Source organism: Xenococcus sp. PCC 7305, assembly GCF_000332055.1.
Classification (GTDB): Bacteria; Cyanobacteriota; Cyanobacteriia; order Cyanobacteriales; family Xenococcaceae; genus Xenococcus.
Genome location: NZ_ALVZ01000193.1, coordinates 1 through 48,164, shown reverse-complemented (window position 1 = coordinate 48,164; position 48,164 = coordinate 1). Strand labels below are relative to the sequence as shown.

Annotated in this window: 40 protein-coding genes and 2 pseudogenes; 23 read left to right on the top strand and 19 right to left on the bottom strand. The window is 39.2% G+C overall.

The annotated features are described in order from the left end of the window. The 3 genes and pseudogenes from XEN7305_RS15700 to XEN7305_RS29785 form a co-directional block, all read right to left on the bottom strand. Positions 1-353 (bottom strand): hypothetical protein (locus XEN7305_RS15700; RefSeq protein WP_006510444.1); only part of this gene is annotated, 353 nt, incomplete at its 3' end. Positions 354-502: 149 nt separating this feature from the next. Further along, a pseudogene (locus XEN7305_RS29790) lies at positions 503-865 on the bottom strand (iron uptake porin); the annotation flags it as partial. Between the two features lie 15 nt (positions 866-880). Continuing rightward, positions 881-1,180, bottom strand: a complete 300-nt coding sequence (locus XEN7305_RS29785; protein ID WP_006510442.1) for a hypothetical protein — start codon at positions 1,178-1,180, stop codon at positions 881-883. Positions 1,181-1,328: 148 nt separating this feature from the next. On the opposite strand from XEN7305_RS29785, the gene XEN7305_RS15685 reads away from it, so the two are divergent. The 3 genes from XEN7305_RS15685 (at position 1,329) to ribD (ending at position 4,020) form a co-directional block, all read left to right on the top strand. After that, positions 1,329-2,399 (top strand): o-succinylbenzoate synthase, encoded by a 1,071-nt coding sequence (locus XEN7305_RS15685; protein ID WP_006510441.1) that lies wholly within the window; start codon positions 1,329-1,331, stop codon positions 2,397-2,399. A 65-nt stretch (positions 2,400-2,464) separates the two neighbouring features. Then, positions 2,465-2,923: a thiol-disulfide oxidoreductase DCC family protein gene (locus tag XEN7305_RS15680; protein WP_006510440.1), complete on the top strand. Its 459-nt coding sequence runs from the start codon at positions 2,465-2,467 to the stop codon at positions 2,921-2,923. Next, on the top strand, positions 2,908-4,020 hold the full coding sequence (gene ribD, locus XEN7305_RS15675; RefSeq protein ID WP_040898157.1) for a bifunctional diaminohydroxyphosphoribosylaminopyrimidine deaminase/5-amino-6-(5-phosphoribosylamino)uracil reductase RibD: 1,113 nt from the start codon (positions 2,908-2,910) through the stop codon (positions 4,018-4,020). The genes XEN7305_RS15680 and ribD overlap by 16 nt, the downstream gene beginning before the upstream one ends. A 51-nt stretch (positions 4,021-4,071) precedes the next feature. On the opposite strand, the gene XEN7305_RS15670 is transcribed toward ribD, so the two are convergent. Then, on the bottom strand, positions 4,072-4,263 hold the full coding sequence (locus tag XEN7305_RS15670) for a DUF2949 domain-containing protein (protein WP_006510438.1): 192 nt from the start codon (positions 4,261-4,263) through the stop codon (positions 4,072-4,074). Positions 4,264-4,352: 89 nt separating this feature from the next. Beyond that, the gene (locus XEN7305_RS15665; RefSeq protein ID WP_006510437.1) at positions 4,353-4,550 is read right to left on the bottom strand and encodes a hypothetical protein; all 198 of its coding nucleotides are present in this window, start codon (positions 4,548-4,550) and stop codon (positions 4,353-4,355) included. Positions 4,551-4,853: 303 nt separating this feature from the next. Here XEN7305_RS15665 and XEN7305_RS15660 point away from each other — a divergent pair, with 303 nt between their 5' ends. The 3 genes from XEN7305_RS15660 to XEN7305_RS15650 all read left to right on the top strand — a co-directional run bounded on the left by XEN7305_RS15660 (position 4,854) and on the right by XEN7305_RS15650 (position 10,279). Then, the gene (locus tag XEN7305_RS15660; RefSeq protein ID WP_006510436.1) at positions 4,854-6,584 is read left to right on the top strand and encodes an ATP-binding protein; all 1,731 of its coding nucleotides are present in this window, start codon (positions 4,854-4,856) and stop codon (positions 6,582-6,584) included. A gap of 251 nt (positions 6,585-6,835) precedes the next feature. Next, entirely contained in the window at positions 6,836-9,139 is a 2,304-nt protein-coding gene (locus XEN7305_RS26800; protein WP_006510435.1) for an EAL domain-containing protein, read from the top strand. Between the two features lie 96 nt (positions 9,140-9,235). Next, positions 9,236-10,279, top strand: coding sequence for a permease (locus XEN7305_RS15650; RefSeq protein ID WP_006510434.1), 1,044 nt, complete (start codon positions 9,236-9,238; stop codon positions 10,277-10,279). A 20-nt stretch (positions 10,280-10,299) separates the two neighbouring features. Here XEN7305_RS15650 and XEN7305_RS15645 read toward each other — a convergent pair whose 3' ends face one another. Next, positions 10,300-10,872, bottom strand: a complete 573-nt coding sequence (locus tag XEN7305_RS15645; RefSeq protein ID WP_006510433.1) for an OsmC family protein — start codon at positions 10,870-10,872, stop codon at positions 10,300-10,302. A gap of 224 nt (positions 10,873-11,096) precedes the next feature. Here XEN7305_RS15645 and XEN7305_RS15640 point away from each other — a divergent pair, with 224 nt between their 5' ends. Next, positions 11,097-11,711, top strand: a complete 615-nt coding sequence (locus tag XEN7305_RS15640) for a TetR/AcrR family transcriptional regulator (protein WP_006510432.1) — start codon at positions 11,097-11,099, stop codon at positions 11,709-11,711. Positions 11,712-11,725: 14 nt separating this feature from the next. Here the strand turns inward: XEN7305_RS15640 and XEN7305_RS15635 are convergent, their stop codons facing one another. Next, positions 11,726-11,998: a helix-turn-helix domain-containing protein gene (locus XEN7305_RS15635; RefSeq protein WP_369792512.1), complete on the bottom strand. Its 273-nt coding sequence runs from the start codon at positions 11,996-11,998 to the stop codon at positions 11,726-11,728. 177 nt (positions 11,999-12,175) lie between these two features. Between XEN7305_RS15635 and rppA the strand changes: the two genes are divergently transcribed. Beyond that, positions 12,176-12,862, top strand: coding sequence for a two-component system response regulator RppA (gene rppA / locus XEN7305_RS15630; protein WP_006510430.1), 687 nt, complete (start codon positions 12,176-12,178; stop codon positions 12,860-12,862). Positions 12,863-12,879: 17 nt separating this feature from the next. On the opposite strand, the gene XEN7305_RS26795 is transcribed toward rppA, so the two are convergent. Continuing rightward, on the bottom strand, positions 12,880-13,677 hold the full coding sequence (locus XEN7305_RS26795; RefSeq protein WP_006510429.1) for a hypothetical protein: 798 nt from the start codon (positions 13,675-13,677) through the stop codon (positions 12,880-12,882). Positions 13,678-13,891: 214 nt separating this feature from the next. Between XEN7305_RS26795 and XEN7305_RS15620 the strand changes: the two genes are divergently transcribed. From XEN7305_RS15620 to XEN7305_RS15605, 4 genes are all read left to right on the top strand, one after another. Beyond that, positions 13,892-14,953: a hypothetical protein gene (locus XEN7305_RS15620; RefSeq protein ID WP_006510428.1), complete on the top strand. Its 1,062-nt coding sequence runs from the start codon at positions 13,892-13,894 to the stop codon at positions 14,951-14,953. Between the two features lie 3 nt (positions 14,954-14,956). Further along, positions 14,957-16,612, top strand: coding sequence for an ABC transporter ATP-binding protein (locus XEN7305_RS15615; RefSeq protein WP_006510427.1), 1,656 nt, complete (start codon positions 14,957-14,959; stop codon positions 16,610-16,612). Continuing rightward, on the top strand, positions 16,612-18,024 hold the full coding sequence (locus XEN7305_RS26790) for an ATP-binding protein (protein ID WP_006510426.1): 1,413 nt from the start codon (positions 16,612-16,614) through the stop codon (positions 18,022-18,024). The genes XEN7305_RS15615 and XEN7305_RS26790 overlap by 1 nt, the downstream gene beginning before the upstream one ends. Positions 18,025-18,415: 391 nt before the next feature. Further along, on the top strand, positions 18,416-19,591 hold the full coding sequence (locus tag XEN7305_RS15605; RefSeq protein WP_006510425.1) for a helix-turn-helix domain-containing protein: 1,176 nt from the start codon (positions 18,416-18,418) through the stop codon (positions 19,589-19,591). A gap of 238 nt (positions 19,592-19,829) precedes the next feature. Here the strand turns inward: XEN7305_RS15605 and groL are convergent, their stop codons facing one another. Beyond that, on the bottom strand, positions 19,830-21,515 hold the full coding sequence (groL, locus tag XEN7305_RS15600; protein ID WP_006510424.1) for a chaperonin GroEL: 1,686 nt from the start codon (positions 21,513-21,515) through the stop codon (positions 19,830-19,832). A gap of 154 nt (positions 21,516-21,669) precedes the next feature. Beyond that, a complete protein-coding gene (locus XEN7305_RS15595; RefSeq protein ID WP_202951289.1) occupies positions 21,670-22,251 on the bottom strand; it encodes a hypothetical protein in 582 nt (193 codons plus the stop codon). 375 nt (positions 22,252-22,626) lie between these two features. Between XEN7305_RS15595 and XEN7305_RS15590 the strand changes: the two genes are divergently transcribed. Further along, on the top strand, positions 22,627-22,872 hold the full coding sequence (locus XEN7305_RS15590) for a hypothetical protein (protein WP_006510422.1): 246 nt from the start codon (positions 22,627-22,629) through the stop codon (positions 22,870-22,872). Between the two features lie 70 nt (positions 22,873-22,942). After that, a complete protein-coding gene (gene nagA, locus XEN7305_RS15585; protein ID WP_006510421.1) occupies positions 22,943-24,106 on the top strand; it encodes an N-acetylglucosamine-6-phosphate deacetylase in 1,164 nt (387 codons plus the stop codon). Between the two features lie 25 nt (positions 24,107-24,131). Here nagA and XEN7305_RS15580 read toward each other — a convergent pair whose 3' ends face one another. Both XEN7305_RS15580 and XEN7305_RS15575 read right to left on the bottom strand, forming a co-directional pair. After that, the gene (locus XEN7305_RS15580; protein ID WP_006510420.1) at positions 24,132-24,737 is read right to left on the bottom strand and encodes a TerD family protein; all 606 of its coding nucleotides are present in this window, start codon (positions 24,735-24,737) and stop codon (positions 24,132-24,134) included. Positions 24,738-24,746: 9 nt separating this feature from the next. Next, the gene (locus XEN7305_RS15575; protein WP_006510419.1) at positions 24,747-25,325 is read right to left on the bottom strand and encodes a TerD family protein; all 579 of its coding nucleotides are present in this window, start codon (positions 25,323-25,325) and stop codon (positions 24,747-24,749) included. A 246-nt stretch (positions 25,326-25,571) separates the two neighbouring features. Between XEN7305_RS15575 and bcp the strand changes: the two genes are divergently transcribed. After that, positions 25,572-26,048 carry a thioredoxin-dependent thiol peroxidase gene (bcp, locus tag XEN7305_RS15570; protein WP_006510418.1) on the top strand — a complete coding sequence of 159 codons (477 nt, stop codon included), beginning with the start codon at positions 25,572-25,574 and terminating at the stop codon, positions 26,046-26,048. 114 nt (positions 26,049-26,162) lie between these two features. Further along, positions 26,163-27,797, top strand: a complete 1,635-nt coding sequence (gene glpD, locus XEN7305_RS15565) for a glycerol-3-phosphate dehydrogenase (RefSeq protein WP_006510417.1) — start codon at positions 26,163-26,165, stop codon at positions 27,795-27,797. A 59-nt stretch (positions 27,798-27,856) separates the two neighbouring features. Here the strand turns inward: glpD and XEN7305_RS15560 are convergent, their stop codons facing one another. Further along, positions 27,857-28,420 carry a pentapeptide repeat-containing protein gene (locus XEN7305_RS15560; protein ID WP_006510416.1) on the bottom strand — a complete coding sequence of 188 codons (564 nt, stop codon included), beginning with the start codon at positions 28,418-28,420 and terminating at the stop codon, positions 27,857-27,859. Between the two features lie 223 nt (positions 28,421-28,643). Here XEN7305_RS15560 and XEN7305_RS15555 point away from each other — a divergent pair, with 223 nt between their 5' ends. Then, on the top strand, positions 28,644-30,470 hold the full coding sequence (locus XEN7305_RS15555) for a GAF domain-containing protein (protein ID WP_006510415.1): 1,827 nt from the start codon (positions 28,644-28,646) through the stop codon (positions 30,468-30,470). Between the two features lie 858 nt (positions 30,471-31,328). Here the strand turns inward: XEN7305_RS15555 and XEN7305_RS15550 are convergent. Further along, complete coding sequence (locus XEN7305_RS15550) at positions 31,329-32,984, bottom strand: acetolactate synthase large subunit (protein ID WP_040898167.1); 1,656 nt, start codon at positions 32,982-32,984, stop codon at positions 31,329-31,331. Positions 32,985-33,308: 324 nt separating this feature from the next. On the opposite strand from XEN7305_RS15550, the gene fabG reads away from it, so the two are divergent. Next, entirely contained in the window at positions 33,309-34,073 is a 765-nt protein-coding gene (gene fabG, locus XEN7305_RS15545; RefSeq protein ID WP_006510413.1) for a 3-oxoacyl-[acyl-carrier-protein] reductase, read from the top strand. Between the two features lie 21 nt (positions 34,074-34,094). Here fabG and dusA read toward each other — a convergent pair whose 3' ends face one another. After that, a complete protein-coding gene (dusA, locus tag XEN7305_RS15540) occupies positions 34,095-35,090 on the bottom strand; it encodes a tRNA dihydrouridine(20/20a) synthase DusA (protein WP_040898148.1) in 996 nt (331 codons plus the stop codon). Between the two features lie 49 nt (positions 35,091-35,139). Further along, a complete protein-coding gene (locus tag XEN7305_RS28690) occupies positions 35,140-35,349 on the bottom strand; it encodes a hypothetical protein (protein ID WP_144053286.1) in 210 nt (69 codons plus the stop codon). Positions 35,350-35,380: 31 nt separating this feature from the next. Between XEN7305_RS28690 and XEN7305_RS15535 the strand changes: the two genes are divergently transcribed. Together XEN7305_RS15535 and XEN7305_RS15530 are read left to right on the top strand one after the other, a co-directional pair. Beyond that, positions 35,381-35,950, top strand: a complete 570-nt coding sequence (locus XEN7305_RS15535) for a DUF411 domain-containing protein (protein ID WP_006510411.1) — start codon at positions 35,381-35,383, stop codon at positions 35,948-35,950. Positions 35,951-35,973: 23 nt separating this feature from the next. After that, positions 35,974-36,651 (top strand): bifunctional 2-polyprenyl-6-hydroxyphenol methylase/3-demethylubiquinol 3-O-methyltransferase UbiG, encoded by a 678-nt coding sequence (locus XEN7305_RS15530; RefSeq protein WP_006510410.1) that lies wholly within the window; start codon positions 35,974-35,976, stop codon positions 36,649-36,651. A 162-nt stretch (positions 36,652-36,813) separates the two neighbouring features. Here the strand turns inward: XEN7305_RS15530 and pdhA are convergent, their stop codons facing one another. Together pdhA and XEN7305_RS15520 are read right to left on the bottom strand one after the other, a co-directional pair. Next, positions 36,814-37,845, bottom strand: coding sequence for a pyruvate dehydrogenase (acetyl-transferring) E1 component subunit alpha (gene pdhA, locus XEN7305_RS15525; RefSeq protein WP_040898162.1), 1,032 nt, complete (start codon positions 37,843-37,845; stop codon positions 36,814-36,816). Positions 37,846-37,956: 111 nt separating this feature from the next. Then, complete coding sequence (locus XEN7305_RS15520; RefSeq protein ID WP_006510408.1) at positions 37,957-38,646, bottom strand: alpha/beta hydrolase; 690 nt, start codon at positions 38,644-38,646, stop codon at positions 37,957-37,959. Positions 38,647-38,822: 176 nt separating this feature from the next. Here XEN7305_RS15520 and XEN7305_RS15515 point away from each other — a divergent pair, with 176 nt between their 5' ends. Next, complete coding sequence (locus tag XEN7305_RS15515) at positions 38,823-41,888, top strand: efflux RND transporter permease subunit (protein ID WP_006510407.1); 3,066 nt, start codon at positions 38,823-38,825, stop codon at positions 41,886-41,888. Positions 41,889-41,935: 47 nt separating this feature from the next. Here the strand turns inward: XEN7305_RS15515 and XEN7305_RS26785 are convergent, their stop codons facing one another. Next, the gene (locus XEN7305_RS26785; protein ID WP_006510406.1) at positions 41,936-46,381 is read right to left on the bottom strand and encodes an NACHT domain-containing NTPase; all 4,446 of its coding nucleotides are present in this window, start codon (positions 46,379-46,381) and stop codon (positions 41,936-41,938) included. Positions 46,382-46,521: 140 nt separating this feature from the next. Here XEN7305_RS26785 and XEN7305_RS30360 point away from each other — a divergent pair. Both XEN7305_RS30360 and XEN7305_RS15505 read left to right on the top strand, forming a co-directional pair. After that, positions 46,522-46,707, top strand: a pseudogene (locus tag XEN7305_RS30360) (hypothetical protein); the annotation flags it as partial. 39 nt (positions 46,708-46,746) lie between these two features. After that, complete coding sequence (locus tag XEN7305_RS15505; RefSeq protein WP_006507541.1) at positions 46,747-48,075, top strand: IS4 family transposase; 1,329 nt, start codon at positions 46,747-46,749, stop codon at positions 48,073-48,075. The last annotated feature ends 89 nt before the right edge of the window (positions 48,076-48,164 follow it).

Sequence of the window (48,164 nt, the reverse complement as noted above, 5' to 3'; positions counted from 1 at the left end):
ATGTCTATCGTGTAGTCCAAACTACCGGAGCTTCCAGGAGCATAACGCTCAACTTGTGCAAAATAGTTTCCCGAACCTAAGAACTCACTAATTGAGTCATTAGCATTGCCTGCAAGACGAGATGATTCTATAAAAAAGTCTTGATTCGACTCGAACAAGAAATCGCCGTCATCCTGATATAAGTAAAGATCCGCATCATCACCAAAAGTAATGTTGTAGAGATCTAACTCCACATAAGTGGGCTGACCAACGCTAAAGCTATAAACATCATCAGTGTAAAAATCATCTAGGAAGGTAGAATTGCTGTAGGGAGCAAAATCGAGAGACCCAACCTGATAGTTTGTAGTAACCATGCTTACTCTTTGTGTTTCAATAAGTGCTTTTCATATCTGATTTAATAATTGCGTATTTTCACTGAGGGGCAATAAGGTTGTTTAAATTTCTTTACATATTTTTTTGATCAAAAGAATATGCCGTTATAAACTAGTCCATAACTTAGGAATTAAAAACTAAAAGTAGTGCGAATTGCCCCAATAACTAAATCATCATTGCGACTATTATTATCTGGTGCGGTAATCCAAACTATTCCAGGAGTGACTGCAATATTGTCTGTGATCTGATATTGATAGAAAGCTTCGATATGCCAAGAAAGATCTTTATCTTCCTCTAAAGCATCAATGCTGGAGGTCGTGACCCAAGGTTCCGTTCCCAGGACAATCCCTCCGAGATTTCCTTCTTTGCCCAGATCGGGAAATACTAAAGTCACTGCCCAATTCCAAATATCTTGGGTGCCGCGATCGCTTAGTCCCTCCAGGGTCGAAAGCGTTGTGACTTTAGATAACCCAGACCAAGCACCCAACAAAAAGCGATCGCTAACCTCTCAGGCAAACTCCACACCATAGGAATCACTCACGGTGGGAACTGCTTCATCAAATTCATCTTCCGGAAAAGATTGCAGATTAGCTAGATTACTTCCTGTTTCAGTATCACTTTGATCTCGACTGTGAACATAAGTAAGAGCTACATCAAAGCGCTCACTAGGACTAAAGACAATTTGTGCGATCGCGCCGTAAGATGCATTAAAAATTCCCCCTTCATCAGCAGGATCACTACTTAGAAAATAAGCAGTAACCAAAGTAAAGCTGGCGAAACTACTGTTGCTAAAAACTTTCAGAATCATTGATTCTCTCTAGTGTTAGGGTTTTTGAAATATAATCAATTTTGGAATATATACAGAAAAGATCAAGAACTTAAAAAGATTTTGATACATTTAGTTGTTTAATGAGAACTCATTATTTATTATTGAAAATATAGTGGAATCCACTAGAATGAAAAATATTAGTGCTGATTGGATAAAACATACTTTAAAATTCTCTCGTCCTAGTGGCACCTCTAGAGGAGTTCTGCTCGAAAAACCGACTTGGTATATTTTGTTGAAAGATAGCATTACTGGTCAACTCAAAGGGATTGGTGAATGTAGCCCGATTCCAGGTCTTAGTATTGATAATCTTATAGAGATTGAAGAGAAATTAGATGAGGTTTGTGCAGAGATATCAGCAGGGACATTTTCTTTGACTGCAAACTTAAAGAATTTTCCTTGTCTTAAATTTGGTCTTGAGATGGCCTTTCAGGATCTAGAACATAATCAAGCTGGTATTTTATATCCCTCAACCTTTACTAAGGGACAACAGGGAATTTATATCAATGGTTTGATCTGGATGGGGGATCTAGATTTCATGCGATCGCAAATCAGAGAGAAATTAGCCAACAACTGCTCTTGCCTCAAAGTAAAAATAGGAGCCTTAGATTTTCAGCAAGAATGTTCCCTAATTGCTGAGCTGCGTTCACATTTTAATCGTAATGTTCTAGAAATTAGAGTAGATGCCAATGGTGCATTTGCTCCTGATGAAGCTTTAGAGAAATTAAACATCCTAGCCCAGTACGACTTACACTCCATTGAACAACCAATTAAACCCCACCAATGGCAGGTTATGGCCGAACTCTGCCGAAAAAGTCCTATCCCCATAGCCCTAGATGAGGAGCTGATTGGCATTATGGGCAAGAAGAGCAAAGAAAATTTATTATCTACAATTAATCCCCAATATATAGTCCTTAAGCCCTCTTTACTGGGTGGATTTAGCAAAACTCAAGAATGGATTGATCTAGCCGAGGAAAAATCAATCTCTTGGTGGATAACATCAGCACTAGAGTCTAATATTGGCTTAAACGCGATCGCGCAATGGACAGCAACTCTGAATACAACTATGCCTCAAGGCTTAGGAACTGGTCATATTTACTCGAACAATATTAGGTCGCCACTCAAGCTTGAAGGCAATAAACTCTATTACGACAACAACCGCGATTGGGAATATTCAAGTTTTTTTCCCCAACAGAATTGAAATATCAATAATAATAAAGAAGGAACAAAAATATTTAAAAATTAGATTTAACAATTCAAGACTATATGGCGATCGCAAATACCATCCCAACCCAATGGAAAATCAAACTACTCTACGATGGCGAATGCCCTCTCTGTGTCAGGGAAGTTAAATTTCTCAAAAAACGAGATGCCGGTAGAGGAATCGTCAATTTTGTGGATATCGCAGACCCTGATTACAACCCCCAAGACCATGGAGGAATTGATTATGAACTGGCGATGGATCGAATTCATGGCATTCTCTGTGATGGCACAATTATCAAAAACGTAGAAGTGTTTCGCCGAGTGTATGAAGAATTAGGCATGGGCTGGGTTTATGCTGTTACCAAAATACCCGCGATCGCGACAATAGCTAATTTTATTTATGGTCTTTGGGCAAAATACCGCTTACCACTCACCCGAAGACCAAGCTTAGTAGAGATTCTCGCAACGCGATCGCGCCAAGACACGGTTGAATGTTCAACAGATAAATGCCAAACCCAATAGATTTCGATCGCCAGATGATGCAGAGATGTCTGCAACTGGCCAATAAAGCAGCAGGCCGAACTTCCCCCAATCCCCTAGTCGGTTCAGTAATCGTTAAAGATGGAAAAATTATTGGCGAAGGATATCATCCCCAAGCAGGACAACCCCATGCCGAAATATTTGCCCTCAAAGATGCCGGAGAATCAGCTAGGGGAGCCACATTATATGTCAACCTCGAACCTTGTAATCACCATGGAAGAACTCCCCCCTGTAGTGAAGCTCTCATTGCTGCGGGGGTTACTAGAGTTGTCGTGGGCATGATTGATTGTGACCCGCGAGTTGCTGGTGGCGGTATCAAAAAATTACGAAATGCTGGAATTGAAGTACTTGTAGGCATCGAAGAAGCTGCTTGTCGTCAACTAAACGAAGCCTTTATTCATCGCATTACTCATAAAAAGCCCTTTGGCATCCTTAAATATGCCATGACCCTAGACGGTAAAATTGCTGCAACTACAGGTCATAGCGCTTGGGTAACAGGAAAGTCTGCCCGCCATCAAGTACATCAGTTACGCAGTACTTGTGATGCAGTGATTATTGGCGGGAACACAGTCAGAAAAGATAACCCCCAACTGACAACTCATAATTTAACAGAACATAATCCCCTGCGAGTTGTCATGAGTCGTAGTTTAGATTTGCCCACAGAATGTAATCTTTGGCAAGTCGATATCGCTCAAACTCTGATCTTCACTCAAAAAAACAGTAATCCCAGCTTACAAAAAAAACTTACCGCTCAAGGTGTAGAAATTTGTGAACTAGAAGCTGTAACACCCCAAGCTGTTATGAACAATTTCTACAACAGAGGTCTCTCAAAAATTCTCTGGGAATGTGGCGGAGTTCTCGCAGCCAATGCGATCGCCGGTGGAGCAATTCAAAAAGTAATGGCATTCATCGCTCCCAAAATCATTGGCGGCAACATTGCACCTTCTCCTGTGGGAGATTTAGGCTTTACAAAAATGACCGAGGCTCTACAACTAGAAAGAATCGAGATACAAACCATTGACCAAGACATCTTAATCAAAGGCTATTTACCCGTTGTTAATGAAAAAACACAGAGTTAAGTCTCTGGAAAAATCCAAACTTATTACTTCTTACTTATTACTCATTACTTATTAAGCGGTCTCTAACCAATCGAAAATCTTATCTAGTTGCTGAAGAGTAATTAGGCCATATTGCCAAAGAATCATCGGCAATGGATCAGAATCTTGTTGCAAGTGACGCATTGCCAGGACAATTGAGTTTGCGGGGATGGCTAGTTCCTCTTGTAAAAATTGAATTAATTTGATTTGTATAGGTTGATTCACTATTGAGATATGGTTATTTCGTTTTAATAAACTATGCTTTTTAAATCATGTGCCTCTGGGCATTAATTACAGTAGTCAAAAAGTGTAATTTATGCAAGTAGTCCTAGTTTTTTTCCATTATCACGAGCTGCACGAATCATATTTTGTCTGACAGTCCTCTCAATCCCTGTCCAATTACAAAATTTGGTGATCACCTTCCCATGAGAGGCGATCGCTTTTCCGCGAATCTTGTTGAACTTAGCTTTACCCAAGGCTTTACGAACTAAAACAACGATAGGTGCAAACATATTTAAATCCTGTTTGTTAATTTATGTAAACAATATTAACAAACAACGTAACGATTTGCTAAGCAGACTTGACACAAGCAGGAGTAATTAAGCGAGCACAAACAGATCAAAGAGGCAGGAATTAGCCATTCTCTAAGAACAAAAGCAAAGATAAAAAAAATATTAAGAAATCTGCAAGCTAAAAAAATCTTCGGAAATTAACTATGAAAAGTCGTCGTAAATCTTAAATTACATTAAAAAAATAGTGGTTCTTAAAGATAAGAAAATTAGAATGACTCGAAAATTGGCTCTAATTCCTAAACTATGTCCCACAGCATAAAAAGCAGCTCTCAAGATAATTATTCAGGTTTTTCAGAAAAATCTAATTATGAGTTAAAAACCTCTTCTAAAAACAATTATCAGACTAACTATCACAACTCGCAACAGATTTTAAAATTAGAACAAGAACTGCAGGACGCAAAAAAAAGTATTCAGCTATTAAACCAAAAATTAATTGTCTCTAATCAAAATTTAGAAAAATGCAATATTAAGTATCATAAAAAAAATCAGAAACTAACCCAGCTTAATATCGAGTTAGAAAATGCTCTCTTAGAAATGGAAAATTCTCTAAGAGCAAGCGCCCAACTAGAAGCAGCCAATCGAGCAAAGGACGTTTTTATCGCTCAGATGAACCATGAATTACGTACTCCCTTAACTAGCATCCTAGGCTTTAGTCATCTTTTACAACAAGACCATAAGCTCGACTCAAAACAACTAAGCTATGTAGACATCATCAACCATTCAGGTCAACATTTACTTAATCTAATCAATGACATCTTAGATTACTCTAAAATCACAGCCGAGAAGCTGGAATTAGAGCTCCGGGATTTTCATTTAATAGACTTTTTAAATGAAATAGTTACAGTTTTCGTGATCCGCACTCAACCAAAAGGGCTGGATTTTAAGACCATAATCTCGCCTGACCTGCCGATAATAGTTCAGGCGGATGAAACCAAACTACGACAGGTTTTAGATAATTTACTGAATAACGCCATAAAATTCACCGATACAGGAAGCATAACCCTTAAAGTTGATCATATACAAGATCATAATTCGCCAACATCTGATACTCCACACAATAGATCCTTAAAAAAAATCCGATTCCAAATCGAAGATACAGGCATCGGCATTCCCACTGAGCAAATCGCCGAAGTTTTCACTCCTTTTACACAATTGAATGATAACGCCCAAAAATATGAAGGCACAGGTTTAGGATTAACGATTAGCCAGAATATTATTCAACTTATGGGTAGTGAAATCCAACTAGAAAGCCAAGTAAATCAAGGGAGCAAATTTTGGTTTGACCTAGACATGTTGGGTCTTGATGCTTATATAAAACCCAAGCTGCATAACATATCGTCTCAAGCGACTCGTCAATTACAAAAACCCCGGAAAATTTTAGTAGTAGACAACAGTGATGATAATCGCAATTTGTTGGTCAATTGCCTACAATCCTGGGGATTTATTGTAAAAGAGACTAATGATTGCAAAGTTGGTCTGACAGTAGCGACAAGATTTCGCCCCGACGTCATTATTGTTGATGTGGCGATGTCAAAAATGGATGGTGTAGCCCTGATTACTAAACTAAAAGAACATTCTCAACTTCGAGATACAGTGATTATCATGATCTCCGCTGATAGCCAACTAATTTCCAATTCGGCGAAAATTGGCTGCCATGGCTTTTTATCTAAACCCATAGACTTAGAACAACTACAAAAGTTATTAGCTAGTTATTTGCCTTTGGCGGAGCAACTATGTGAGTCTTCTAAAAACCAGGATAATTTAGCTTCTCCTATGACTCCTTCTCAACAGGAATTAATGAACTTGTTAGAACTGGCCGATATAGGAGATATAGAAGCGATTGAAGAACAAATAAATTCCCTGGAATTTTTGGATGAGCAATTAAGTTCTTTCGGCCAAGAAGTGCGAAAGCTTGCTATGAGTTTTAAACAACATCAACTAGAAAATTTCCTCAAAAGTTTTATTTTTGATTAAAATTATCAAGAAAATTTTACAAAACTTAACAACCAAAGAAAAGCTATATAACTGAATAATTCCCATTTTCTCCATAAATTTTCTTGTTTTAGGCGAAATTCCATATTCTACTGATATAAGAAATATCATGAAAAACAAGAGAAAATTTCATGAAAGTAAATAATCATCTCTTGAACTACAAAATATAAAGATCTAGAAGAGTTATAGTTGAATAGCCGTTTTCTGCGATCGCGCTTTAAGGATCAAAATACATGCATTCTTTGGTGAATTTTCCCTTACCTAAAACAATATTGATTGTTGATGATTTTCCTAATAATTTACAGCTTGCATTTCAATACCTAAAAAGCTATGGATATAAGGTCTTAGTCGCCTATAGTGGAGAAAAAGCTATTAAAACAGCATTAGCCGCTCATCCAGATCTAATTCTTTTAGATGTTTTGATGCCAGATATTGATGGATTTGATACCTGTCGTCATCTAAAAGCCAATGCGAAGACAAAAGATATTCCCATTATTTTTATGACTGCTTTGACCAAAACCAAAAATCAATTAAAAGGGTTTAATTTGGGAGCAGTTGATTACATAACTAAACCAATAGATCGAGAAGAATTACTGGCGAGAATTACAAATCATCTTTCCCTACAAAATTTACATCAACGTATCGTCAAAGATGCCGCACAACAGAAATTATTACTCAAAATCAGTAATCAGATTCGCAAATCCCTAGACTTACAATCAATTCTGAACACGGCAACTAAAGAAATTCGCTCATTCTTCAATTGCGATCTAGTTTGGTTGGCAGTTATCAATCAGAAAAAAATTTCGATTAAAGCCTATAATTCTGCTGAAGACATTAACCTTAACGAAAAAGAAACTATTAATCACGATTGTTTCTATGCTAATCCCGAAGAAAATCAATTTTATCTGCAAGGAAATATCCGAATTATCGAAAAAAGTAGCAGAGAAACTTTTTCCCCAACAGAGATCCTGCCAAACACCCAATCACGATTAATTGCACCTATTTTAATTAACTCTCATCAAATCAAAGATTATTACCCCGAGCAATGCGATTGCGCTTCAACCCAACCAGCCATAACAAGCTCGATCACAAATAATAATAATTTATGGGGCTGGTTAATTTTCGATCAAGGTAAGTCAGCTCAAAAATGGCAAGCAGAAGATATAACCTTACTCAAAGCATTAACAAATCAGTTGGCGATTAGTGTTCAACAAGGACTGCTTTTCCAGCAATTATTTGATCTTGCTCTTCTAGATTCTTTAACTCAAGTTTATAACCGTCGTTATTTTGACCGCCAACTGGATCTAGAGTGGCGCAGACTCCAACGCATTTCTGCACCCCTATCATTGATTCTTTGTGATGTAGACTGCTTTAAAATTTACAACGACACCTACGGTCATCAACAAGGAGACACTTGCCTACAAAAGGTATCACAAGCCATCTCTAAAGTATTAAAAAGACCTGCTGACGTTTTAGCTCGTTATGGAGGAGAAGAGTTCACCATAATCTTGCCCCACACTCCCCAATCGGGGGCAATCAGAGTTGCTGAGACGATCAGAATTGCTGTCCAAGAACTAAATATTCCCCATATAAATTCTTTAGTAGACTCTATGGTCACCATTAGTTTGGGGGTTGCTAGTACTGTTCCCAATACTGAAGATGCGCCCCAGCTATTAGTAGAAGCTGCCGATCTGGCTTTATATCAGGCAAAAGAGCGAGGTCGCAATTGTCTTGCTGTTTATCCCAACTCAATCAATAAAGCTAAAGATCACCAAGAACTCAAATCCCGTTGGGCTAAACGTATTCGCCGAGCCCTTGAAAAAAATCTGTTTAGTCTCTATGCTCAACCGATTAAACTTTTGCTGGGAAAAGATCCCACAAAATATTTTGAAATCTTATTACGTCTAACAGATGAAAAGGATCAAATTATCGCCCCCGATGTCTTTTTGGAAATAGCAAATGACAATTTTCTTATGGCAGATGTTGATCTTTGGGTTATCGATAATCTGTTAAAAACTCTTGCCGAAAACAATGAGAACCATTCTTGGCAAAATTATCGTTTTTCTATTAATCTTTCAGGAGCATCTCTTAACAACGAATCTTTTTTAGATTTTTTGTCTCACAAACTAATCAATTACAATCTTCCTTCTCACTTATTATGTTTTGAAATTAGCGAAACCCTCATTGTTGATGATTTTCCTAAAGTAGCTAGATTTATTGCTAAAGTCAGAAATATTGGCTGTAGTTTTGCCTTGGATAACTTTGGTAGGGGAATGACCTCTATCGGTTACTTAAAAAAATTACCTCTGGATTATTTGAAAATCGATGGTTCTTTCATCAAGGAATTACCAGAAAATAAAACTTCAATTGTGATGATGGAGGCAATTCACTATATAGCAGATAGCATTGGAGTGAAAACAGTGGCTGAATTCGTCGAAAATCAGACTATTTTGGATATCGTAAAAGATTTGAAAATAGATTATGCCCAGGGGTTTCATCTGGGTCGCCCAGGATTGTTGATGGATGTCATTTTGTAATAAAGAATGCTTCTTAACTAAAACCTATAATGGATAAATTCCCTAGTCTCTCAAGAAGCTTTAGTCACTAAATGGCAAAATAGCGATCGCTTTTTTATGATCAAATTAAGTCAATTACACAATGCATTTACGCTGTTTGTCAGTTTATTAGTCGAAGCTATTCCTTTTTTATTGTTAGGAGTATTACTTTCTAGCTTTTTATTATTAGTAGTTGATGAACGAAATTTAATTGCCAAATTACCCCGAAACCCCATTTTAGGAGCCTTGGTCGGGAGCTGTATTGGGTTTCTATTTCCAGTTTGTGAATGTGGCAATGTTCCTGTAGCCAGAAGATTACTCTTAAAGGGAGTGTCCCCCGCAGTTTCGATCGCCTTTCTCTTGGCAGCGCCGACTATAAATCCTGTGGTAATTTGGGCGACCTGGGTAGCTTTTGGTGATCAGCCCCAGATTGTGATCTTAAGGGTGGTATTTTCCTTAATCATTGCTACTACCGTAGGCATTATATTTAGCGTCCAGAAAAATGCTCAGGGCTTACTCCATCCTGCGCTAGAAAAACGTCTTAAATTCAATTTACAATGCAATAACGCGCCGACTACTTTTTCCGAACCAGATGAGGTTCCTTTTTTGCTACAGTCAGGTACTTTTTTGCTGAACAATGCAGGAAAGACTCAAGTAATGGATCAATCTTTAACTACTAACCCTTACCGCAGAAAGAAACAGAGAAAGATATTCCATTCGAGAAAACTGCGATTATTTTTAGAGAATGTCAATCAAGAATTTCAAGAACTAGGGGGCATGCTCATCATCGGTAGCGCGATCGCAGCTATCATTCAAGTCTTTGTTCCCCGAGAAGTAGTATTTGGGTTAGGGCAAGATAGTATAACTTCGATTCTGGCTATGATGTTTCTCGCTGCGATCGTCTCTATTTGCTCTACAGTTGATTCATTTTTTGCCCTGTCTTTTGCCGGAACCTTTACCAGTAGTTCTCTGCTAGCATTTCTCGTCTTTGGCCCCACGATAGATATCAAAGCGATCGGCTTAATGCTTTCAATCTTCAGACCCAAAGTCATTATTTATCTTTTTGTAATTGTCGCTCAATTGACCTTCCTGATGACATTCACTTATGATTATTTATTCTAATTGAATTCAAGAACTAACTACTACTCAACCACCAGCTGCGAATTTAGCGAGATTGCACTGGCAATATTGTAGTAATTAGGAGAAGTTTTCTTGACAAAATTGTGAATCTGCTCGAATTGTTCAGGTGTGCCATCACCTTTAATATGCACAGTATAAGAAATTTGATCGTAGCCAGGAATCGTATGCTGATCGATAGCCAAGAAACCTCGTAGGTCGATGTCTCCTGCTGTTTCAATTGCTAGCTTTTCAAGTTTGATGCCATTAAGAGCACAAGCCGCCACATAACCGACCATCATACATGCATTCAAAGCACCCATTAGATACTCTTGAGGGTTGGGATTGGTATTGGTACCACAGAGTTCCAATGGTTCGTCAACTCGAAATTTAAACTCTCGTTTGACTTCTTCCCCTCCAATCATATAGGACTCCACTTTAGTTTCACTGACAGTTTGCCCTTGCCAGGTACTTGTAACGCGGAAATTAGTCATCGCTTTAGCTGGATCTTCTTTGATTGCGGCGATGGTTTGCCCAAGATAGTCGAGATCAATACCATTCAAAATACCTGAAGCTTTTAGGTTTGTTGCAGTAGTCATAATTTTTTCCTCAAAGAATTATTGTTCACTTTTTTATGCTATACCAACTAGTCTGTACAGCAAAAATATTTTACAATTCGCAACAAGCTCTAAAATGAGCCTTGCGCAGGAAAAGCCTTACTAGATAGAGAAAATAGAGAAGTAACAGTAAACTAAGTAGAATGAAACTAGCAATACTTTTTACAAACCAGTTGGTATAATATTTTTTGTAGAGGAGAATATTTATGCCAGCAAAAACAAAAAATAAGACCAAAGAACGCATTCTCGCCAATGCAGAAGCCCTAACTCTCAAGCAGGGCTTCGCTGGGACATCAATCGATGACATTCTAAAAGCCACAGAAATCACCAAAGGTGCCTTTTTTTATCACTTTAAAAACAAAGCCGAGTTAGCTCGCGCTTTAGTAGAAAGATATTGGGCCAAAGACTATCAATTATTTGAACAGCTTTCAAAGCGTGCTGATGAGTTGAGCGACGATCCTTTGCAGTCGATGCTGATTTTCCTGAAGCTATTTGAAGAGGTGATAGAGGAATGGTCAGAGCCCCCTGAAGGCTGTATTTTTGCCTCCTATGTCTATCAAAGTCAACAGTTTAATGAATCCATTAGCGAGTTCATTGCGGATAGCTTCATAAAATGGAAACAGCTCTACGAAGATCGGATTAAACAAATCATGAAGAAGTATCCGCCACGGATAGAAACTGATGCGGGGGAATTGGCGGAAATGATTATGTCGATTATCGAAGGGGGTTTTATCTTGTCTAAATCACTCCAAGACGCCCAACTGATGGCTAGATCTGTGAAACAGTTTCGGCGCTATCTACAGCTAATATTTGAAGCCTAATTTTAACCGACACCTTATTCTTTTGCCTCAGAACTTGAATCTTGAAACATTTGGTAATAGGGAATCTGTTTCGCGATCGCATAGTCGGTTTTCGATGAATAATAATTGCCCTCCTCATCATGAAACGCCCAATTAGTCGGAAATTTTGCGATCGCACCGAGGGTAATTGGCACATTAGAATCCTTCAAAGCCTTAATTCTGCGATGAAGAGTACTTCGAGATAGACCAGTTTCAGCCATTAGTTGACGATAGGTGTATTTTTTTCCTTCAATAAGCATCGCGATTATTTCCTTCCTGTTTCAGAAATTTAATTCTGACACATAAAAACTAAAATCTACCCAAAAAATAATTAAAATCCCAGTATTATATTGACTCAGCCCAATATTAGAAACAATCCATTATTTGTTCCATAAGTTTAATTTTGACACATAAATATTCGAAATTTATTATTTTAATTTAGTATCATGAGGATATTGTTAGTAGAAGATGATCCAGAACAATTAGAACCACTTCAGGTGGCACTAGCTCAGGTAGGGCATGTTGTTGATGGAATAGCAGATGGAGAAACAGCCCAATGGCTAATATCAGAAAAAGACTATGATCTATTAATCTTGGACTGGATGTTGCCAGGCATAAGCGGAGTGGAGATTTGTCAAAAATATCGCACCATGGGTAAAGCTTCGCCTGTATTAATGTTAACGGCAAAAGATACTACAACAGACAAGGTAACAGGGCTAGATGCTGGAGCAGATGATTATTTGGTTAAACCTGTTGATGTCATAGAATTATTGGCGAGAGTTCGAGCTTTAGGAAGACGTTCTCCTCTGTGGCAAGGTGATATTCTCAGTCTGGGAGATTTGAACTTAGATTTATCAACCATGAAGCTCGAAAGACAAGGAATTACCATCGAGCTCTCGGTAAAAGAGTTTCAGTTACTAGAATATTTTTTACGTCATCGGGGTCAAGTTTTAACCCGCGGTCAACTTGAACAATCTATTTGGGAATGGGGAACAGAACCCGAAAGCAATGCAATTAGCACTTTGGTACGTCGATTAAGAAATAGGTTGAAAAAAGTTGATGCTCAAGATTGGATTGAGACAATTTACGGTAAAGGGTATCGTTTATCAACAAAAGACAAATTAGCAACCTAACTTGATAAACGATCAAATTAGCAACCAGCATCTCCCATTACAAAAAATTCCTTTGTCTTACCTTGAGTAGTAACGGTAATTAAACCATTAGGAATACCCACCGATTCAATCTCTCCCTCAGCACCCAAATTAACTTTCACTTGAACAGTAATGGCTTGATCATCTGTAACAAAGGTTTGTTCTGTTTTTTGTCCGTAAAACTCTTGGCCCTCAGCAGTTGTTCGACTCAAAGTAGTTAGATTTTCATCAAAAACCATAAATGCCGCCCCATCTTCTATCCCATGGAAAAATAAAAATCCTGCTTGTTGAACATCAGTCTTCGATTCCCATAAAGTCATTCCACAACCTCCTCCTCCAGCATCAAACAACTCATCGCTCGTGAATGTGCCAACCTTAATTGGAAGTGAAGCTGTTTCTTGTGGAGTCACATCAGGAATTTCTGCCAGTAGTTTGTCCCCACAGTAAATCATTACCGAGCGATATTCTAAGATCGGTGTCGGCATTGTATAACTTACCTTTGTCGGCGTTATTACTTGAGCGACAACACCTTCAGGAGAAGTAAAAGATAGCGAAAGCCTTTGAGCCGGTGGTTGTCTGCGATCGAGAATTCCTGGTTGGACTTCTACTATATAGCCAGGACTAGGTAAATCGACCTCTCCTGAGATATTTAAACGGGGTTCCTTCTCAGCAACGCGATCGATCCAGGCATGCCAATTACGACTTTCCAGAACAGGACAAAAAGAAGTATCCACATTTTGCTTTTCCTCATTATTAGCTTCTATTTTAGAGGGGAAAGTACATCCAGCTATTAGCATGGAAAAAGTTGCAACGAAAGTTGAAAGGGGAAAATTTATGTTGAACAACTGCTATAAACCTATAATAACTATTCTGTAAGGATATCAGAATTATCATGATGTTTTCAATAGCATGATGCTTAAATTTAAGGAAAAACTTGATAACTGAGACCTGTCATATTCATGACATATTTGTGCGCGAATATAACAATTGTTCTTCACAAATTAATGATTAATGATGCAGATTATTCCTCTAAATTCCCAACGTATTCAACAAGCCAAAGCCGCCTACACAACTCATCGCGTTAACTTTGATCAAGTAGCAACCCTCTTACGAGGCAATATCGCCCCCCAAGTTGGCAGCTTAGTCCTCGCGAAAATAGCAGAAGTCGGACATCATACCAAAATTGAATTAGCCACTGGACGGAAATCTTACTTATTTCCAGGTGATGAAATTATTGTTTCTTACGGCGATCGCTATGCCCCAGATCAATTTGAAGCCGAAATCCCTCGTGATTTATCCGCTTGTCATTTAGTCGCCGCTGGAGGAGTCGCCGCCAAAGTAATTTCCCAACATAACAAAATAGACATTCCCACATCGATTATTCCTATTGGGTTATTAGGCGATAACCAAGGAAAACCCCTAAACCTAGCTCAATGGTCATTACCGCTAACCAATTTCATTGGCAATCAACCTCTGATTTTGGCAGTATTGGGCACCTCAATGAACGCAGGAAAAACCACCACTGCTGCTTATTTGATCAAAGGTTTGGTCGAAGCAGGCTGGAAAGTCGGAGCAGCCAAAGTAACGGGAACAGGTGCAGGGAATGATGTGGGCATGATGAAAGATGCGGGAGCTTTTAAAGTTTTTGATTTTACCGATATTGGATTTCCCACGACCTATAAAATTTCAGCCAAAAATATTGAAATGATTTTTTCCACTCTGACTAATCATCTGGCAACTCTGGGTTCTGAAGCCATTGTCATCGAGATTGCCGATGGTTTATATCAACAAGAAACAGCCAATTTACTAGCATCATCGATTTTTCGTCGCAATGTCGATGGCGTAATATTTGCGACTAGTAATGCCTTGGGGGCAGCAGCAGGAGTCAAAATAATCCAGGATTACGACATACCAGTTTTAGGAATTAGCGGCAGAGTCACAACTTCCCCTCTAGCAACAAGAGAAACCGAAAAAGCCTGTGATTTACCAGTATTCACCCCAGAAATGGTTAGTGCAGAAGCAGCATCTCTTATTTCCTATCTCCCCACACCTCAACTAGCCTTGCCAGTTTAATAAATGAAAATCCCTAAAGCTTTAGATAATCGCCGCCTCCGAAGAATTTTGACGCGCTTAATATTTAATGGATTTATCCAAGCTATGATGAGCGTTGCCAATGCTCAATTAGTCAAGTTGGCTTTTGATAATCTAATTAGGAATACTAGTCCCAACTTTAATCAAGATGCAGTCTATCTTGGTTTAGGACTCATAGGAACTGCGATCGCATTGGCTTGGTTGAGAATCACCGAACGGATTGATGCAGTCAAAATGGGGCAAAGCTATGCCTATAGTGTCCGTATGACTTTGTATCGCAAACTAGCTATGATGTCTCCTCGGGCATTACAAACCAGAAGTCAGGGAGGTGTAACCTTGCGTTTTGTCGGAGATTTAACCTCCTTGCGGCAATGGGTAAGTTTTGGTTTGGCCAGAATTATCGTGGCAGTTGTTAATACTGTCGTGACATTAATTGCCCTGTCTTTAATTAATATTCAGATTGCCGCGATCGCAACTCTAATTTTACTATTAGGTGCATTCATAGCTTGGCAACGGGGCAAAAACTTACAAACTGCCGCGCAAGAAGCTCGTTATCATGTCAGCAAATTGGCAGGAGATATTAATGAGAAAGTATCCGCGATCGCAGTAGTCCAAATTTTCGGACAATCCCACCGAGAAAAAAAGCGACTAACCAGTCGTAGCCGTGCTCTCGAAACCGCAATGGTGAATCGAGGAGCTTTAGCCAGTCAGCTAAGAGGATTATCAGAAGCAACATTATCCTTAGCATCAGCGGTCGCCTTATTAGTTGGAGCTAGAGAGGTAGCTTTAGGCAGGACAACTCCAGGAACCATTATCGGTGCGATGACAATTTTGGGATTTCTCATGCCGCCGTTGAGAGATCTCGGAAGAATCCAGGAATATTGGCATAATTCGCGAGTATCTCGGCGCAAAATCCAAGAATTTCTCAAAACCCCAAATCTGATAACAGAAATACCTAATGCGATCGCTTTAGAAGTGACTCAAGGAAGCTTGGAATTTGACCATGTTAGTTTTGGTGGCATATTAAATCAAGTCAAAGTCAGAGCAGAGCCGGGACAGGTGATTGCCCTAGTCGGTTCCAATGGAGCAGGAAAATCTACTTTACTATCTCTAACAGCACGTCTTATAGATCCAGAGAATGGTTCTATCTATCTAGATGGACAGGACATCGCCAACCATAGTCTTGCTTCTCTGCGTCGTAATATTGGAATGGCCTCCCCAGACCTGCCCTTATTGCGCGGTAGTATTGGCAGAAATTTGCGTTATCGCTATCCCAGAGCAGATGAAAAGGAAATAGCTCGGGTCTGGCAACTATGCGAGATTAATGAATTGTTAGCCGAATTGCCCCAAGGAGAAAAAACCAAAATTGCTGAAGGAGGCAAAGGATTATCAGCAGGACAAAGACAGCGAATCAGTTTAGCGCGAGCAATTTTAGGCAACCCCAAAATTTTGCTACTTGATGAAATTGACGCTAATTTAGATCCTAAAGCAACGACTATTGTAGATCGAGTGTTAGAAAATCATGATGGGACAGTGCTCATTATCACCCATCGGCCTGAACGCCTTGCTCTTGCAGATGCGATTTGGTCATTAGAAAACGGAAAAATAAAAGTTAGGAATCTAGAAGTGACTGTGCCGTAATGAACCAATCCCCCTTAAACAAATTACGAAAAACCTGGAAAAACTTCTCCGTCCGTCAGCGGGGAATGATCATCATAGCTATTCCCGTAACCTGTTTTGCAGTTTCCCTCCCCACAGTAAGCTGGAGCCACTTTGATCTCATAGAAGACGAAGAAGTATTCGATCGCCTGGCCATAATTCGCTCCATATCCAAAAACCTATTACAAAGCACAGCCAATGCTCAATGGGGAGTCCAAAGCTACGTCCTGACAGAACATTCACCTTTTCTCGAAAGTTATAACAAAGCCATTGTAGAAGTTCCCGAACATATAGAAAATCTGCCCGAAAGTGTTGAAGAGAATCTTTCACAAAAAGAAAAATTAACCGAAATCGAAAGATTTAGTGAACAACATTTAGCCTTATTAAGCAATATTCTGGATGAAGCTGCCGCAACAGGCTCATTACCACCTCAAGAATTAGAACAATGGATCGAAGAAAGTGATAATGCGATCGCAGAATTACATCATCGTATCGAAAATTTGGCCCAGGAAGAGCATGCCACCTTAGTTGAAAATAGGCAACATCTCGAAGAGCATCAAGATCGCGGATTCTTGCTCGTTTGTCTCTTTGTTGCGATCGGGATCTTAGGCTCCTTACTAGCAGTTAAACTATTCTTCAGTCTCGATCACGAATTAGCTCTCAAACAAACTGAATTACAACAATTAAACCAACAACTCCATAGATCCAACCAACAACTAGAAAGATTTACCGCCAATGCGTCCCATCAATTACGAGGCCCTTTAGCCGCCATTCTCAGCAATGCCCAAGTTGGCCTACTAACTCCTACATCTGACTCCCCGAAAATCCGCCAAAGACTAGAAAAAATTGTTGAATTAACCAAATCCAATAACAATTTGGTGACTCGCCTCCTATCTCTAGCTCGTTATGAAAGTATGAATCAAGCAGAGAATCTACAAAAAATTGATTTAGTGCCCTTTTTAAAAGACATTAGCGATCGCTTGAGCGAATCAATTGCCGATTCATCTCTCCACTTCACCAGATTATTACCCGATCGCCCAGTCTTCTGTAACGCCGAATCAGATTTACTCGCCCAAGTAATCGAAAATTTATTAGATAATGCCCGCAAATATACTCCCGAAGGGGGCAAGATCCAATTGCAAATATCTCAGAATGAAATGATTGCTACTATTAAAATTATTGATAACGGCAGAGGAATTGCCCAAGAAAACTTAGATAAAATTTTTGAACGCTTTTATCGTGTGGAATCAGCTCGAAAAACTCAGGAAAAAGGTTTCGGCCTAGGGCTTGCGATCGCAAAACAAATTATTCGACTTCACAATGGTCATATTTCTGCCCAAAGTAGCATTGGTAAAGGCACAACTTTCACTATTGAATTACCAATGACCAGATAAATTAATTCGCTTTAAGACTAAATTTACGTAACAAATTATAAATCTTGATCAGTTCTTGATTTTTTTTTGATAGATCACAAACAAGATGTCTTCCATGAATCTAAGAGACGAAAGACTGTCATTTTCATGTCATTTTTTAGTAATAGAATAAAGATATAAACAAAAACAACTCAACATAAAAAGTGAATTCAGAATTTTGCATTTTAACGGGGCTTCGCCCTTGAAGGCAGAGGGCAGAGGGATAAAACTACTTCTAACTTATCCCTTTAGGTTGAATTCCTCCACTTCTTTAAGTGGAACAGGGCATAGTGGTAAGTCTAATTCTCCCACTATGCCAGTTACCTTCTGCCTTCAATTTAAATATAAAAATTTAAACATAAAACACAAATTGATGATCCCCAAAAATATAGATCAGATTACAATTTCTGATATCCAAAGATTAGTAGCTAATGAAGTAACGGGCGGAAAAACAATTCATTACAAGCGAGACATACCAAATGATCATAAAGACGAAAATGTTAATTTCTTAATAGATATTTGTGCCCTGGCCAATAGTATTGGTGGTGATCTGATTTATGGCATAGAAACACAAAAAAATAACCAGACAACTCTTCCTCAAATTACTGGTCTTAATAAATTTAACCTTCAAGATTTTTCCACAAAATATCAAAGTAAAATTCAAGATGGCATTGAACCCAAAATTACAGGTATTCAGTTTCACGAGATTACCCTTGAGGACAAATCAATATTAATTATTCGGGTTCCCCAAAGTTGGACAGCACCCCATAGAGTTATTTACAATCAAATGTCACATTTTTATGGTCGCAGTAATGCGGGAAATTACTCATTGGATATTCAGGAGATTCGTTCAGCTTTTCTCGCGTCAGATACAATGATCGCTCAAATAGATAAATTTAGAACAGCCAGACTAGAAAAAATTCGAACTAGCAAAACTCCTGTAAAACTTAGAGAAAAAGATGCACTAGTTCTACATATTATTCCCTTGTCTTCTTTAACTAACTTTCAGTATTTGGATTTAGAAAATATTGCCAATAACAATCCACCCACTCCCATTGATTTTCGCGAAGGTGATTGGCGATATAACTTTGACGGTCTCCTCTATTTTGATCAGTTTACCTATCCCTTGATGAATGGCTATCTACAGCTATTTAGAAATGGCATTATCGAATCCGTAAGGAATTTGGGCATTCAAAAGCAAGAAGGTCTTAATAAGCTCTATTTTACCTACGATGAAAGTCAAACTCTCACGGCATTAAAACAATATTTAAGCTTTTTGCAAAACCAAGGGTTTACTCCTCCCATATTTGTCTTTCTATCTCTAATAAATATCGAAGAATGTGTAATGATGCCTGATAGTACTAGCCGATATAGAGAACTATTCTATCCAATTCCTGAAACAGACCTAATTACCCCAGGAGTTATCGTTCGTGAATTTAGTGAAAGACCAGCAGAAATCTTACGAACTTCTTTAGATGCACTCTGGCAAGCAGGAGGTTATCCCAAATGTATAAATTACGATGACAAAGGAAATTACATCGAAATATAGCGATTCTCTTCCTAGTGAAGTTTAGGGCGGGGTTTTAGACCTATGATCATGAGGATAAAAGACAGATTAAGTAAAACCTTATCATCCTCCAAAAAGACCATAGAAGATAATCGTAAAAATCCTCTATGGTCTCAAAATTGGGTGTTGGAAATTAATTGAGGGCTAGTAATTAGAGACTGGGCAATACAAACTTTACCCGATCGCCAATCACTAGAACAGCTAAGGAAATCAGCTTGGACTACATCATGCCCATGCCGCCCATGCCGCCCATACCGCCCATGCCGCCCATGCCACCCATGCCGCCCATGCCGCCCATGCCACCACCAGGAGGCATCGCAGCTTCAGGCTCGGGTTTCTCGACAACAAGAGCTTCGGTAGTTAAGACCATACCTGCGATTGAAGCAGCATTTTGCACAGCAGAACGTACTACTTTAGCAGGGTCAACCACACCGCTTTCGATCATGTTTTGAAATTCTGCGGTAAGAGCATTGTAGCCAATGTTGAAATCAGTCTCTTTGACTTTCTCAACAATCACTGTTCCTTCGACCCCAGCATTATCAGCAATCTGGCGCAAAGGTCTTTCCAAAGCTTTAGCGAAAATATCCGCTGCAACTTTTTCTTCGTCGTTAGTGAGTTGAGGTTTGTAGTCAAGAACCTTTTGTGCCAAGTAGATTAAAGTTGTGCCACCACCAGGAACAATACCTTCTTCAACTGCTGCTTTAGTAGCATTCAGGGCATCTTCGATGCGAAGTTTGCGATCTTTAAGCTCAGTTTCGGTTGCTGCACCCACTTTAATAACCGCAACGCCACCAGCTAGCTTGGCAATTCTTTCTTGAAGTTTTTCTGTGTCATAGTCAGAATCGGTTTCAGCAAGTTGCTTACGCAATTGTTCTACTCGTTTCTGAATTTCTTCCCCTTTGCCAGCTCCAGAGACAATAGTGGTATTTTCTTTGTCAATGGTAACTTTGGTCGCAGTACCAAGCATTTCTACTTCTACTGTTTCTAGGTTAAGACCAACCTCTTCCGAGATTAGCTGACCACCTGTGAGAATTGCGATATCTTGAAGCATTTGCTTACGGCGATCGCCAAATCCAGGAGCTTTAATAGCTGCGACATTTAAGACGCCGCGAGCTTTATTTACCACAAGAGTTGCTAAAGCTTCACCTTCAACATCTTCAGCAATAATTAGCAAAGGTTGACCGCCACGAGCTACTTTTTCTAGCAAAGTCACTAGATCTGCGATCGCGCTAATTTTCTTGTCGGTAATTAAAATTGCTGGATTATCAAAATCGACAATTTGTCTTTCTTGGTCAGTTACAAAATAAGGAGAAACATAACCGCGATCGATTTGCATCCCTTCTACCACATCAAGCTCAGTTGCCAAAGATTTTGATTCTTCAACAGTGATGACACCATCTTTGGTAACTCTTTCCATCGCTTCGGCAATGATTTGACCAACTTCTTCGTCATTACCAGAAGACACAGTTGCTACTTGAGCGATCGCATCACCGGAAACAGGTTTTGCGACAGAGCCGATCTCATCAACCAAATAGTTGGTAATTTTATCCAAGCCTCTTTTGAGAGCAACAGGATTAGCTCCAGCAGCAACATTTTTTAATCCTTCTTGGATTAGAGCTTGAGCAATTACAGTTGCGGTAGTTGTACCATCTCCTGCATTATCTTTGGTCTTAGAAGCCACTTCTTGGATTAATTTGGCTCCAGTATTTTCTAGGGGATCTTCTAAATCAATTTCTTTGGCAACCGTAATCCCATCGTTGACAATCTGGGGTGCGCCAAATTTCTTTTCAAGTAAAACGTTACGACCTTTAGGGCCGAGAGTGATTTTTACAGCATCAGCTAGGGCATTAACCCCTTTTTCTAATGACTTTCTAGAGTTCTCATTAAAGGAAACAATCTTTGCCATAAAGTTGCAAGTATTAGACATCAAGTTTTCATATGCAAATTTAGCACTCTTGAAGCGAGAGTGCTAATTTTCTTTGAGAAGATTTCTGATTTGCTAGATAATATCGATGATCGCCCAACACAAATATACAGAGGAATACAGCTTCTATTAAGAGCTACCTCAGCTTATTATTACTCAACTTATTCCATAAAGTCATTTTGTAATATTGAAACTTCTTGAGACTTTGCTCCTTACTGGTACTAGCAAAAATTATTAACGGAGTTACCAAAGCAAGCAAAATTAAACCCCATGTTTTGAGAGACTTGAGGTTTAGAACATTAATCCCTAACATCCATCCATAAAGGAGAATATATACGACATCAATAACAATTAAAATTCCCTTAGTATAGGGAGTTTTGAGTAGCCCCATCACTATTGGACTCGCGATCAACACCAAAGCTGCTTCCACTCCTCCAGCAATTCTTGCATGATGGTTAATATCCCAATAGGAGACAGGACTATAAAACCGATAATCACTAAAAGGATAAAAATGGCGATGAGCATCGTCATGATGCACAGGTAAATCGAGTAAACAATGAAAAACCATACTCACACATAAAATTGCCCCCCATTTCCAATCCAACAGCCAACATACCAAAAACCCAATTAAGGCGATGGGAATAGAATGAGATGTAGCGATAATATTTTGCCAACCTGGTTGATAGTAGGCTTCTCCCCAAATTTTGGCCTCTGACATGTTATACATGTATTTGGAAATTAGATAAAAAACAAAAATTGGGATATCAGGTAATATTGCCCCAATTGTTATAGCAATATTATGTTTAGGTGCAATTGTTTTGCCTAGTAGGACTAGATTGAGGACGTAATGACCCTGGGTTTGCATCGTATAAATTCTTTGGCTATTTGAGCAATTCCCTAATAAGATAGTTGATTCTAGAGGATTATTACTAGGAGAAAAAGCACATTTTTTGCTAATACCTAATTTAATCTGAGTTCGGGTTAAGAGGATTACAAGAGAGCGATCGCACTAATATTTGTGACCGCGATCTCGAAGAATCAAGCTTTGCCTGATCGCGCTATTCTTTAATGTAGGGAGGGAAAAGAATTAACAATGAGTAATCCAACAATTGAAGTAGACATCGCAGAAATTCTCAAAGAGCTTCAAAAAGGGCAAAAAGATATACAAATTACCCTAGAAGCTATTAAAGGGGATATTAAATCTTTAGATACAAAAGTAGAACAATTAGACAAAAGATTGGCAAACCAAGAGTTCATTAATCGCGGCGTGCTAGTAGGATTGATTGCAGCGTTATTAGCCGGTGTAGCTAAAGTGTTTGGATTTGTTGGAAATATATGAAGATTGCCATGAAAAATGATTTCGTCTATGGGCTACTGTAAATATACCTTTCCCGAACTCAGGTTAATTTATGAATAATCAACAGATAATTATCAATGCTCGATTAATAGGAGAAAGCCAGCTACAAACTATTTTCATTGGTAATCAAGAGCAAATTATTGATATATTGCCAAGTCATGAATCATCAAAAATTAAAAGTGAAAATATTTTAGATCTTCAGGGTGATTGGTTATCTTTAGGCGGAGTTGATCTACAAATTAATGGCGCATTAGGATTAGCCTTTCCTGATTTAGAAATTCAAGATTTCGCTAAATTAGATGCTATTTGTAATTTCCTCTGGAACCAAGGAATAGATGGCTTTTGCCCCACAATTGTCACAACTTCGATCGCAAAAATACAGCGATCGCTCACGGTACTAGAAGAATTTATCCGCCACCAATCTGCTGGGGCTGCCACAGCTAATATCTTAGGAGTTCATTTAGAAGGGCCCTTTCTGAACCAAGAAAAAAGAGGAGCCCATCCCCAACAATATTTATTAGATTTAACTCTTGATAATCTCAAAAAAGTTATTGGCAAATACCAATCTATTATTAAAATCATTACCCTAGCCCCCGAATTAGATCCGACATTCGAGACTATTGACTACTTAAAATCACAAAATATTATTATTAGCTTGGGTCATTCTTTGGCAACAGCAACCCAAGCAGCACAAGCCTTTGATCAAGGAGCCTCAATGGTGACCCACGCCTTCAATGCCATGCCGAGTTTACATCATCGTCAACCTGGGTTGTTGGGCGCAGCCATTAATAATCCTCAAGTATTTTGTGGCTTAATTGCTGATGGCAATCATGTTTGTCCTACCATGATGCAAATATTATTAAAAGCTAGTGATGGCGATCGCGGAATTTTCTTGGTGAGCGATGCTCTCTCTCCTATCGGATTACCTGATGGAGTTTATCCTTGGGATGAGCGAACCATAACTGTAACTAATGGCACAGCGAGGCTAGACAATGAAACTCTAGCCGGAACTACTTTGCCCCTATTGGTAGGAGTGCAGAATCTAGTCAAATGGGGAATTTGTAAACCAGAAACTGCGATCGCTATGGCCACAAACTCCCCCAGAAAAGCGATCGCTATGTCGGAGACAATACTTGGGAAAAAAGCACATCTTCTGCGCTGGTCTTGGAACAAAAAAAAATCGAACTTATCCTGGTCAAGAATATGTTCAAGTTAACTGATAACTGTTCACTGATAACTGTTCACTGTTCATAAAGACTAGCAATATCTTGTAAATTATTAGCTTGAAAACCATCTCCCAAAGCTACCATTTTCCATTCGCCATTATGGCGATAGACCTCGGCTAATTTCATGCCAGTCATGCCTTTATAAGACTCTCCCGAGAGATTATAGCGAGCCAGTTCTTGATGAGCAGCAATATTGACCAACCGAACAAAAGCATTCTGCACCAAGCTAAAATCATGCTCTCGCTCCAAACATTTATAAATGTTTACAACGAACATTAATCGGGAAATGCGATCAGGAATTTGGGCTAAATTAATCGTGATCACTTCATCGTCCCCATCCCCTAGACCAGTGAGATTATCTCCAGAATGAATAATTGCCCCTGATGAATGCTTGAGATTGCTAAAGCAAACAATGTCCTTAAAGTCAGCTAGCTTCTGGTTAGCATCTAAGCAAATAACAGAACTATCCAAATCAAAATCTTTCTTTGCCTTAGCCCTGCCAAAAACTTTGTTTTTAGATGGTTGCATAACATCCCATCCCAGGCCACACATTATTTCACTCAAACCAGGGTCATTTTTCGTTAAGGAGATTCGCTGTCCCTTTTCCAAAGAAATTGCCATAATCCGATCCTATTTATTGAAACGATCTAAAAGAGCTTGTAAACCTCCTTCATAGCCTGAACCTACAGCATTAACGCGCCATTCATTATCTTTACGATAAATTTCTGCCATGATCAAAGCGGTCTCCACGGAATAATCCTCTGTCAGATCATATCTGACTACCTCTTGATTATCTTGAGGATTAACAATGCGAATGAAAGCATTTTGAACTTGACCAAAGTTTTGCTTCCGCTTTTGAGCCTCATGAATGGTTACTGTAACAACTATTTTATTGATGTCAGAAGGTACTTTTTGCAGATTAATCTTGATAATCTCATCATCTCCTTCTCCTGCGCCAGTAAGATTATCACCCATATGTTGGATGGATTTGTCGGCATCGGGACTAGTTAAGTTGTTATAAAAGATAAAATGTTTGTCCGAGATTAACTTGCCGTCACTGCCAAGAACAAAAAGTGAACCATCAAGGTCAAAATCGCTACCACTGTCTGTCGGATTGGTATCCCAACCTAACCCAACAACAGCTTCTTTAAGTCCTGGTGCGACTTTCTCTAAAGAGATTCTTTCTCCTTTTGCTAGACTAATGCCCATTTTTTGGTTACTCCTGGAAAATTCAGTAAAAAAATCATGGTTGATCAGGGGATCACCCCTTAAATCCTATCCTATGATTATTTTGGTTATCTATCTTATTTAGATCTCGACTTAGATCTCGACCCCACGAAGATGAGATTCATTACTTATTACTCATTACTTGCGCGCAGCGAAACCAGTGACCGATGAGATATTATCTAATGTATCTTTCTATACAAAAAATTACTTGTTTTTTTTGTTAATAATATGACCGATCTACTCAAAATAGGGCAAAAAGCTCCTAATTTTTTAGCCCAAGACCAAAACAGCCAAACAGTCAGTCTGGATGATTTTCGCGATCGCTGGTTAGTACTTTATTTTTATCCCAAAGATGATACTCCCGGTTGTACAGTAGAAGCGATTGACTTCACTTCCTTGCAAGAGCAGTTTTCCGCAGCGGGAGCGGCGATCGTGGGAGTTAGTCCCGACTCAGAAGCATCTCACTGTAAATTTATTGCCAAACATAATCTTGAAATACAACTTTTGAGTGATCCTGAGCGAAAAGTAATGGAAGCCTATCATGTCTGGCGACTCAAAAAATTTATGGGGAAAGAATATATGGGAGTTGTCCGTTCTACTTTTTTAATTGCTCCTGATGGCAACTTGGCTCATATTTGGAATAACGTCAGAGCCAAAGGTCATGGAGAAAAAGTTTTAGAAAAACTCTTAACTTTTAGTGCATAAAACAATATAAATCTATTCTTGGTAACTCAAACCTCTCCAGAAAAACTAAACTTGGGGTTATATTAAAACTTAATTGACTAAGAAATTTGATATTAAGTTAACCATCAAGGATAAATGCGAGATTTAGCGCGAATTCAACAGAATCAATATGATTTGATAATTATTGGTGGGGGAATTAATGGTGCGGGAGTCGCCAGAGATGCCGCGCTAAGAGGATTAAAAACTATCTTAATTGAGAAGGGAGACTTTGCCAGCGGCACATCTAGTTGGTCTACTCGTCTAATTCATGGGGGCTTACGTTATCTAGAATATTTTGAATTTCCTCTGGTCAGAGAAGCTCTCAAAGAAAGGGAAGTTTTATTGCACACCGCACCCCATTTAGTTAATCCTTTACTGCTGACTATTCCCATCTATCGCGATCGCTCTCGACCCTATTGGAAAATTTGGGCAGGGATGATTCTCTACGATATGTTTAGTTACGACAAGACATTGCCGATTCATCGGATGCTGAGCAAATCAAAGTTTCAACAGCTATTTCGCAGCATCGATCAGCAGAATTTGGCTGGAGGGGCCCAATATTATGACGCCCAGATTGCCCTGGCCGAAAGATTATGCCTGGAAAATATTATCTCCGCACAAGAAGCAGGAGCCACAGTCTTAAATTATGCAGAGGTCACAGGTCTAAAACAAGATCAAAAGCGAATCAATAAACTCACCTGCCAAGATAAAATCACAGGAGAAACTTTCTCCGTTTACGGGAGTACCGAAGCTATGGTAGTTAATACTGCTGGCCCTTGGGTAGATCGAGTTTGTCAGTTGGGTAATATTGGTCAGAAAAAAAAGATTGGGGGAACCAAAGGCAGCCATATTATAGTTAACCCTTTTCCTGGCGCTCCCAATACAAGTCTATACGTCGAAGCTAAATCGGATGGTCGTCCCTTCTTTATTGTTCCTTGGTTGGGAAAATATCTGATAGGTACCACAGATATTCCCTTTAAGGGAGACTTGGATAAGTTCAAGGCAGATAACGACGAAATCGATTATTTGTTGAGGGAAACCAATAATATTATTGTCAATGCCAATTTGTCGCGAGATGACGTTGTGTACACTTATTCTGGAGTTCGTCCTTTACCAAATTCCGAAGGGAAAAAACCAGGAAGTATTACCCGCAAACATATTCTCTACGACCACAAGCTCGAAGGAGTGGAAAATCTAATTTCTCTCATTGGGGGCAAACTCACTACCTATCGCAATGTCGGAGAGGAAATGGTTGATGCTGCTTTGCGTAAGATGAAGCGCAAGACACTCCCATGTCAGACTGATAAATTACCTTTGCCAGGGTATTTATTGCCTAGCGATCGCAAAATTGCCGAAGCCATGGATAACTTTGGAGTTTCTGCCGAACGGATAAATTATCTCTGTGACCAATATGGCTCCAAAGCATTAGAAATTTTGGCCCTAACCAAAGAAGATCCTGAATTGGCAAATCCGATTAGCCCCGAACTTCCTGATATTAAAGCCCAGATTGTTTATGCAGTGCGGCACGAATTTGCTCATAATTTTATCGATATTGCCTGTCGACGAACCATGTTAGCCATGAGCGGGAACTACGGTTTAGATCTTTTGCCAGTCATGAGTGCAACTTTGGTGCAATATTGCGGTTGGAGCTCGGAGCAATGCGATCGCGCCTGCCAGGAATATCAAAGATATATGGAAGACAATGCCATTCCTGACTATCAAATATCCTAGTCTTTCTTCTTTATCGTAGGGGCGATTGGCCAATCGCCCCTACATGGATTGTTCTGGGTTTATTTGGAATCACTATAAATAGTCCCATCAGGCATAATTGCATCAGTTAAAATCGCTCGCTCAAGATTAGCATCTACTAACGAAGCACCCAACAAATTTGCTCCAACCAAAAATGCAGATTCCAGATTAGCATTGCTCAAATCTGCCCCCCTCAAATCAGCATTGGTTAAATTCGCTTGTTGTAAATTGGCCGACGTCAGAACAGCGTGATTCAAGTTGGCATCTCGAAAAAAAGCCCTGATAGCAATAACCTGATTTAAATTTGCTTTCTGCAATTGAGATTTAAATAAAGAAGCCTTGTAAAAAAGTGATTGACTAAAATTCGCCTCCCTCAAATCTGCCTCCCCTAAGTCTGACTGGCTAAAATTGCCCAATTCCACCACAGTTCGATAGAAAACGGCCTTACCCAAATTTGCCCCTGTAAAGTTCACTTCAGTCAAATTCGCTTGACTAAAATCTATACCTACTAAATTGACGTATTGTAAATCTGCTTGAGCAAGATTAGTCAACCTAAGATCTCTTTGTCCCTTTGCATACTTTCTCAACAACTCCTCTTTATTCATTCGTTTAGCGATCGCTAATCCTCAATGACCAACTTTTCTTAATATTGCTTAACAAATCTAACAGAGGATCTTGAGTAGAAATACTTAGTTAATCTTTTATTTATTTTTGGAGACTGGAAAAATCAGACATTTTAACGAATTGTTAAAGTAAACAAACAAAAGTTAAAAAAAATATTAAATTATTTAAGCGGAGTCTAAATTTTTCCAAACTGAACGTAAACTCTTGTCAAATTCTGATTCACAGGTCGCTCAAGAAAGTCTTTCCTTGCAGGCACAAGGGGACAAACTAGTTGCTGCTATTGCTTTAAGAATTCGCCAGTCTTTAGAATTGGATCTGATTCTCAATCAAACTGTTGAAGAGGTTAGACAGTTTCTCAAAACAGATCGGGTATTAGTTTATCGTTTTGAGCCAGATTGGAGTGGTTTAGTAGTAGTCGAGTCTGTAGTTGATTCATGCAAAGCAGTTTTCGGGTCGAGAATTAAAGATCCCTGCTTCAGCGAAAACCATATTCAAAAATATAGACAGGGAAAAATACAGATAGTAGAAGATATTTATAATAGTAATTTAACTCCTTGTCATGCCGAAATGCTTGCTAGTTTTGAAGTCAAAGCAAATCTAGTGTTGCCGATTGTGGCAGAAAATCAACTTTGGGGACTATTAATTGCGCAACATTGCCTATCTCCTCGAAAATGGGATTTGTCAGAAGTCTCATTACTTAAACAACTAACAACTCAAGTGGGCATTGCTGTCCAGCAAGCAGAACTCTATCAAAAGGTTCAAAGTCTTAACGAATATCTTGAGCTAAAAGTGCAGAAACGTACAGCCAAACTGGAACGTTCCTTTAAATTTGAATCTTTAATTCGCAATATTACTGAAAAAATACGGGATACCTTAGATGAAACGCAGATTTTGCAAACAGTAACTCAAGAAGTAAGAGAGGTTTTAAAAATTGACCGCTGCAAAATAGAGCTCTACGATCACCAACAGAAAATAGGCACAATTGTTTATGAATGTAGTCTAAATGAACCATCCTGCCAAGGAATAACAAGAAAAATAGCTGATTTTCCAGAACTCTATCAACAACTATTGCAAAAACAATCTCTACAATTTGTCGAAAAAGTCCCAGAATTAAGCCCCAAAAAGCTTCACTGCACAAGACTAGTCTGTCCAATTTTTGACAATCGAGGGGTTTTGGGAAACTTGTGGTTATTACGACCGCCCCAGGAAATGTTCGATGAGCTGGAAGTTCGCTTGGTAGAACAAATAGCCAATCAATGTGCGATCGCAATTCGTCAGGCTAGACTCTATAAAAATACCCAATCCCAAGTAGAAGAACTTGGTAAACTAAATAACCTCAAAGACAATTTTCTTAAAACCATTTCCCACGAACTTCGCACTCCCATGAGTAGCATTTTAATCGCATCTCAAACCTTAGAAAAGCTCATTCAAGCCAAGGGAAATCAAGGAATTCAATCGCAAAATTTCCAACGAGTATTTGATATTTTTAAAAATTCTTGCCAAAAACAAAATAAATTAGTCAATGACTTACTGACTCTCTGTTATGTCGATGCTGATAGTGCAACTTTAATCCCTGAATGGATTGATCTAAATTTATTGATTCCCAAGTTGGCCGAATCATTTAAAGAACAAATTCAGAACCAACAACAACAGTTAATTATTTCTGACTCTGGCACCATATCTCTGATCAACTCAGATATAACCCTTCTCGAAAGAGTAATTAATGAACTGCTGACAAACGCCTGTAAATATACCCCTGCCGAGGGAAAAATTTCCATTGCAACTTGGGCCGAGGAAACAACAGTTTGTTTTAGTATCAGTAATTCTGGAGTTGAAATCTCACCACAAGAGCAAAAATTGATCTTCGATAAGTTTTATCGTATTCCAACCCTTGATCCTTGGCGATATGGCGGGACAGGAATTGGACTCGCTCTCGTAAAAAAACTCGTTGCACTTCTAGGTGCGGAACTTCAATTGGAAAGTCGAGATAATATGACAACTTTCACAATGAGACTGCCAATTAAAATGTAAGGATTTAGGGATTTGGGGATTTGGGGATTTGGGGATTTAGGGACAAGCCTATTACTTCGTTGTTTAACCGGACATAACGAAGCAAACTCGTGAGATGCTGACGTGGAACAGCAAACTGTATATTGTATTTATTTATTAATAAACAAATATTACACTTGTATTAAGTATCATCACGAAAATTTACTAGAAAAACACAGATGGGAATAATGAGGTTCTAAGTTATCAATTATGGACTAGAATATAGCCTCTGGGCATTTATCTCTATCTCAAATCATCGGGAAATTATCTGCAAGTATCACTGTAGCTTCACGAGTTTCACAAGAGAATCGAATCTTAAAATGTGAACTTTTGTATAATCAATCACTTTTCGTGTGCTAGGATCATGCTTAGTAGAAGCAATGCGGTTTCGTTCATCTCATCTCCAAGAGACGAAGTGAGGAGTACATCCTTAAAGAACGCACCTCAAAACACTTTACTTTGCAAATGAGCGAACAAGAGGTTGGTAGATTATGTATTTAGCGAATAGTGATATTTTTTTGATAATTGGCATGGTAACTGTTTTCAGCATCCTAATGTCTCCAGCTCTTTGCTGGGCTTTGACTACCGAAAATCGCCAATAGTTTAGTACTTAGAAAACAAAAGGAATAGACAATTGAAAAAGGCGCTTATCTCTATCTAGTGAGTGCCTTTTTCGCTGTATGCTATAAAGGATTTGATAAACCCTTTGTTGTCAGTGATACTAATTTAAAATAGAAATAGAACACATGATTCTGTAGGGGCGAATGGCAATTCGCCCCTACCACCATGATCTGTCGTGAACATTATTTAATTTGGTATGAGAAATATCGACTAAAAACTCTAAAGTCTCACTTCACAAGTTAAATCTCCTGCTTCTTGGGAAAAACGCAAATTTTCTTTGTAATCAACAGGACAGTCGATAACAGCAGGAACATCTTGAGCTAACGCCTCTTTGAGAATGGGAACAAGATCCGCCGCCGATTCAACACGATATCCTTTTAAACCCATACTTTCAGCTAATTTTACAAAATCAGGATTAGTAAAATCGACAAAAGAGGCATGACCAAATTGACTAATTTGTTTCCATTCAATTAAGCCATAACCGTTGTCATTAAAGATCAAAGTAACAAAAGGAGTTTTAATCCTTAAAGCGGTTTCCAGCTCCTGAGCGTTCATCATAAAACCACCATCCCCTGTCACGGCGACAATTTTTTTATCCGGATGAACCAATTTGGCTGCGATCGCCCCAGGAATGGAAATTCCCATCGCCGCAAAACCATTGGAAATCAGACAGGTATTGGGACAATCACAATGATAATGCCGTGCCATCCACATTTTATGAGCACCGACATCGGAGATCACAATATCCTCTGGATTCATTACTTGACGCAAATCATAAATTATCTTCTGCGGTTTAATCGGAAAAGCTTCATCATTAACATAGCGTTCATAGTCTTTTCGTAGTTGACTACGCAATCGCGAAATATTCCCCGCAGGTTTGCCATTGCGATCGCATTTTTTCATAATGTCCAGCAAGGAGTCAGAAATATCTCCTACTACTTCTACTAGAGGAATATAACTACTATCGATCTCGGCTGTAGCAGCTCCAATATGAATGATTGGCGTTTTTCCTTGGGGGTTCCATTTTTTCGGTGAATATTCGATCAGATCGTAACCGATCGCAATGACCAAATCCGCTTCATCAAAAGCACAACTAATAAAATCTCGCTGTTGTAAACCCACCGACCAGAGACATAAAGGATGAGTATAGGGAATCACACCTTTGCCCATAAAAGTATTGGCCACAGGAATACTCAGTTGGGTAACAAACTCGGTCAGCGCTTCATTAGCATGAGCTCTAATTGCACCATTGCCTACAAGAATTAGAGGGTTGTCTGCTTTTGCGATCGCCGCAGCGGCGGCATTAATACTACGGTAAGAAGCATAGGTTTTTTCTCGACCATCTTGTCCCAAAGGATAGCTGCCCCCCACAGACATCGCAGCAATATTTTCTGGCAAATCAATATGGACAGCACCAGGTTTTTCTGCTTGGGCAAGTTTGAAAGCTTTACGAATAATTTCTGAAGTATTTTGCGGGCGAACGATTTGAGTATTCCATTTGGTGACAGGCTCGAACATTGCAACCAGATCGAGATATTGATGGGATTCGATATGCATACGATCTGTTCCCACTTGCCCCGTGATGGCTACCAAAGGGGCCCCATCAAGATTGGCATCGGCCACTCCTGTCATCAAATTAGTTGCTCCAGGCCCCAATGTAGACAAACAAACCCCAGCTTTTCCCGTCAATCTGCCATAAACATCCGCCATAAAAGCAGCTCCCTGTTCATGGCGAGTGGTGATAAATTGAATGGGAGAGTCTCGCAAGGCTTCTAGGATATGAAGATTCTCCTCTCCTGGTAAACCGAATATATATTCGACACCCTCATTTTCGAGACATTTGACCAATAATTCTGCCGTGTTAAATTCGCCCACAATAATCACCTTCCAAACTGCAACTACCAATCTTATTCTACTTGGGTAGAATGGCAATCTATTGTTCAAATTTAGTAACTTGAGAAATTGATATTATCTCTTAATGATCTATGATTTTGTCTTGTTTTTGTCACATATCAAGCTCTTTTGATTCGCCCAATCTAAGCATTAACTTCCATAGGCGTAAAAGACATTAGTTTCATAATTTCTATGAGACTAGCTCAATATCAAAGATATTGCATAGATTGAATTTTCTTGTTCCGCGTTCCTCCGTTGGTGTATCTTTCTTTCAGGAGAAACGTTTTAGAGGAAAAAGGGTTAATTATGGAAATGATGCCAGAAAATTTACAGTCATTGAAAGATCAAGTAGCGATCGCGACTGGAGCATCGAGGGGAATTGGCAAGGCGACAGCTTTAGCTTTAGCCGCAGTAGGAGCCAAAGTTGTGGTTAACTATGCTCGCTCTAGTGAAGCTGCCGAAGCAGTGGTGCAAACTATTCTGGATGCCGGGGGAGAGGCGATCGCAATTCAAGCCGATGTCTCGAAACCAGAAGAAGTCGATGGGCTGATTAAAGAAACTCTGGCTAAATATTCTCGCATTGACGTCTTGGTAAATAATGCCGGGATTACCAAAGATACTTTATTGATGCGAATGAAACTTGAACAATGGCAAGCCGTTATCGACCTCAATCTTACTGGGGTGTTTCTCTGCACTAAAGCAGTCACTAAAACAATGTTAAAGCAACGCAGCGGCAGAATTATCAATATTGCCTCGGTTGCAGGGCAAATGGGGAATCCTGGACAAGCTAACTATAGTGCAGCCAAGGCTGGGGTGATTGGGTTTACCAAAACAGTAGCTAAGGAGTTGGCTCCTCGCGGCGTGACTGTTAATGCTGTGGCACCAGGTTTTATTGAAACAGATATGACTCAGGATTTGCAAGCCGATGAGATACTTAAATTTATTCCTTTGGGGCGTTATGGAAAACCCGAAGAAATTGCGGGAATGATTCGCTTTTTAGCCGCCGATCCCGCAGCAGCTTACATTACAGGACAAGTTTTCAATGTCGATGGTGGAATGGTAATGGCCTAATCAGTTATCAGTTATCAGTTATCAGTTATCAATTACTTCCGCAAGGGCATTCTTAATAGTGGTCGAGCTGGAATTGGGCAAAAAAGCATTTTGGCTAATGTATCTTTTCCAAGCTTTGGTTCCTGGTTGTCTGGCAAAAAGTTGGAGCATATGACGAGTAATCGAATTCAGCCTACCTCCTCGACTCATCCAATGATCGATATAAGGTAGCATTGCTTCGACAATGTCTTGACGCCGGGGAATCGCGGCCTGGGAATCATAAAATTCTTGGTCTACTGTTGCAAATAAATAAGGGTTATCATAGGCAGCTCGACCAATCATCACCGCGTCTACAGACTTTAAGCATTCTGTTACCTGCTTGAGCTCGACAATTCCACCATTGATTTCGATGAACAAATGGGGAAATTCTCTTTTGAGACGATAAACATCTTCATAACGTAGAGGAGGAACATTGCGATTTTCTTTGGGGCTTAAACCCTTTAACCAAGCTTTGCGAGCATGGACAGTAAAATGACGACATCCTGCTTCTGAGACAATCCGCACAAATTCTGCCATATCTTCATAGCGATCGCGATCATCAATACCAATGCGATGTTTTACCGTAACTGGAATAGTGACAGCTTTTTGCATTGCTGATATTGCGGCTGCAACCAATTGAGGTTTTGCCATTAAACAGGCACCAAAATTGCCACTTTGGACTCGCGAGCTGGGACAACCAACATTTAAATTCACAGCATCATAGCCCCAATCTTGAGCTACTTTGGCACATTCGGCCAGCTCTGAGGGTTGATCGCCACCTAGTTGCAAAACAAGGGGTTTTTCTTCGGGGGAAAAGCCTAATAGTTTTTCGCGATCGCCATGAATAATCGCAGGGGTGGTAACCATCTCTGTATAGAGCAAAGTATATTTCGTAATTTGACGCATTAGATATCGATAATGGCGATCGGTACGATCCATCATCGGAGCAATGCTTAGGGGATTATTACTAACTAATTGACTATGAACTGATGGTTTCAAAATACGATTACTTAAGGCTTAGACAGATTAATTATATAAGGAAAAGGTTTTAGGTATTAGGTGTTAGGTTTTGGGGAACAGGGAACAGGGAATAGGGAATAGGGAATAGGGAATAGGGAATAGGGAATAGGGAATAGGGAACAGGGAATAGGGAACAGGGAACAGGGAATAGGGAATAGGGAACAGGGAACAGGGAATAGGGAACAGGGAATAGGGAATAGGGAACAGGGAACAGGGTTTGAGCCCAGGATCTGTACAATGTTATTATCTCAACACGTCTCTTTCAGGTTATGAACAAGTATTTTAAGAAATGGTTGCTATTTTTAGTGTCTCTAACCACTTGTGGATTATTGGCAAAAAGTTTCTGTCCTTTAGAAACATCGGCAAATACAATAGTCAACAATTCTCCAAAATTTACTAACAGTTCAGAACAAATTACTTATATTAGTTTTTGGGGGCAAAAAGCGAATCCTAATAATGTGGGAAATCTAAATATGACTCTATACCGTAGCCCATCATGTAGTTGCTGTGGAGCATGGATTGACCATATCAAAGAACATGGCTTTAGGATTACAGAGGACATTAAAACCGAATCGATCGCAGCACTCAAGCAAAAACTTAATGTACCTCCAAAATTAGCTTCCTGCCACACAGCAATTATTGATGGTTACATAATAGAAGGTCATGTTCCTGCTGACGATATCAAACGCTTTCTGCGTCAAAAACCTCAAGTAGCTGGCTTGGCAGTTCCGGGAATGGTTATTGGAACACCAGGAATGGAAATGGGCGATCGCCAACAACCTTTTCAGGTCTTAGCATTTAATAACAAAGGTGAAGTGGAAGTCTTCCAAGAATATTAATTCTACTAATATAAAATGGTTTTATGTTTGAACAACAACCTCAAGAGTTACAACAAAAAGTCAAATCCTTAGCCACCGAAGCAGTTCAACAAGAGAATCCTGCCGGATGGTTTGAGCCCTTGTATAAAGGTGCGAAAGGAGATTCTCAACTCGTGCCTTGGGCTAAAGATAAGGCTCATCCCTATCTCGAAGATTGGTTACAAAACCATCAACTCCCAAAAGAAAAACCTGCTGCTTTAGTCATTGGTTGTGGATTAGGGGATGACGCCGAAAGATTGGCTGATGTTGGCTATCAAGTTACTGCTTTTGATATTTCAGCTACTGCGATCGCCTGGTGCCAACAAAGATTTCCCAACTCTTCGGTAAAGTATCTTGTAGCAGATTTACTAGCTTTGGATGCGTCCTGGAGCAATAGTTTTGATTTAGTTTATGAATGCCGCAATATCCAAGCCTTGCCCCTCAAAATCCGCTCTCAAGTTATTAATGCGATCGCGCCTTTACTAGCCCCAGAAGGTACTTTATTAGTCGTTACTCGTCATCGCGATGACCATAACACCCCACCGGAGGGGCCACCCTGGGCGCTTTCAGATCTTGAATTATCTTGGTTTCAGGACTTAGGATTGAGAGAAACCAATCGTAAAACCTTTTTAGAGGGCGACAGAAAAATTATCAAACAACTAAGAATCGAATATTCTTCTTGAATGAGGGCAGCGGTGCGACCCCGCGCCTTTGCAAGGCGCTAGGGAACGCGCACCAAGAGAGAGGGCAGAAGCTTTTAAAACTATTTAAACTTTATCAGAGCAAAAGCGATAATGTTGACCACTTTTTCCTCATCCTTCATCCTTCATCCCTCATCCCTTAAATTAGTCTTCTGCGAAGATATAACGACGCAACTCAGAAGGATCAGGTTCGGGACTGCTTTCTGCAAATGCCACCGCATCATTAATGATTTCTTGTACTTTTTTATCGAGATCTTTTAGCTCTTGTGCTGTAGCCAATTTTTGCTTAGTTAGATAATCAGCAAATCTAGTAATAGGATCTTTTGTGGCCCAATATTCCTTCTCTTCAGCAGAACGTAACTCATCAGGATCGGCCAAAGAATGGCCGCGAAAACGGTATGTTAAGGCTTCAATAAGGGTCGGCCCCTCACCAGCACGAGCTCGTTCCACCGCTTCTTGCGCTGCCGCCCGCACAGCCAAGACATCCATCCCATCAACTTCAACCCCGGCCATACTAAAGACACTGGCTTTTTTATAAATTTCTGGTTGAGAAGTCGCGCGATCGTGGGCCATGCCGATCGCCCATTTATTATTTTCTACGACATAGATAATTGGTAATTTCCATAATGCCGACATATTCAAGCATTCAAAAAATTGGCCATTATTACTAGCCCCATCCCCAAAGAAACAAGCCGTAACCTGATCTGCGCTGGCATCTCCTAGAGCATCTTTACGATATTTACTCTGATAGGCCGCTCCCATAGCAACGGGAATTCCTTCTGCCACAAAAGCATAGCCCCCTAAAAGCTTGTGCTGGGCCGAAAACATATGCATCGAACCACCACGCCCTTTACTACAGCCTGTAGCCTTGCCGAATAATTCTGCCATAACCTCTCTAGCAGGAACCCCGGCACTCAAAGCATGAACATGATCGCGATAGGTACTACTAACAAAATCCTCATCGCGGCGCATAGCTCGAATGACACCCGTAGAAACTGCTTCTTGACCATTGTAGAGATGGACAAAACCAAACATTCTGCCCCTATAGTACATTTCTGCACATTTATCCTCAAACAACCGCCCTAGAACCATGTCTTCATAGAGCATTAAACCTTCTTCTCTAGTAATCTTGATTGAAGAGGAATCAAATTTAGGAACAGTTCTTTCAGCAGCCATAGAGTCTGTAGTATCTAGATTATTACAAATTTTACTTGCAATTTTATATCCTCGCTTATTTAGTTCGACTTTGCAATCATGAAACCTTTGAAGAATAAACATCAAATATTCCTACATGGCGACACTTATATAGTCCTTAAGCACTTCCAAAGCAGGCGCAGGTATTTCATGACCCATATTAAACTCATGATATTGGATAGCCACCCCGATCGCAGTTAACTTCTCCTGGGCCTCTCTGGCCGCGGCGATCGGCACCACAGGATCCTGTTTGCCATGAATGATTAATGTTGGAGACAATTGACTAGGATAGGAACGAGTAATTTTTTCCGTATTAATAATCAAACTTTCCTCATCAACTTCAGCAAGAGAATTAGTATCAGGTTCGTAATGTAAATAGCCACTCATGCTAACCAAACCTAAGCAGGGAAAAGTTAACCCCACATCTAAAGTCATCGCTCCACCCTGGGAAAAGCCAGCCATAATAGTTCTTTCTATTGGTACTCCCGTAGAATCCTCCAGAGAAGACAACCAATTGATTAATAATTCTCGACTTTTGGGTAATTGTTGACAGTTGGGCATATTTTCCAAATCGTACCAAGCCCTGCCTCCAGGCACTTGAGGATGATCAAAAGGCGCGTTGGGGAACAGATAAGCAAAGCCGGGAAAATCTAGCATTTGAGCCAGCGGCGCTAAATCTTGATAGTTAGCACCCCAACCATGAAGCATCACCAATAGATGTCTTGGCTTTTGTCCATTGCTGGGCATAACGAGAATCGCATCGAGAGCTTGTTGGGCAGTCATAGATTTTTCAGTTAATATTTTGTTACATTAAAGGGGAATATCTTAATCCTTTATTTATTTTTTAATTTTTAAATCCTGCAAAAGCGCAAGCTAGCCGAATTGCTGAGAGCACAAGACTCGTACAAGAGGGCACAAGGCTTGATGTCCCTAATAACTTATACCAACCGATAAACTTAATGTCATTTCATCTTTCTGCTTGGTCGATCAAAAAACCCGTTCCGACCATCGTTACCTTCTTAATTCTGGGCATTGTGGGAATAACTTCTTTTCTCGGTTTGGGAATTGATGATACTCCCAATATTGACATTCCCGTAGTCAGCATCAATATTACCCAAAGAGGTGCTAGTCCTACAGAACTAGAAAATCAAGTAACCAAAAAAGTTGAGGATGCAGTAGCCAATCTAGACGATATAGATGAGCTGGTCTCTACTGTGACCGAGGGGAACTCGACCACAACTATCAATTTTGAACTGGGGACAGATGCCGATCAAGCTGTTAATGAGGTTAGAAATGAGATTGCTCAAATCCGCCCCGAATTACCTCAAGATATTAATGAGCCGATTGTTCAGAAGCTAGCCTTTGCCGGGGGAACTGTAATCACCTATGCAGTGAAATCGGAGAGTCGCTCTGTCGAGAATTTAAGTAATTATGTAGATAAAACCTTGATTCCTCAATTGCTAAATGTTGAAGGGGTGGGGCAAATAGATCGTTGGGGCGGAGTAGATCGCGAAGTTCGAGTAGATTTAGATCCAGATCGCCTCCTAGCCTATGATATTTCCGCGACAGAGGTAAATCAGCAAATTCGAGATTTTAATATTAATCTCGCTGGAGGGAAAATCCAAATTGGCGGCAATGAACAGAATATTCGGACTTTAGGAAGCGCCAAAAATATTCGGGAACTGCAACAATATCCGATTCGCCTTGGCAATGGGGATACAGTAACGCTGAATAATTTGGGTACGGTAGAAGATGCTTTTGCAGAACCCACCCAAGCGGCCTATCTTAATGGTGATCCGGTGGTTGCTTTTGCGGTGAAACGGAGCACTGGGAGCACTTTAGTTTCTGTAGAAGAAGGTATTCGTCAACGAGTTGCCCAATTGGAGCCGACCCTGCCAGAAGATATCAAATTAGAACTAATTTTTACCCGCGCCGATTCAATTCGTGGTTCCTACAATGGCACAATTATGACTTTGGTCTTTGGTTGTGTACTAACAGTGATTACAGTGGGAATCTTTTTGCGCGACTGGCGCAGTACGTTGATTACGGGGACTGCTCTACCTTTATCAATCATCCCTACTTTTTGGGTGATGCAGTTGCTAAACTATACCCTCAACGGCATGAGTTTACTTGCTCTGGCCTTAGCTATTGGAAATTTGGTGGACGATGCGATTTGTATGTTGGAGAACATCGATCGCCATTTACAAATGGGTAAAACTCCCCTTAAAGCAGCTTTAGATGGTTCGAGGGAAATTGGCTTAGCAGTGGTAGCAACTACTTCAACCATTGTGGCGGTATTTATCCCTGTAGCCTTTATGGGTGGGGTTCCAGGACAGTTTTTCCAGCCCTTTGGAGTGACAGTTGCTGTCTCTACGATGTTTTCGACCCTAGTTGCTTGCACAGTAACGCCGATGCTGAGTGCCTATTTATTGAGATCTAAACCAATTCCCACCGCCGCAGATTTAACTGGTAAGGGTTCCCAACGTCGTCCCTATGCGTCTCTCCTCAGATGGTCTTTACGTCATCGTTTTACTACTTTGTTATTCGCGATCGCGTTTTTCATTGGTAGCTTGCAACTAGTCCCTTTTATTCCCAAAGGTTTATTTAGTGATGGAGATACGGGTTTAAGTACAGTTATCGTCGAGCTTCCTCCTGGTTCAAGACTTCAAGACACAGAAGAAGTCACCAAGCAGCTAGGCGCTATTTTACAGGATGATCCAGCGATTAGTAGTTATCTCAACTATTCGGGAGCGGAGAACAAAATCAACTCGGCTCAAATCTTTGTCAACTTAGCTCCCAAAGAAACCAGGGAGCTGGATCAAAAACAATGGCAACAGAAAATGCGCGGTAAATTTGCCAAAATACCAGGAGCTAGAATTAGTTTTAGAAGTCAAGGTGGTGGCGGCGGGAGCAAGGATCTTTCGTTGATTCTGCGCAGTGATAATCCTCAAGTCCTGACGAATACAGCAAAAGAGCTGGAAGCTCAAATGGGCTCGATTTCTGGACTGGTAGAAATTAGTTCTAGTGTTAGTTTGGTGCGCCCCGAGATTGTTATTGAGCCTGATCCTCAACGAGCTTCTGATTTGGGAGTTTCTGTTCAAGCGATCGCACGCACAGCTTCTTTAACGACCATTGGTGATAATGACTTTAATTTGGCTAAATTCAACCTTAGCGATCGCCAAATTCCGATTCGGGTTCAGATAGATCCAGCCAAGCGGCAAGATATCAACAATCTGAAAAACCTCCGTGTCCCTAGCGATCGTGGAACCTTAGTTCCTCTAGATGCGGTGGCTACAATTCGCTTGGGTAGTGGCCCGAACGAAATCCAAAGATTTGATCGCAGTCGTCGAGTTACAGTAGAAGCCAATTTACAGGGTCTTGCCCTGGGAGATGCTGTAGCTCAAGTGCGTCAGTTACCGATCATGAGTCCCTTGCCCCCAGAGGTACGAGAAGAACCCGCAGGGGATGCCAAGATTATGCGAGATATTTTTGCCCGTTTCTTGGGAGCATTATCCTTAGCAATTCTTTGCATCTATGCAATTCTCGTCCTGCTGTACAATAATTTTCTCTACCCGATGGCGATTCTGGTTGCTCTGCCTTTATCTGTGGGGGGAGCATTAATGGGATTATTGGTGACTCAAAAGGAATTGGGTTTATTTGCTTTGATTGGTGTAGTTCTACTGATGGGACTAGTGACGAAAAATGCTATTTTGCTAGTGGATTTTGCACTGGCGGGTATTGAACGAGGAAAGCCCCAATTTAAAGCAGTGGTTGAGGCGGGAGTTTCCCGTTTACGTCCAATTTTGATGACCTCAATTTCGACTATTGCCGGAATGATGCCGATCGCTTTGGAACTAGGAGCTGATGGAGAGGTTCGTAGTCCTATGGCGATCGCAGTTATTGGTGGGTTTACAACTTCTACTTTATTGACTCTGGTTGTGGTTCCTGTGCTGTTTACCTATGTTGATGGGTTTTATCATTGGTTAGGTAAATCTTTTAGGAAGATACTAAAAAGTAATAATTAATGTTACAAATATTGTCTGGTCAATTTAGCATGATGATTATCATTGTTCTATTTAAGAGCTGCATTTAATACAAAAGCCTGAACAGTTGAACCTAATTGAGATAAATCTTTTGCTTGTTGATCGAATTTTTCTTTGGCTTCTACAAGGCTAATTTTAGGTGCTTTACCTTTCCTATAATCGCTACTGTCCCATTGCTCACAATGAAACCACCCAATTAGATAAAGACCATGTTGGCAAGCATTATCTTTTAAATAGCGATTCAATAGCTGAGTTTCCATTGCTGTATCCAATTCTTTATGCCAACAACCTTTTACTTCTATGATGACAGTAATAGAATCATAAATTTCACCATTAGATTTTTTTACGACATCAACATGAATATCAGTTCTTTCTCCTTTTGCTCCTCCTTGACTAGGGCGCAGTTCAACTTCTCTATTAGCAATAATCCCTCTTTGTTTTAAATCTCTATCAAGAAATCGTTTTACATAATCAGAGAAAGTATTCTCATCAACAGGCTTATATATATGTTTTTTAGAAGGATCGATTTTATCCCAAACATCTCTTGCACCAGGGGTTTCACCTTGAAGTTCTAATTCTAGACGTTTTAAAGAATCAATTAAGACCTCTAAAAGTTCATTTCCATCATTGATTAATCTTTTATTGCCATCTCTAATCAGTTTTAAGATTTCATAAGGTTTGGGTGGTTGCCAGGTTTTTGTTCTTCTATTTCTTTGTGCATCAAATAAAGTTGCTTTTAACCAATTTAATTCTGGAAATTTACTAGCAATACGCCTAATTTCTTGACAAGATTGAAATGTTCCGGTTTCTTTTAATTGAGTCAAAATACTATCCCTAAAACGAGCAATTCGCTCTCTAGGTTCCACCACATGAGCTTCATCATAAATTGGATCTTTTTCATAAGGATATTGATGAACAAGCCAGATATATAAATCCGCTAAATCTTTTTCGCTTAAATCCAATATACTACTCTTGAGAATTCCCCAAGTAATTCTATGAATTAATTTTTTTCCAAATTCTAAATCTTGTTGAATTTCTGACCATATAGTAGACCAACTATCGGTTGCATTATATCTAAACCAGGTACTCAATATTACTATTACTTTTTCTGGTTCATGATCTCTTGTCAAATTTAAACTAGAGAATAAAACATCAACAAAATCATGATTATTTTGCGGTTTATGTTCAAATAGCTGATCTAAAATTTTATATAATGCTTCAGGTTCAAGTATTGAACTTGTAGATATTGATTGCAAAAGCTTTTCTATTTTTGTATTCCAAATACAATCAACCTTATCGATAGAAAAAATATCCTTATAGACATGATTTTCTCGATCAATAAGTATTAATAGTTCATTTTCTATTTTTTTAGCTGAATTTTTATATGCTAAATTTATTAAATCTCTATCTGATTGTGATTGTTCAGATTTGTTTGGTACGCATAATAGTATAAAACTTGACCATTTCTGCCAAATATTTTGAGGTAATTTTTGAATAAATTGGTAATCTTGCTGATAAACTAACTTAAGTGCTTTATAGCCCAAAAAATCTGTTTCATGTGTAGTAATGTCATTTACATTTTTATTTATTATCTGGCAAATTATCTCTAATATTTGCATAGTAGCGTTCAATCTTTGCCACAAAATTATTTTATAAAGATATACTTTATAAAGTACATAAGCTTTTAACAATTCTCGAATATACTTTAAATGACCAGGTTCATTGCTAACTATGTATTTTTTTGCAGCTTCTACAATTCTTGTTCTTGTTTGAATATCTGCTGATTGCCATCCCGGTAAAAGAGTCAAATCAGTTTTAAAGATTTGTAATGACTCGAAATAATTACTATTAGGTCTAAGACTTAAGGTTCTAGTTATATCCCTCCAAGCAAAATAGTAATTATCATCAAAATTTTCTAGGTAAACCTGTAGTTTTTTTTGAGTAGAAATACTCGGAGAAGTCTTTTTCTTTACTGCATTCTTGGAACCTTTAATCATCAAGTATTCTTTTTTTGCTTCCTTTGCCTGAGCAGAATTTAATTCTATAGCTTCAAACCAAGACGCAAAATTTTCATTGAGCGTTTCATTGCTTTGAGTAGCGACATTTATAGCATCAATTTGCTTGGCATCTTTCCGGTTAAAATGATATTTAACTAGCTTAGTATATATTTCTTGTACTCGCTTTTCTTCCGTTTCTTGAATTTTTTCAAGCATCCATAAAATATCTTTCTCTAAATCAATTTCTTCAGAAGATGAGCCAAATAAACAATCTAAGTTTCCTCCAGAATTAACAATTAATAAAACAGACTGCTCTATAAGTTTACGTCTTTTATCATCATCTCTAGAAAAAGAAAAATCTAATTCTCCCTGACTATTTTTGTAGAGTGTAATTACATCTTGGTATTCTCTCCACTGCACTAAAGCAACCTTAGCAAAGCCTTTAACAATTTCAGGATCATCGAAACATTCCCAAGCTTTTAATAAAAGATTATCACCAAGATTCTCAAATGGATGACCAAAACATCTAACACCTTGTATTTCTAGCCAATTTAAGGCTATTGGAATATCTTCTACTTGTAACTTAGGTAAAAGTTCATAGTCTAAAAAACCACTATAAGACCCATGCAAATTACTTTTCTTTCTAGGAGTTAGAATGGGTTTTGCTATTAATAGAAATAAAATAATTGCACAGTAGCGATCATCCTGTACTAACAATAAGGCAAGCAAACGAATAGATGAATCTTTCAATTCTAATCTAAATACTGAAAATAATTCTTTTGCCGATAGATGTTCTGACCAAACTGCTCTTAAGGCATTTCCTTTTAAACTATCTTCTTCATCCTCCAATAACTCTTTTACAGCTAGAGGTTTTAATTTTAATCTTGTCTCTGAATCACCTATAGAAGCAATCATACTTGCAGCAATAGATCTTAAATCTATTTGTTGAGTTGTATCTAATGCTAAATCTACTAAGTCATCTTGTAATTCTTTTACTTCACAAGCTTCAGCTATTTTAATCGCTTCGTATCTAACATTAAAGTTTTTATTGTTATCTTGAATATAAGGTCGTAATTGTTCTGCTAATTTAGAATGATTAAGTTTTTTGTATCGTAAATACTTACTGAAATCACGATCAAATAGTTTTTCTTGTTCGTATTGTTCTAGTAAACTGTTGACTATTGCTTTACGTAATTTTGCATCTTCAGAAACATCACTTTTCAACAAAACGTCTGGATCGGTTGTCATTATTTTCTCTAACACTTCATAATTTAGACTAGCCAACCATGCAGCCGTTTCATGAAGTTGAGGAACTAATTTTTTTTCTGCATCTTCAGGAGAAACAATCAAACTCATGATCTGAACTAAGGGTATTTGATGGTGATTTAAATACCATGCAGCTAAAAACTCAGCATAAGTTTTGTGAGCAAAGCCCATACGATTTTCACCTCTTGAAGAAAAAAGTCCTGAAATCGACAAAACCTCTTTAATACATTGTTTTGTAATGTTAAATTCTTGACCATCAATTTTTTCTTGATCAATACATAAATCTTCCTTCGATATATCAGATTCAGGCATTTCCGCGTTATCGGAATTTGTCCAAATAGCTACTTTATTAGCAAAAATAGTGATGGCGGCAATTCTTCCTACAACAATCAAGCGCTGCTTATCACTTAATTCTCCGTCAAAATCACATTCAAGACGATTTGGACTAACTTCCTTACATAGTTCTAGGCATCCTCGCTCGTACAACTCTTTTTGCGACAAAGGAAAACAAGCATTTTTACTGTATTGACTTAGCAAGAATTTTAGAGTGATTGGTTTAATTGCTAACGGGACTGCTTCTTTATCAATAAGTTCTTCAAAAAATTGATTAGAATTGATATTTTTTTGATTTATAGCTTCCTCAATATCTACTTGACGTAAAGGACACAGTTCATAAATACCAACCTGATCTTTTCCCCAATTATCCTGAAATTTTTCTGTTAAGCTATTTTTCCAATCTGCTGTTCTGCAAGTAATTCTTAAATAAAGGCGATCACAAGGCAATTTATCGATTTCTCGCTTAAGAATTCTAGACAGTATTTTAATCGACAATAAGCCTTCATCAAGACTATCTAAAAATAGATATAATTGATGGTTACCATCAAGCCAATCTTTAAATCTTTCATTTTCAAAAATTTTATTACACAGCTTATTATCTGAATCATAATCACCTAAACGAAACCACAAACAATCATCTTGCGATCGCTGTAACTTAGTTTCAATTTTCTCGTATTCTTGTTCGGTTGCAGTAGTTTTCCCAATACCAGCTTCACCCAACAATATTAAACAAGGTATTTTCGATATATCATCAAACCCAACTAAATCGGACTGATAATACTTACTATATTCTGATTCTGGATCATAGAGAAAACCAGAAGAATCTAATCTTAAATTGCCTGTGGTGGGGCACCAAAAACGCGTCCAATTGTACATTTAACCCTAATTAGGAATAAGTCTTTTTACTTTATAACTCAAATGTTCCTAACTTTCGATATTAAAGCTTACTAAAGTCTTTTCTTTTAGAGTCTTAAGCAATGGAAGAGTCAGAACTATATTAAATTCAAATTTCTATCACGATCGCAGTTATTGGTGGGTTTACGACTTCCACCTTGTTGACTCTGGTTGTGGTTCCTGTGCTGTTTACCTATGTTGATGGGTTTTATCATTGGCTAGGCAAGTCCTTTAGAAAAATTCTTAAGACAATACCTTCGCCAAATGAGAAACGGAATTTGGGAGTGAAGTCAAGAGGGCTTTTATAGGAAACTAGGTTTTACCGAAACGAAGTTCCAACAAAGCCCATGCCAGAAATTTTAACACTCCTGAGTTGCTTGACATTTGATCTCAATAGCACCAGCCTGAAGCATCTGAGTATAATAATTCAAGCAATGTTAGCTATGACTGGTCGAGTAACGATGCTGGGGATATCGCGCTGGGCAGGAAAAGGAGGAAGCTATCGAACCATTCAAAGATTTTTCTCCAGCCCACAGAACTGGCCAACGTTAATGTGGGTGTTCTTTCGCACCCATTGCTTTTGTCCCAAACAACAGTACGCAATTGCTGGGGATGAAGTGGTAACCACCAAATCGGGACAAAAAACCTACGGATTGGATTGGTTTTTTTCTGGTTTGGCACAGCGTCCGGTGAAAGGATTGGCCTTCTTTGCATTATCTCTGGTGAGTTTGGAGCAAAGACAATCTTACCCCTTACGCATTGAACAGGTTATTAAACCCATAAAACCAGCGAAAGCTTCTTGCCAAGAACCTTCAAACCAGACCAAAAAGAAGCGGGGTCGTCCTAAAGGGTCTAAAAGCAAGGATAAAACTCAGGTAAACCTTTCCCCCGAACTTTTGCAGATCCGAGGCATGCTCTCGGCTTTGCTTACTACCATCGGAGGCGGCATTCGTCCCGAATATTTGCTTCTCGATGGCAAGTTTGGCCACAACGCTGCGATGCAAATGACTCGTCAGATGGGCTTACATCTAGTGAGCAAGTTGCGTTATGACAGTGCTTTATTCTTGCCGCCTCTTGGCACTGATTCCCGACGTAAATATGGCGATAAACTTAATCCACATCAGATATCTCAAAAATTTCTCTGCCATCGCACCACTGAAGAAGACTGGCGCACAGATATCTATCAAGTTCACCTACTCCATAAAGAGTTCTCTCAGCCCCTTAATGTGGTAATTATTCTCAAAACCAATATCAAAACTCAACAACAAGGCCATGTCCTCTTATTCTCTAGTGATTTAGAACTTCCCTACAATCAGCTCATCGAGCTCTACTCCTTAAGATTTCAAATTGAATTTAATTTTCGTGATGCCAAGCAATTTTGGGGCTTAGAGGATTTTATGAATATCTCCCAAACTGCTGTGACTAATGCGGTGAATCTTTCTTTCTTTATGGTCAATTTCTCCCGTCGGCTCAGAAGAGAGTTTCAATCTCGTCACTGTCCGCAGTTTAGTTTCCTCGATCTCAAGGCATTATATCGCGCTTTCAAATATGTCGATGAAGTGATTAAATTACTTCCGCAAAAACCGGAGTCCATTTTATTTTCTCGCATCTTGAACCAGGTTGCTAACCTTGGGGCAATTCACTCTGTTAGAGTTCCTGATATTACACCTAAATAACATCCGAAACTAGTTAGCATTATCTCCCTCCTGCTCAAAACCTCTTGACTAGGGGTTCTTTCTCTGTTCTTTTTTTGGCGAAGATATTG

Bases quoted from the DNA above. Each gene is read 5' to 3' on its own strand.
- XEN7305_RS29785 (WP_006510442.1), bottom strand. From the start codon at position 1,180: ATGATTCTGAAAGTTTTTAGCAACAGTAGTTTCGCCAGCTTTACTTTG.
- XEN7305_RS15685 (WP_006510441.1), top strand. From the start codon at position 1,329: ATGAAAAATATTAGTGCTGATTGGATAAAACATACTTTAAAATTCTCT.
- XEN7305_RS15680 (WP_006510440.1), top strand. From the start codon at position 2,465: ATGGCGATCGCAAATACCATCCCAACCCAATGGAAAATCAAACTACTC.
- ribD (WP_040898157.1), top strand. From the start codon at position 2,908: ATGCCAAACCCAATAGATTTCGATCGCCAGATGATGCAGAGATGTCTG.
- XEN7305_RS15665 (WP_006510437.1), bottom strand. From the start codon at position 4,550: ATGTTTGCACCTATCGTTGTTTTAGTTCGTAAAGCCTTGGGTAAAGCT.
- XEN7305_RS15660 (WP_006510436.1), top strand. From the start codon at position 4,854: ATGTCCCACAGCATAAAAAGCAGCTCTCAAGATAATTATTCAGGTTTT.
- XEN7305_RS26800 (WP_006510435.1), top strand. From the start codon at position 6,836: ATGCATTCTTTGGTGAATTTTCCCTTACCTAAAACAATATTGATTGTT.
- XEN7305_RS15650 (WP_006510434.1), top strand. From the start codon at position 9,236: ATGATCAAATTAAGTCAATTACACAATGCATTTACGCTGTTTGTCAGT.
- XEN7305_RS15645 (WP_006510433.1), bottom strand. From the start codon at position 10,872: ATGACTACTGCAACAAACCTAAAAGCTTCAGGTATTTTGAATGGTATT.
- XEN7305_RS15640 (WP_006510432.1), top strand. From the start codon at position 11,097: ATGCCAGCAAAAACAAAAAATAAGACCAAAGAACGCATTCTCGCCAAT.
- rppA (WP_006510430.1), top strand. From the start codon at position 12,176: ATGAGGATATTGTTAGTAGAAGATGATCCAGAACAATTAGAACCACTT.
- XEN7305_RS26795 (WP_006510429.1), bottom strand. From the start codon at position 13,677: ATGCTAATAGCTGGATGTACTTTCCCCTCTAAAATAGAAGCTAATAAT.
- XEN7305_RS15620 (WP_006510428.1), top strand. From the start codon at position 13,892: ATGATGCAGATTATTCCTCTAAATTCCCAACGTATTCAACAAGCCAAA.
- XEN7305_RS15615 (WP_006510427.1), top strand. From the start codon at position 14,957: ATGAAAATCCCTAAAGCTTTAGATAATCGCCGCCTCCGAAGAATTTTG.
- XEN7305_RS26790 (WP_006510426.1), top strand. From the start codon at position 16,612: ATGAACCAATCCCCCTTAAACAAATTACGAAAAACCTGGAAAAACTTC.
- XEN7305_RS15605 (WP_006510425.1), top strand. From the start codon at position 18,416: ATGATCCCCAAAAATATAGATCAGATTACAATTTCTGATATCCAAAGA.
- groL (WP_006510424.1), bottom strand. From the start codon at position 21,515: ATGGCAAAGATTGTTTCCTTTAATGAGAACTCTAGAAAGTCATTAGAA.
- XEN7305_RS15595 (WP_202951289.1), bottom strand. From the start codon at position 22,251: ATGTCAGAGGCCAAAATTTGGGGAGAAGCCTACTATCAACCAGGTTGG.
- XEN7305_RS15590 (WP_006510422.1), top strand. From the start codon at position 22,627: ATGAGTAATCCAACAATTGAAGTAGACATCGCAGAAATTCTCAAAGAG.
- nagA (WP_006510421.1), top strand. From the start codon at position 22,943: ATGAATAATCAACAGATAATTATCAATGCTCGATTAATAGGAGAAAGC.
- XEN7305_RS15580 (WP_006510420.1), bottom strand. From the start codon at position 24,737: ATGGCAATTTCTTTGGAAAAGGGACAGCGAATCTCCTTAACGAAAAAT.
- XEN7305_RS15575 (WP_006510419.1), bottom strand. From the start codon at position 25,325: ATGGGCATTAGTCTAGCAAAAGGAGAAAGAATCTCTTTAGAGAAAGTC.
- bcp (WP_006510418.1), top strand. From the start codon at position 25,572: ATGACCGATCTACTCAAAATAGGGCAAAAAGCTCCTAATTTTTTAGCC.
- glpD (WP_006510417.1), top strand. From the start codon at position 26,163: ATGCGAGATTTAGCGCGAATTCAACAGAATCAATATGATTTGATAATT.
- XEN7305_RS15560 (WP_006510416.1), bottom strand. From the start codon at position 28,420: ATGAATAAAGAGGAGTTGTTGAGAAAGTATGCAAAGGGACAAAGAGAT.
- fabG (WP_006510413.1), top strand. From the start codon at position 33,309: ATGGAAATGATGCCAGAAAATTTACAGTCATTGAAAGATCAAGTAGCG.
- XEN7305_RS15535 (WP_006510411.1), top strand. From the start codon at position 35,381: ATGAACAAGTATTTTAAGAAATGGTTGCTATTTTTAGTGTCTCTAACC.
- XEN7305_RS15530 (WP_006510410.1), top strand. From the start codon at position 35,974: ATGTTTGAACAACAACCTCAAGAGTTACAACAAAAAGTCAAATCCTTA.
- pdhA (WP_040898162.1), bottom strand. From the start codon at position 37,845: ATGGCTGCTGAAAGAACTGTTCCTAAATTTGATTCCTCTTCAATCAAG.
- XEN7305_RS15520 (WP_006510408.1), bottom strand. From the start codon at position 38,646: ATGACTGCCCAACAAGCTCTCGATGCGATTCTCGTTATGCCCAGCAAT.
- XEN7305_RS15515 (WP_006510407.1), top strand. From the start codon at position 38,823: ATGTCATTTCATCTTTCTGCTTGGTCGATCAAAAAACCCGTTCCGACC.
- XEN7305_RS26785 (WP_006510406.1), bottom strand. From the start codon at position 46,381: ATGTACAATTGGACGCGTTTTTGGTGCCCCACCACAGGCAATTTAAGA.
- XEN7305_RS15505 (WP_006507541.1), top strand. From the start codon at position 46,747: ATGCCAGAAATTTTAACACTCCTGAGTTGCTTGACATTTGATCTCAAT.